General features: G+C 46.7%; 38 protein-coding genes, 1 other RNA gene and 1 riboswitch (2 of these 40 running past the window's edge). Of the genes, 11 read left to right on the top strand and 28 right to left on the bottom strand.

Annotation, left to right across the window (positions count from 1 at the left end; genetic code table 11):
- The 4 genes from FN815_RS05240 to FN815_RS05255 all read right to left on the bottom strand — a co-directional run.
- Nucleotides 1-263, bottom strand: partial view of a tetratricopeptide repeat protein gene (locus FN815_RS05240; RefSeq protein WP_142453564.1) — the 5' end (the start) only. Its footprint begins 670 nt before the window's first position; only the first 263 of its 933 coding nucleotides appear in the window; its start codon is at nt 261-263; its stop codon lies off the left edge, out of view.
- Nucleotides 264-597: 334 nt separating this feature from the next.
- Nucleotides 598-1,896: an NCS2 family permease gene (locus FN815_RS05245; RefSeq protein WP_142453565.1), complete on the bottom strand. Its 1,299-nt coding sequence runs from the start codon at nt 1,894-1,896 to the stop codon at nt 598-600.
- A 548-nt stretch (nt 1,897-2,444) separates the two neighbouring features.
- Complete coding sequence (locus tag FN815_RS05250) at nt 2,445-2,960, bottom strand: DUF1643 domain-containing protein (protein ID WP_142453566.1); 516 nt, start codon at nt 2,958-2,960, stop codon at nt 2,445-2,447.
- 161 nt (nt 2,961-3,121) lie between these two features.
- Nucleotides 3,122-3,697 (bottom strand): DUF2179 domain-containing protein, encoded by a 576-nt coding sequence (locus FN815_RS05255; protein WP_142453567.1) that lies wholly within the window; start codon nt 3,695-3,697, stop codon nt 3,122-3,124.
- 164 nt (nt 3,698-3,861) lie between these two features.
- On the opposite strand from FN815_RS05255, the gene ffs reads away from it, so the two are divergent.
- An RNA gene (gene ffs, locus FN815_RS05260) (signal recognition particle sRNA small type) lies at nt 3,862-3,962 on the top strand.
- Between the two features lie 250 nt (nt 3,963-4,212).
- Nucleotides 4,213-4,410 carry a hypothetical protein gene (locus FN815_RS05265; protein WP_142453568.1) on the top strand — a complete coding sequence of 66 codons (198 nt, stop codon included), beginning with the start codon at nt 4,213-4,215 and terminating at the stop codon, nt 4,408-4,410.
- A gap of 26 nt (nt 4,411-4,436) precedes the next feature.
- On the opposite strand, the gene FN815_RS05270 is transcribed toward FN815_RS05265, so the two are convergent.
- Nucleotides 4,437-5,273: an SDR family oxidoreductase gene (locus FN815_RS05270; protein ID WP_142453569.1), complete on the bottom strand. Its 837-nt coding sequence runs from the start codon at nt 5,271-5,273 to the stop codon at nt 4,437-4,439.
- 118 nt (nt 5,274-5,391) lie between these two features.
- Here FN815_RS05270 and FN815_RS05275 point away from each other — a divergent pair, with 118 nt between their 5' ends.
- Complete coding sequence (locus FN815_RS05275; RefSeq protein WP_185957173.1) at nt 5,392-5,763, top strand: co-chaperone GroES; 372 nt, start codon at nt 5,392-5,394, stop codon at nt 5,761-5,763.
- Between the two features lie 111 nt (nt 5,764-5,874).
- Complete coding sequence (locus tag FN815_RS05280) at nt 5,875-6,429, top strand: YitT family protein (protein WP_342780477.1); 555 nt, start codon at nt 5,875-5,877, stop codon at nt 6,427-6,429.
- 29 nt (nt 6,430-6,458) lie between these two features.
- Here FN815_RS05280 and FN815_RS05285 read toward each other — a convergent pair whose 3' ends face one another.
- From FN815_RS05285 to FN815_RS05320, 8 genes are all read right to left on the bottom strand, one after another.
- On the bottom strand, nt 6,459-9,299 hold the full coding sequence (locus FN815_RS05285; protein WP_142453571.1) for a helix-turn-helix and ligand-binding sensor domain-containing protein: 2,841 nt from the start codon (nt 9,297-9,299) through the stop codon (nt 6,459-6,461).
- A gap of 368 nt (nt 9,300-9,667) precedes the next feature.
- On the bottom strand, nt 9,668-10,189 hold the full coding sequence (locus tag FN815_RS05290) for a DinB family protein (RefSeq protein WP_142453572.1): 522 nt from the start codon (nt 10,187-10,189) through the stop codon (nt 9,668-9,670).
- 1,512 nt (nt 10,190-11,701) lie between these two features.
- The gene (bglX, locus tag FN815_RS05295) at nt 11,702-13,939 is read right to left on the bottom strand and encodes a beta-glucosidase BglX (protein ID WP_142453573.1); all 2,238 of its coding nucleotides are present in this window, start codon (nt 13,937-13,939) and stop codon (nt 11,702-11,704) included.
- A 48-nt stretch (nt 13,940-13,987) separates the two neighbouring features.
- Complete coding sequence (locus FN815_RS05300; RefSeq protein ID WP_142453619.1) at nt 13,988-15,979, bottom strand: glucoamylase family protein; 1,992 nt, start codon at nt 15,977-15,979, stop codon at nt 13,988-13,990.
- A gap of 124 nt (nt 15,980-16,103) precedes the next feature.
- Nucleotides 16,104-17,369 (bottom strand): Ig-like domain-containing protein, encoded by a 1,266-nt coding sequence (locus FN815_RS05305; protein WP_142453574.1) that lies wholly within the window; start codon nt 17,367-17,369, stop codon nt 16,104-16,106.
- 46 nt (nt 17,370-17,415) lie between these two features.
- A complete protein-coding gene (locus FN815_RS05310) occupies nt 17,416-18,894 on the bottom strand; it encodes a RagB/SusD family nutrient uptake outer membrane protein (protein WP_185957174.1) in 1,479 nt (492 codons plus the stop codon).
- Between the two features lie 10 nt (nt 18,895-18,904).
- Nucleotides 18,905-21,979 (bottom strand): SusC/RagA family TonB-linked outer membrane protein, encoded by a 3,075-nt coding sequence (locus FN815_RS05315; protein WP_142453576.1) that lies wholly within the window; start codon nt 21,977-21,979, stop codon nt 18,905-18,907.
- Nucleotides 21,980-21,997: 18 nt separating this feature from the next.
- Nucleotides 21,998-23,479, bottom strand: coding sequence for a glucoamylase family protein (locus tag FN815_RS05320; RefSeq protein WP_221930247.1), 1,482 nt, complete (start codon nt 23,477-23,479; stop codon nt 21,998-22,000).
- A 560-nt stretch (nt 23,480-24,039) separates the two neighbouring features.
- Here FN815_RS05320 and FN815_RS05325 point away from each other — a divergent pair.
- Nucleotides 24,040-24,951, top strand: a complete 912-nt coding sequence (locus FN815_RS05325; protein ID WP_142453577.1) for an MBL fold metallo-hydrolase — start codon at nt 24,040-24,042, stop codon at nt 24,949-24,951.
- Nucleotides 24,952-25,113: 162 nt separating this feature from the next.
- Here the strand turns inward: FN815_RS05325 and FN815_RS05330 are convergent, their stop codons facing one another.
- Both FN815_RS05330 and FN815_RS05335 read right to left on the bottom strand, forming a co-directional pair.
- On the bottom strand, nt 25,114-29,652 hold the full coding sequence (locus FN815_RS05330) for a translocation/assembly module TamB domain-containing protein (RefSeq protein ID WP_142453578.1): 4,539 nt from the start codon (nt 29,650-29,652) through the stop codon (nt 25,114-25,116).
- Nucleotides 29,653-29,655: 3 nt separating this feature from the next.
- Complete coding sequence (locus tag FN815_RS05335; RefSeq protein WP_142453579.1) at nt 29,656-31,608, bottom strand: BamA/OMP85 family outer membrane protein; 1,953 nt, start codon at nt 31,606-31,608, stop codon at nt 29,656-29,658.
- A 72-nt stretch (nt 31,609-31,680) separates the two neighbouring features.
- On the opposite strand from FN815_RS05335, the gene FN815_RS05340 reads away from it, so the two are divergent.
- From FN815_RS05340 to FN815_RS05350, 3 genes are all read left to right on the top strand, one after another.
- On the top strand, nt 31,681-32,976 hold the full coding sequence (locus tag FN815_RS05340) for a M14 family metallopeptidase (protein ID WP_246075157.1): 1,296 nt from the start codon (nt 31,681-31,683) through the stop codon (nt 32,974-32,976).
- A 46-nt stretch (nt 32,977-33,022) separates the two neighbouring features.
- Nucleotides 33,023-33,481, top strand: coding sequence for a hypothetical protein (locus tag FN815_RS05345; protein ID WP_142453580.1), 459 nt, complete (start codon nt 33,023-33,025; stop codon nt 33,479-33,481).
- Nucleotides 33,482-33,600: 119 nt separating this feature from the next.
- Nucleotides 33,601-34,563, top strand: a complete 963-nt coding sequence (locus FN815_RS05350; RefSeq protein WP_142453581.1) for a cation diffusion facilitator family transporter — start codon at nt 33,601-33,603, stop codon at nt 34,561-34,563.
- Nucleotides 34,564-34,882: 319 nt separating this feature from the next.
- On the opposite strand, the gene FN815_RS05355 is transcribed toward FN815_RS05350, so the two are convergent.
- From FN815_RS05355 to FN815_RS05395, 9 genes are all read right to left on the bottom strand, one after another.
- Nucleotides 34,883-36,250, bottom strand: a complete 1,368-nt coding sequence (locus FN815_RS05355) for an aspartate kinase (protein ID WP_142453582.1) — start codon at nt 36,248-36,250, stop codon at nt 34,883-34,885.
- A 723-nt stretch (nt 36,251-36,973) separates the two neighbouring features.
- Nucleotides 36,974-37,513 carry a DUF305 domain-containing protein gene (locus tag FN815_RS05360; RefSeq protein WP_142453583.1) on the bottom strand — a complete coding sequence of 180 codons (540 nt, stop codon included), beginning with the start codon at nt 37,511-37,513 and terminating at the stop codon, nt 36,974-36,976.
- A 109-nt stretch (nt 37,514-37,622) separates the two neighbouring features.
- Nucleotides 37,623-38,849 carry an outer membrane protein assembly factor BamB family protein gene (locus tag FN815_RS05365; RefSeq protein ID WP_185957175.1) on the bottom strand — a complete coding sequence of 409 codons (1,227 nt, stop codon included), beginning with the start codon at nt 38,847-38,849 and terminating at the stop codon, nt 37,623-37,625.
- A gap of 195 nt (nt 38,850-39,044) precedes the next feature.
- Entirely contained in the window at nt 39,045-39,407 is a 363-nt protein-coding gene (locus FN815_RS05370) for a hypothetical protein (protein ID WP_142453585.1), read from the bottom strand.
- A gap of 116 nt (nt 39,408-39,523) precedes the next feature.
- A complete protein-coding gene (locus FN815_RS05375) occupies nt 39,524-40,060 on the bottom strand; it encodes a hypothetical protein (RefSeq protein WP_142453586.1) in 537 nt (178 codons plus the stop codon).
- 221 nt (nt 40,061-40,281) lie between these two features.
- Nucleotides 40,282-41,310, bottom strand: a complete 1,029-nt coding sequence (locus tag FN815_RS05380; protein ID WP_142453587.1) for a serine hydrolase domain-containing protein — start codon at nt 41,308-41,310, stop codon at nt 40,282-40,284.
- Nucleotides 41,311-41,548: 238 nt separating this feature from the next.
- Nucleotides 41,549-43,297, bottom strand: a complete 1,749-nt coding sequence (locus tag FN815_RS05385; protein WP_142453588.1) for a RagB/SusD family nutrient uptake outer membrane protein — start codon at nt 43,295-43,297, stop codon at nt 41,549-41,551.
- A 75-nt stretch (nt 43,298-43,372) separates the two neighbouring features.
- Nucleotides 43,373-46,426, bottom strand: a complete 3,054-nt coding sequence (locus FN815_RS05390; RefSeq protein ID WP_142453589.1) for a SusC/RagA family TonB-linked outer membrane protein — start codon at nt 46,424-46,426, stop codon at nt 43,373-43,375.
- Nucleotides 46,427-46,764: 338 nt separating this feature from the next.
- Complete coding sequence (locus tag FN815_RS05395) at nt 46,765-48,225, bottom strand: CehA/McbA family metallohydrolase domain-containing protein (protein ID WP_221930248.1); 1,461 nt, start codon at nt 48,223-48,225, stop codon at nt 46,765-46,767.
- A gap of 347 nt (nt 48,226-48,572) precedes the next feature.
- Here FN815_RS05395 and FN815_RS05400 point away from each other — a divergent pair, with 347 nt between their 5' ends.
- On the top strand, nt 48,573-49,781 hold the full coding sequence (locus tag FN815_RS05400; RefSeq protein WP_142453591.1) for a BaiN/RdsA family NAD(P)/FAD-dependent oxidoreductase: 1,209 nt from the start codon (nt 48,573-48,575) through the stop codon (nt 49,779-49,781).
- Nucleotides 49,782-50,526: 745 nt separating this feature from the next.
- Here FN815_RS05400 and FN815_RS05405 read toward each other — a convergent pair.
- The 4 genes from FN815_RS05405 to FN815_RS05420 form a co-directional block, all read right to left on the bottom strand.
- On the bottom strand, nt 50,527-50,742 hold the full coding sequence (locus tag FN815_RS05405; protein ID WP_142453592.1) for a hypothetical protein: 216 nt from the start codon (nt 50,740-50,742) through the stop codon (nt 50,527-50,529).
- Between the two features lie 174 nt (nt 50,743-50,916).
- On the bottom strand, nt 50,917-53,019 hold the full coding sequence (locus tag FN815_RS05410) for an amino acid permease (protein ID WP_142453593.1): 2,103 nt from the start codon (nt 53,017-53,019) through the stop codon (nt 50,917-50,919).
- Between the two features lie 170 nt (nt 53,020-53,189).
- Complete coding sequence (locus FN815_RS05415) at nt 53,190-55,349, bottom strand: cation:proton antiporter domain-containing protein (protein ID WP_142453594.1); 2,160 nt, start codon at nt 55,347-55,349, stop codon at nt 53,190-53,192.
- A gap of 116 nt (nt 55,350-55,465) precedes the next feature.
- Nucleotides 55,466-56,128 carry a beta/alpha barrel domain-containing protein gene (locus FN815_RS05420; RefSeq protein WP_142453595.1) on the bottom strand — a complete coding sequence of 221 codons (663 nt, stop codon included), beginning with the start codon at nt 56,126-56,128 and terminating at the stop codon, nt 55,466-55,468.
- A 75-nt stretch (nt 56,129-56,203) separates the two neighbouring features.
- A riboswitch (cyclic di-AMP (ydaO/yuaA leader) is annotated at nt 56,204-56,335 on the bottom strand.
- 338 nt (nt 56,336-56,673) lie between these two features.
- On the opposite strand from FN815_RS05420, the gene FN815_RS05425 reads away from it, so the two are divergent.
- Together FN815_RS05425 and FN815_RS05430 are read left to right on the top strand one after the other, a co-directional pair.
- Nucleotides 56,674-57,375: a TetR/AcrR family transcriptional regulator gene (locus FN815_RS05425; protein ID WP_142453596.1), complete on the top strand. Its 702-nt coding sequence runs from the start codon at nt 56,674-56,676 to the stop codon at nt 57,373-57,375.
- A 51-nt stretch (nt 57,376-57,426) separates the two neighbouring features.
- On the top strand, nt 57,427-57,671 hold the 5' end (the start) of the coding sequence (locus tag FN815_RS05430; protein WP_142453597.1) for a TolC family protein. 1,240 nt of this gene lie beyond the right edge of the window; 245 of the gene's 1,485 nt are visible here — the first part of the coding sequence; its start codon is at nt 57,427-57,429; the stop codon falls past the right edge of the window.

Here is a 57,671-nt window from a genome sequence, read left to right on the forward strand (position 1 = left end):
TAATCACCGGAATAGGCCGTTTTTCGGGCTTCCCAAATCAAGTGATTTACCGTATCACCCTCGGCCAAAGCTGCTGCACTGAGGGAATCAATACGGCTTGATAATTTTTCTGGCAAGGGCTGGATGTTGGTTTGAAGTGTATCCCCAATAAGCGAGAGGGCCTGTACATCTGCAGGTAAGTCCGCCGTTTCAGGAGAGGATTCTTTCTGTTGGCAGGCTACACTTATCAATATCACAAAGACCAATAATGGATAAAATCTCATAGGATTATATTGGGTTAGAAAGAGTTCAGTAGGATTCCACAATTTCCTTGTGTGGAAGCACTTAAGCAAATGAATATCGAACATTGAACAAGGAACATTGAATGTCGAAGTTTTCGAACTAGAATTATGCCTCCTAGCCTTTACTCAAGAGCAAATCTTAATACCACCACAAAAGTTTCTCCTTGCCAGTTCCGAGACTTCAGGGAGGAGAGTACGGCTTTAGCCGGGAGAGGTGTTGCTGCAAAGGCCTCTCAGATAAACTTAATTCTTCAGACCGCAGAAGCGTAGAGTCCTGCATAAATCACTGAAATAAGCGGTCGGACAAAGTTTTCCTCTACATCCCCGTAATCACCAGATTAATAGCTGACAATATCCCAACAATCCACATCACCCATCCGATTTCGCTAAACTTCCCTGACCCTATTTTGAGGAATATCCAAGCCAGGAAACCAAAAGTGAGTCCCAGGCTGATGCTGTAGGTGAGCGGCATCAGGATGATGGCCAGAAAAGCCGGAACCAGGTCGCCCCAGTCATCCAGGGGAATTTGGCGGATGTTGCGAAACATGAACACCCCTACAACCACAAGCGCCGGGGCTGTGGCATAGTCGGGCACTAATGCTATCAACGGACTAAAAAATAATGCAGCTAAAAAAAGCAGAGCAGTAACCAGTGCGGTCAGGCCGGTACGTCCTCCATCTTCAATGCCTGATGCTGATTCGATATAGGTGGTGGTAGTGCTGGTACCCATCAAGGAGCCGAACACCGTTGCTGCCGCATCGGCCTCAAGCATCGTATCAATTTTGTGAATGGAACCGTCTTCCTCTACCATGTCGGCTTCGTAAGAGCAGGCCACCAGCGTCCCTACCGAATCAAACAAATCCACAAACATAAAAGAGAACACTGCACCAACCAGCCCCCACTGCAAGGCTCCCAAAACATCCAGCTCAAAGGCTACAGGCGCCGGAGAAGGCGGCATGGAAAAGAACGAACCATCCCAATGTACATGACCGGTGATAATAGCCAGTGCCGTTGTCACAACAATCCCGATCAAAATGGAGCCTTTTATTTTTTTGGATTCCAGCATCACAATGATCAGCAATCCAACCAAACCCAACAGCAGTTCAGGGCCAAAAGACCCCAGAGCCAGCATGGTGGCCTCATCCGGCACAATCAGCCCCATGTTTTGAAAGCCGATGAAGGTGATAAAAAGTCCGATACCCGCCGGAATAGCCAGTCGCAACGAAAGAGGAATGGCGTTCACGATTTTCTCCCGGATGCCGGCTAGCGTCAACACCAAAAATACCACGCCTGAGATAAATACTACGCCCAAGGCCGTTTGCCAGCTGATGCCTTCGCCAACCACCAGCGTGTAGGCGAAAAAGGCGTTGAGTCCCATTCCGGGCGCCATAGCCAGCGGTGCCTTTACCCAGAAAGCCATCAGCAGCGTACCGAAGCAAGCGGCCAGACCGGTGGCCGTAAGTACCGCATCAAAGTCCATTCCTGCATCGCCCAAAATCATCGGGTTCACCAGCAGGATGTAACTCATGGTTAGAAAAGTGGTGAAGCCGGCAGCCACTTCTTTGCCGGCTGGGGTTTCTTCACTCATCCCCAGAGTGGAGCGTAACCAATTCATCGGTCATCTTTTTTGGGTTGATAGTTCGGTCACGAAATTAGTGAAAAATATGGTAGCTGTTTTAAGATCAGCCCCTGGGATATCGAAGATTGAATAAGGAATATTGAATAGCGAAGTGGTCGGGATGTATTTCATTACCATGAACCTTCATCAAGCATTCGGGCCAAAATGGATATTTATACCGAAGTTACGTTACCTACTAGCGCAAGCGTCCCGTTTTTGCGTTGTTCAATTGGGGGGGGCGGATCATTGAAACGAACCAATTTTAGTCCAAGCGAGACGCTTGAACCAGTTGAAATTTGATAGTTTCCAGGTTGGAGTATCATTACAAGATTCACCTTCCCCCGACTCTTCCAAATGTCGCACCAAAAAACACTTTCCGTCACTACTTACTAGCGCAAGCGTCTCGCTTGTGCATTAGGGTACGGATCATTGAAGCCAACCATTTTTCGGTCCAAGCGGGACGCTTGCACCAGTTGGTTGTTAATAGATCTTTTGAGGTTGCACCTCAAAAGTAAAAGCCCGGCGAGGCTGTGCCTCGCAGTTGCCTACAAATTCCGCACGTAACCATCCAGGTCAAACACTTCGGGAGGGGCAGTTTTTTTGAGGTAGAGCGGATGATGAGGATGTCCGGCTTTGGAGATGCGTCCGCGTTTAAAATACGTACAGCCACTTCCGTCCAGTACCTCATAAATATCGGAGAGGCAGCGGCTCAGGTAATCACGCTTTTCAATCAAGGTACCCCAGGCGCACCAAACATCCAGCGATTTACCAGACACCCATTCTTCAATGGCATCTACATTTTTTAGATGTAGCTGCTTTTGAAACCGTTTATGCATCTTATCGGGATTGGTGGCGCGCTGTGGGTAAAGATTAAACATCAGCCAGCCATCATAGCCACGGGCTTCGGCAAAACGAGCCACAGAAGCCACCGTTGGATCGAGGTTACCGGGTACGGCTGTACTGGGATTCACCCCAAAACAAACGAGCGGATTGTCTCCTTCCTCGCCCAGAGAATAGCGCGCTTTGGGTTCATCGTGATCGTAAATCCAGTTGTCAGACATAAAATTTGTTGGTTTAAATGACGGGCGCAAAACTAAATGATTATTTGCGGAAAGGGTAGTGGAGATTAGGCACAAGTCGCAAGATTTTAGGTGTTAGGTATTAGTTTTTAGGTTTTAGATTTTTCTTGCGCCTTGAACCTAAAGCCTAACACCTTACACAACTATAATCCCTTACGGATGCGGAGGAGGCGATCAATGGGGCTACGCTGATCGGGATCTACCATGTGGTCATGATGTTTGTTGGAGTACTTAACATCCTCGGAAGAGAAAAAAGCATCCTCATCAATTTCTTTTACGATATCGAATACCTGATTCAGCTTCTTGCGCTTCATCACACTAAAAATAACTTTTACGTCATTGAAGCCTCCTTTGCCATCTACACTGGTGACCGCTACCCCCGCTGCTTTTAATGCCTCAATGAGTTCTTCAGCTTTTTGTAAGGTAATAATACGCACCAGTACCGTGCCCACCTTCACCTTGTCTTCAATGTACAAACCGATGAACGTTCCGGCAGAAAAGCCCGCAGCATAAGCCACGTAATTCACCCAGTGATCCAGGTTGGTGAGTAGCTGAGCTACCACAATCACCCAAATAAGCACCTCGAAAAAGCCGAGAGCCGCAGAGGCCAATTTATATCCCCGTGAGACCATGGTAATACGCAGTGTTCCCAAAGAAACATCTGCTATACGTGCAAAAAAGATGAGTACAGGTAAAATGTAGGCCGGAAATTCAGGCATGAGATTCTTACTTATTTAGATGATATAAAGCATTAAAGATAAAAATAAACACGGGGCTGTTATACCGTTATTTTCCTAAAAGTTCAGATTAGTCTCGCTCTACAAAATCATCTCAAATTATTTCTTGATAGTGGCGTAGGATAAGCCTTATCTTTGAGATTCATGGGCAAGTCCTATACAGCCAGCTCCCTTTGAACTCCGTCAGGGCGGGAACGCAGCAGCGGTAATCTGGTCGTAGCGGCGTGATATAGGTCGCTTGCCCATTTTTTTATTCTTTTCTTTTTCTGATACCTACCCCGCCATTCATCTATATTTTCATTCCTTAAGTTGCCAAAAACGCCGTTCTTCGCCCTTTTCGGAACTTTTGCAGCATATCAAAGTAGTAGTGTGTATAAAGTTGCACCGCATTTGGTGCAATACGTTGACCAACAGGGGTATTTCCATTGCTGACACCATGGAATATGACAAAGTCCTGTTACTTTCACTTTTTTGAACACAAATAAATCTACTAAACCATGAAAAAGACCATAGGCAGTATACTAGCAGGTGGGGGATTATTAGGAGTCATTTACTTTTCCTACCAATATTTCCAAAACTCAGAATCATTTGAAGCCTTCGGTGCAGATGTAGCCGTTAGTACCGGCAATTACGTACCCATCATTATATCAGCTGCTGTGATGATAGTGGGTGTATTAGTTACCAGAATGAAATAAAGCTACGTTGTGAGCTATTTAGACAATTAAATCCCACACAACTTTTTACTGATATCCCAAAGCAATTCGGCCGCTTCTTCATCTCTTGCTGTTTTAGAAGGAGTGGCCGCTTTTTTGTCTTTAAAATAAGCCCCGTTAACGCCTTCTACTTCTGGCGAACTTGCAAGATAAATTGAGGTTTCCGCACCCTTTTCCGGGGAGGTGAGGAACGGCCCCATCAGCTTAAACATGGTGCTCATAAACCAGCTGCCACTTTGCGCAAAATTAGATGCTATCACTCCCGGATGTAAGCAGTTGGCGGTTACACTGGTCTCAGCCAGACGGTTAGCCAGTGCTGTAGTAAACATGATATTGAATAGCTTTGAGTTGCAATACGCTTTGAATGGTTTATAGCCTTCATGCAGCTGCAGGTTATCCGGATCAAAGGTCCCACCCTGATGGGCATCCGAGGCTACGCTGACAATACGTGCCGAATCAGCTTTTTTGAGCTGTGGCAATAGCAGGTTCGTAAACAAAAAGTATCCAATATGGTTAACGGCAAAGGTTTTCTCCAGGCCATCCACCGTTTCCTCTTTTTCTGATGCGAGGAAACCATGATTATTAATCAGCACATCAATCTGTTTGTACTCATCTGTTATCTTTTGGGCAGCCTGGCGTATTTCTGACTGGATGGCAAAATCACACAGCACTATTTCAATGCCACGATTTCCGGTTTCATCTATGATTTTTTGGCGGGCTTGCTCGGCTTTATCTTCATTCCGGCAAACCATCACCGTATAGGCGCCTTTTTCCGCAAGAGCTTTCGTTGTTTCGAAACCAATGCCTGAATTAGCACCGGTTATAACACAAAGTTTATTATTCATGAATGATGAGTGAGTTTCTGTGATTTTTCATTATAAGATTTGCTGCAATCCCGTAACACAATGATTTACCAAAGCAGCAAATTCCTTATCTTTGTCCTTTTACTAATAATTGCGCTGTATGATACAAGAATATCTGAACTCAGTCGAAAAATTTGTGGTAGTGGGCGATCGCGTGCTCATAAAACCGCGTGATATGGAAACCCATACCCGCAGCGGGTTGGTACTTCCGGCCTCTGTTAAAGAAAAGGAAGAAATCCAGAGCGGCTATATTGTTAAAACCGGTCCGGGCTATCCCATCCCCAACACCGAAATTGAAGAAACCTGGAAAGGCAGTACCGATACCAAATACATTGGCATGCAGGCAATTGCGGGTGACCTCGCCATATTTCTAAAAAAGCAGGCCTACGAGATTGAATTTGAGAACGAGAAGTACCTGATTGTGCCTCATGCCGCCATATTATTACTCATAAGAGACGAACCCAATACTTAGATGACCGATACGGACTCAACCACTACCTCTGTAAAAAATACCCAAAACAAAGAAAAGCAACTCCCCGACCCTCCCAAACACAGTATTTTGGATGACGTACAGGGCATTCTTATGGGTGCCCTTTTTGCCTCTTTTGGTATCGCTATTTTTACCCACATGAATTTTTTGATTGGAGGAACCGCCGGTGTGGCTTTTCTTACTCAATATTCAACTTCCCTCACTTTTGGCCCGGTTTTCTTTGTCATCAACCTACCCTTTTATGTACTGGCTATAAAAAAGCTGGGATGGGAATTCACTATCAAAACCTTCTTAGCCGTATTCACGGTTTCTTTTGCCAGCGAGATGGTTCCCATGGTTTTTGAGTTTGGAGAGATCAACCCCTTTTTCGCAGCTCTTTTTGGCGGCTTCCTGATTGGCAGCGGCCTGTTGATGTTGTTTCGTCACAATGCAAGTCTGGGCGGGCTTAACATCATGGCTATATTCCTGCAGGATAACTATGGCATTAGCGCCGGTAAATTCCAGATGCTCATTGATACCATCATTATCCTCGCTGCCTTTTTTATTGTAGATTGGAAAGCGCTGGCTTTTTCAGTTCTTGCAGCGGTGGCTTTAAATATTATACTGGCTATCAACCACAAGCCGGGCCGTTACCGCGTAATGACTTAAGAACTAAAGCATCCTGAATATTAAAGCTCTCAAAACGTCATAATCAATTCAGTAAGGTTGGTATCGGTGGAGAGGTCCAAACGTTTGCGAAGCCGGTAGCGGCGTTCTTCTACGCCCCGAACAGAAATATTCAGCAGCGGAGCAATTTCTTTCGAGGAAAGGTTCATCCGCAAATAAGCACACAAGCGTAAATCACTGGGCGTGAGCTGAGGATAGGTTTCTTTTAAGCGTTTAAAAAAGTCGCCGTGCGCTTCATTATAAAGCTGTTCAAAAATTTCCCACTCATGTTCATCCTCAATGCCATCTTCAATCAGCTTATTTAGTTTTTTGTAGTATTTGTCGGGCAGCTGATCGCCAAGGTCTTCTTTCTGTTTTTCCAGTTCCTGTTGAATGGTATTTAGCAGGTTATTTTTCCGCATCATGGCCATGGTATTGGAGGCCAGTTGAGCTGACCGGTGCTCTATCTTTTCCTGCAGCTTCTCATTGTTTAGTTTGATGATTTTTTTCTCTGCTTTTTCACGATCCCTCACCATCTTTCTATGCTTCTCTTCCAAATCCTTACCTAATTCTTTCCAGCGTTTTCTGGAGATATAAAAACGTCCCATCAGCACTAAACTGATGAACAAAACCACATACAGGATGAACATCTGAGTTGAAGAGTACCAAGGCGGATTGATCGAAAAGGGAAAAGACGCAGTCTCTGTGACAAGTCCATTCGGGCCAATGGATCGTACTGAAAATGTATAACCACCCGGTGGCAGGCGCAGATACCGGGTCTGAGTATCGGTAGTCCAGCTGTTCCACTCCGTTTCCAGCCCTTCCAGTTTGTATTGAAAAAAGGCGCGATTACCCGCTACTTGCGAAGTAGACCAGTTAAACTCCACCGTATTATCACGGTACGAAAGTTCTGTGTCAGGTGCTTTAACCATGGTAATTTCACCCTGAGAGCTGGTTGCCACGGCGGGTTGTATATCAACCGAGGGTACGGGATACTTTGAGCGTTCAACCATATCCATGTTTAGGATGGCAAACCCATCGTCCAGGCAAATAAGGTGTAGGTTTTGATTTAGGGGGATGATTTTTTCATATCCCTCAATCAACTTAAAATCATACATCTGGGGCAACAAACGGTAGCGCAGCTGTATGGAATTGAAATAAATCTCAAACAAATTGATTTCTTCTCCCTTTATCACCCAGTACTGCTCCTGGCCCGCCGGCGATATGTTAGCAACGCTCCCTTTTTCCGTGAAGTACTCATCCAGGCCGGTATAGGGCACAAACTGTTCATCAATGGCATTCCACTGGTACAGCGTATCCCCGATTGAAGTCATAATGCGGGTGTCGAGCTTAAATAATTTATTGGTGCTTTGGGGCAGCCCATAATTGCTTCCCATCTCTGTAACCTGGTCAATCTTATTGAGCTGTATATTGGGCTGGAGACGAAAGAGGCCTTTTACCGTATGCCCCAACCAGATATTTCCCATATGATCAAATTCCAGGAACCGGGCCGGCGACTGAAACCCGGATAGCGGATAGGCCTGTTCCCAGATACCGCTCTCATTTTTTTGATAAGCCACCAAGTCGCTGTAGGTGCTTTGTAACAATAAATCCTGGTTTTCTTTTGGATAGGCTTTCAGGTTGTATCCGCCATGCACCATCCCAATTTTTTGTAGCTGCTTGTTCTCAATTACGTAGGTGCCGTCGTTAAGGCCGCTGTATAATTTTCCATCAAATTCCTTAATGAACCATACCTGACCCTGCGAACCGGGCACCAGCTCCTTATCATAAAAATTGCCGTTTTCATCCTGTTTGAACCAGTAAATGCCTTGGTTGGTGCCGATATACAGCTCGCTATTGAACAGAGCGGCGGCATACACACTGCCAATGTCCTCCAGCTCTTCACGGTAGCTATGCACCGGGGTGTCAAATGCAATGTAGTCCAGCCCCTTGTCCATACCCACCCACAGGTTTTGGAAAGGATCTACTTCCAGTGACAAAATTGTATTGTTTTGAAGGCGATTTTGGGTGTTCAGGTTTTTCAGAAGCTGGAAGTTAAGATCATAAATGTACAGCCCGTTCAAAATAGTCCCGATGATGATCTTATCTTCGGTGCGGATCATGGTGTTGATATTATTACGCACCACTTCTTCCTTGTTCTCGGCCTGCCAGCTGGTAAACGTATCGCCATCATACCTATATAGCCCTTTTGAAGTACCGATAAGAAGCAGGCTGTCGGGCAGGCTTATGACAGATTTCACCTCTTCATCTTGCAGAAAATTGCTGCCTTCAACGGGAATAAACGCATCATCCTGCAGTCGGTACATGGGTCCCTGTATAGCCTGGGTGTATACCTTCCCTCCGGCAGGGTTCAGAAACATCATGGAGCCGGGCGTGGGCAGTCGGTACACGTCTTCGGTTTCGGGGTCATAGCCGTATACCGTCCCAAAGCTGTGGAAATAGACCTTGCCTTGATGTTCTATGATTTTCCAGATTTCATCGTTGTTTAAGTCCGGGTTCTCGAGGCGGGTAGCAAGGGAATGATACCGAAGCTCCCCGGACTCATCCTCTTCCCAAAAACCAAAATCCTCAAATGATCCGGTAAAGATCTTTTCATTAATGTAGGCCACCGAACGGAAGATGGTACGGCCGGGTAATTCATGAAGGCTAAAGTTTGAATTTTCCAGCACCAACAGGCCGTAATTATTGGCCACAAAAATTTGTTGTGAGCCATCGCTGGCAATATCCCAGTTTTGATTGCCGGCTCGTGATTCATTCACCCGGTAATTGCTAACCTGATAGCTAACCTGAGCTATACCGGTTGAAAAATCTGCGACCAAAGCTACCAGTAAAAAGGCCAAAAAACGGCGCATTGGCTGAACTCCACTCCACTAAATGGTTGTACTTGTTTTCTGCCCGGGAAAGATAACAAATTAAAGCTTGTGTGCTTATTGGGCGCCCCATTTATTTATACTACCTCAATGAACCAGCAAACAGATAACTTACACCTAAAAACATGAAGAGGTATGGGCCGGAGATAACACACATTCTGGAGAAAATCACGGATAATATTTTGAAACATGATCGAAGGATGGAAGCATTTTCAGGATTTCCTATGCATCATTCCGCCTGCAAATCTCCACCCAATGGATAAAAGTAGCATGGTTGTTGGCCGAGGCTGGGTTGAGGAACAGTACATATTTAAGTTGAGCAAAACTGTACCCGTTTTAGCTATTCTATTTTACTCACTCCAGGGTGGCGTCACATTGTTCATCCGGGCATACGCTATGGACTGTCCTACATGCTCGCTTGTATGATTTAGAATGAACATGAGTACACCTTCACCATTAGTCGTTCTGCCAAACAGTTCCACCTGTTCAGATAGTTTCTCCGCAGGCAAATCTTTCACAGCCGCCGACACAAAGCTAATAGATTCAGCCAGTGCTTCTACAATTTCATCTTTCTCAGTCAATGAACCGATAGCTTCCACATCAACGCCTTCGGGGGCTGATATGCCAAGCGAGTTTAGCATCATATAATTGGCTTGCACAATATGTGTGTACACTTCCCCAACGGATCGAACATCCTCTTCCGGCCGCCAGGAATACGTATCCGCCGGCATCGTTTCAGCTAACTCTAAAATTCGTGATGCATAGTTGAACTGCCCCTCAAACAGAGTCTTCATCTCATCCTGTGCCTGTAGTGGAACGGCTATCAGGGCAATCAAAAACATGCTTACAAAGAACGTGCTTACTTTTTTCATGGTAGTTTCATTTTGTTGATAGGTATGATGAACAGAGAATATGGTGAACTACCCGTTGATTTTCAAAGATTGAAGCGAATAAATCACAGCTTATGAAAGCTGAGGGTCACTTTAGTATAACATCCGCAAGTTTTGGTTTGCTACAAAAGCTCGAAACTGTGAAAGGTAATGGAACACAGATAGAGGGGACGATCTCGGTTCATATTTCGAACCTTGATTTTAGGGATTGAAGGGTTACCGTGATTTCTTAGGTGTCGACCCCGAACGGGGTCAAATGTGGGTAGCCGCGGGAAATGATTGATGAGAGGCTGGAGGAGATTGAGGCGTATTATGATTGAAAATTGCAGATTAAAGATTGAAGATTTTTCAGATACTCGTTTTAGCCCAACTGCTTAATTGCAGCTTCCGTTTTTAACTGTGATGGGTGTGATGATGTTGATCCACCTTGGTAATCAATAAGCTACTATCACAGCATATCAAACAAATCACAGATATCACAGTTTATCTTGCGATTCCTACAATTCATTTGTTTAAGACGTAGGACGGATAGATTTATCCGTCCATGTTGGCAGCTGTGCTCACCAATTGTCGGGCAAATCTGCCCGACCTACGAATCTTTGGCAAAAACAGGCCGGCTTTCTCGGAGAATTCATGGAAAATCGGTTGCCGGAAATCAATCATCCATTCCTTGACACCATTACCCACCCCTTAATCCCTTCCCCGGAGGGGAACTCTTTTGCGATAGCTGAAACAGTTTCACCTGTCCGAATGGGAAAAAAGTTGGAGCCGAACTGTCCATCATACAAATCCCAAACATCACAGTTAATGCCACTAAGATTCAACCAAAAAATCCCATAGGGATGGCCGAATATAACCACGGAGTTCACTCCGTGGTAGAAGTGAATTGGGAAAGAAGTCCCGTGGGGACGGCCCGAAAATAGGACCACCACAAATCTCCAAGGTTTTAAAAACCTTGGAGGTTTCGATGAATCCATATATTTCAATAATAAAACTATTAGTGATCTTTTCAGTCTTTAGCGAAGCGGAGACTGGAAAGTAAAGGCTATTACGAGTCTCCAGACTCGTGTGCTAAAGAAAGGCCATTTGTTGAAATAAGTCAGGAGACTTACAGTGCTTAAACTCTTTAAGTCACCGCTCGAATGACAAGAGGGTCTTGGCTACTTTTTTGCCTCGCTAAAGACTTAAGAGATCCCGGGAATGATAAGTTTTTAGTGGACAGATATGTTACCCTCACAATACATCATAATAATTTTATCACTTGGATTATACTAACTACCAAGAATATCACCACAGCGTCCCCTTGCCCTGCGGCAATGCCAATGATAAAATAGTTTGATTCTACTCGCCGGAGGGAAAGGGACAGGGTTAGGGTCCTGTTGAACTGAGCAATTTGTTTTATCGATAGGCTTCCTGCACAATGCTACTTAGATGAACCTATACAACAAATTTTACACGGCTCAGGCGAGCCGTGCTATATTTTATAGAAATACCTCACTCCTCAAGCACAAACTCTGCGGATTGCGTGTCGCGGGAATTCCCTCCTACAAATACCACAAACTCCCCCGGCTCGGAGCCGTAATTCATGCCTTTACGGTAAAATGAAAGATCATCGTTAGTGATGGTGAATTCCACTTTTTCGGAAGCACCAGGTTCCAGCTTTATCTTTTTGAATCCTTTTAATTCCTGAACCGGGCGAGCTACCGAGGCTACTTTATCCTGTATATACAGTTGAACCACTTCTTCGCCGGCATACTCCCCGGTATTGGTCACAGTGACTTCCACCTGCAGACTGTCGGAGGTCTTCATATTTCGGGAAGACAGGGACACCGGGCTGTAATCAAAAGTGGTGTAGCTGAGGCCGTGCCCAAATACGTACAGCGGCTCGTTGGGAGAATCCAGGTATTTGGAAGTGTATTTGTTATCCGCATCAAATGGACGGCCGGTGCTCTTCATATCGTAATGGATGGGAATTTGCCCCACGCTGCGCGGAAAGGTAACCGGAAGTTTTCCGGAGGGGTTGTAGTCGCCAAACAGCACGTCGGCAATGGCATCGCCGGCGGTGGTGCCCAGGTACCAGGTTTCCAGGATGGCGGGAATGTTCTCATCCAGCCAATTGATGGTTAGAGGGCGGCCGTTCATGAGCACTGCGGCTGTAGGCTTGCCTATTTTATGGATTTCTTGAGCCAGTTCTTCCTGCACGCCGGGCAGACTGATGTCGGTACGGCTGGCTGCTTCGCCGCTCATCCAGTAGGCTTCGCCCAGGGCCAGTATCACAAAATCAGCCTGACGGGCGGCAGCAATAGCTTCAGCAAAACCTTCACGGCTGTCGCCTTCAATATCGGCGCCTTTGGCGTGTATAAAATCCACCTCCGGCATATTGTTTTTCAAGCCTTCCAGTAAACTCACCGATTTTGCCCAGTCGCCGGCGGCCGACCAGCTGCCGATCATATCCCGTTGGTTGTCGCCCATTGGCCCAATCACAGCTACCGTTTCTACGGATTTACTGATGGGCAGCGTTTGGTTATCGTTTTTCAAAAGCACCATAGCACTGCGGGCCATTTCCCGGGCCGTTTCTATATTCTCCGGCTTCATGATTTCAGCTTTCTGCCGCTCTTCCGAACTGTAGCGGTAAGGATCATCAAATAAACCCAGCTGAAACTTAACGCGCAGAATATTCGCCACGGCCTCATCAATCTGGGCCTCGCTGATGCGGTCCTGTTCCACCAAATCCGCCAGCGTTTCCTGGTAAAAACCGTCCTGCATACTCATGTCCACACCGGCATCCAGGGCCAGCTCGCTGGCATGTGCTGCATCTTTGGCTACCCGGTGGTGCAGCAACTCCATGATGGCGGTATAGTCGGTCACCACAAAACCGTCAAAACCCCATTCATCCCGCAAAATATCCTTAAACAAGTACTCATTGGCGGTGGCGGGGATGCCGTTCAAATCATTAAAAGCTGTCATAACAGAGACTGCGCCGGCATCAATGGCTGCTTTAAACGGCGGCAGATAGACCTCACGTAGCTCCCGGTCCGACATATCCACACTGTGATAATCGCGTCCGGCTTTAGCGGCTCCGTAGCCCACAAAGTGTTTTACGGTGGCTGCTACTGTTTCCAGCTCTGAGAGGTCATCTCCCTGAAAGCCTCGTACTTTAGCAGCAGCTATTTTAGATCCCAAGTAAGTGTCTTCTCCGGCTCCCTCCACGATTCGTCCCCAGCGCGGATCGCGGGAAATATCCACCATAGGAGCAAAGGTCCAGTGGAGGCCTTCGGCGGCCGCTTCACGGGCAGCGACCTCTGCGGTTTTTTGCATCATATCAATATCCCAGCTGGAGGCTTCGGCCAGGGGCACCGGAAAGATGGTTCGGTGTCCGTGCACCACATCATATCCAAACAACAGCGGGATACCGAGGCGACTTTCTTCCACCGCCATCCGTTGCAGCTCGCGGGTGTATTCGGCGCCATAGGCATTAAAAATAGCCCCCACCCGGCCTTTCTTTATATCCGATTTGTATTCCGAACGCAGGAATGCTCCCGTCTGGTCCATATCGCTGGTAAACAAGGTCATTTGCCCTATTTTTTCCTCCAGCGTCATCATCGCTAACACCGAATCTGCTTTTTGGGCAATGCGCTCTTCTTCAGAATCTCCGGGGGACGGACTGGTACAAGCACCGGCAATCAACATTATCAGGCTTAGGCTAAATAGAACTACACTTCTTTTTTTCATGACAATTAAGCTTTTTTTGGTCTTTAAAAATATCTTGTTGAACGGTTGCTAATCAGAGCTAAAACCCAATTCGTCCAGAGCGTCCTCTATTTCAGGCGCTTTCATAAACAGGTCCCACAATAAACCGGAGCGGTGGTTTTCAATCATTATAATAATGGGACCCTGGTCGATGGCCAGGTACGAGTTGGCCCACCAGGTTTCGGTGGGGTTGAAGGCATCGTGGAAACCGTATTCACCCCACAGCTTATCGCCCAGCACGTAGTAAAAGTGGCGGATGGCATCCATGGATTCTTCCGGAGTGTAAGGCAATGACGAAACTGCCGCCGTAGGGGTGATGGTTCCGTTGTCGCGGGTGGGCTCATGCGCTTGGTATCCAAAGGGATTGTCGCTGGCGGTGAGGCCCCAACTGTCGGCGCTGTAGCCCACATAGCTGTTTGGATTCCGGATACTGTGCTCGTGGTTTATGAGGGTATGATTTCTGTTTTGCTGCCAGTAATCCGCATAGGTATCGGACAGGTTGCGGGGATCTAATCCCAAAAATGAGTAGTGCGCAAAAAAGAGCGGCCCGCCATAATCGTAGCCCACCGGCAGGTTGATTCCATAAAATTCCTGCCCGTTCTCGATAGCACCGGAGGAAGCCCAGCCTTCGTGATAAACCTCAGGCTCAATTCCGTGAGTTTCAGAAGCAGCCGCCAGCACATACACAATCAGCGCCTCATTATATCCTTTGATCGGCATATTCATCCGCCATTCGTGCTCGGGCGACCAGTGCCAGTACAGCACATTTTGTCCGCCCCGGGTGTACCAGTCCCATTCAATGGTATCAAGCAACCCGTCAATGCGATTGATCAGTTCCGTTTCATTGGGGGCCTCTTGTTTCAGGTATTCGCGAACGGTGATAAGTCCCTGGGCCATAAAAGCTGTTTCCACCAGGTCGCCGCCATCGTCGTAGGTGCTGAAGGCCACGGCATCGCCGGTTGCGCCGTTCATCCAGTGGGCCCAGGCTCCGTGAAAACGATCAGCTTTTTGCAGGAAATCCGTGATTTTATCCAGCCGCTCAACACCTTGTTGTTGGGTGATAAAGCCCCGGTGTATGCCCACCAGGATCGCCATCAACCCAAAACCGCTGCCGCCGGTGGTTACAATATCGCCGGAGGTGTTACGCTCGCGCGACAAGCCGCTTACGGGGTGGGCAAAATCCCAGAAATACCCGAAAGTGGCTTCCTGAATGTTGGTGAGCAACTGCTCGTCCGAAATCTCGGGGAATTTGTACTCAGGATTGAGCCCGGTTTGAAAAGTGGCCTGGTAACCTTCAAAAGCAGCTCCGGCAGCGGAAGTGAGGTTGCCGCTGATGCTGACGGTATAATGCCGGTAGTAATCCGCGGCTTCATTGTTTGTGATGGTAACCCGCAGGCTGTCTTCGGATAGCTGAATTTGATTAGGTACGGTCGGGCTCACACTGATGTAAGACTGGAAATCTTGCGGGTTCAGCGGTTCTGAAAAGGTGAAGGAAAGTTCAATGTTATCGTAAGCTACTTCACGAAGCACCTGCCGCTCAGACAACTCTTCACCATTTGCCGTTGCCGAGGTGAGCATAACTTCGCCCTGTTTGGTTTCAAAAGAGTAGCTCACGCCGGGGAATTCCCCGCCTTCAGCAGATTGGATGTTTTCGGTGATGTCCAGCCGGTAGGCCGTCTTTCGTTTCAAGGAGTGTACAGGGGTAGCGGTAATGGTCCGTTGTTCATCTTCAAAAGAGAACTCCAACTCCACAGGTGCACCCGATTCCTGTTCGGCAATAAGTACGTTATTGGGTACTGCAGCCGTATCCACCGGGGCTGAAAATTCAACCCGGAATACTGCCATAATAGAAATTTCGTTATTAGCCTGGCTGGCCGATAAGGTCTTGCCGTCGGCTTGCACCTTCAGTAATTGGAACGTGCCCGGTTGCTGTCCCGGACTGTTATCCTTACAGCCTGCAAGAATCAACAGGGTTAACAATGCCCGTATAAAATGTTTAAAGAGAGAAAATCTGTGATACATCAAAAGTGAGTGCTACTTGTTCTCAGGTAATAAATGCCCGGTATGAAATGGTAAATAATGGGAGAGAGGTGCAGGCACCGTCCCTCCCATTTACTACTGTTTGCTACTATGCTACTGATACGGCCTATTCTTCAGACTCATACATCAGCCGGATTTCTGTTTCCGTAAGCACTTTGTGATAGATTTTTATGTCATCTAACTGACCTTTGAAATGGTTTGCTCCCGGGAAGTCGTAACCGCCCCAGGGCTCTTGATCCCACATGGTGCCGGCGCGGGAATGGATAAATCCAAAGGCCAGCTCATTTACTACATCTGGCTCATTCCCGGCATAGGTCATGCCGCTAACGGTGCGTTTGGCATCGCCTTCAGGCCACAGGTCAAAGTCGAAGCTTTTCATAATTTCGCCGTCGTAATACAGTATTCCTTTACGTTCGGCGCCATTAAAGGTGTAGGTTACGTGCAGCCAGTTGTCTTTAAGTTTGGCCTGCATTTCTTCCACACTCAGGCTGCGGGCGTAATCCCATCCCTGCCATCCGCCGCTGTTGGCATCGGTTGCTTCGGCGGGGAACCACATGTCTTCGGCAGCAGAGCCTTCGGCATGCTCATACTGGATGGCAAATTTAGCTCCGTCGTAATTGCCGAAGATCTCAAACTGCAGCCCCATGTGTGCGCCTAACCCCATTACAAAATGTCCGGCAGGATTGCCGTCTGCATTCATGTGATCGGAGTTAGCTTTCACCCAAAAACTGATGGTGAAGTCATCGGTAGTAATCAAGTCGTCACCGTTGGGAATTTCGATGATGCTGGTGTTGCCATTGAAGGTAGCGGCTTGTCCGGCAGCGGAATTCCGGCTGGCGGTATACTCGATATCTACCACGCCATTTGCAGTGGGATTATATGAACCCGCCTGGTCGTCGGCGGTGCCTTCAAAGGTCCAGTTAGCAATCATACCCGGAGGGCTGAATGTGCCGGTGGTAGTGAAAGTACGTGAGGTTTGGGCCAGCGGCTGATCGTCGGAATTAAGTAAACCTGCAGTCAGGTTCAGCTGATACAGGGCACCGGTTCCCAAATCAATTTCCGGGTCGATGGTTAAGGTGGCTCCTTCCACTGAAATATCAATGGGGATCATGGAATCATCATAATCCTGTACCAGGGTGATGTTGGCTGAAGTAGCCGTCTCTGCCTTGATATCGGAATTAAAAGTGACTTCAATGGTTGCGTCCACAGCCACATCTTCGGGAGAGGTAGCCGCGTTCAGGTCAGCACCTCCTACCGTCATGGATTCTATGTTTAGTTCTTTCGGGCCGCTGTCGTTACCGCAGGCCTGGAACAACACAGCCACCATGGCAAGAGCTGCTATCAGGGTTAGTAGTGAGTTTTTAGATTTCATAGCGATTGGATTTAGGTTGGATTGTTTCAATTAAAAACCGGGGTGATTACCATTCTTCGTTTTGAGTGAGTGTACCTTGTGAGAGATCGATTTCGCTTTGCGGGATTGGCAGTACTTCATGTTTGCCTTCAGTAAAACCAAGCGGACCCAGTACGTCCGGGGCTTCCCCGGTGCGAACCAAGTCCCAGAACCGATGCCCTTCCAAAGCCAGTTCTACCCTTCTCTCATGCAGAATAATGTCGCGAAGGGCGTCTTTGTTTGTCTCAGTGATATCGGGGAGGATAGAAGCATTTCCCTGCCGTGCACGCTCACGTACCTGGTTCAGGTAAATGAGAGCAGCCACGGGCTGGTTGTTTTCATTCAGGGCTTCGGCAGCCATCAGCAGCACATCGGCATATCGGATGAGGCGCCGGTTGTGGCCAAATTGGGTATTAGTGGAGGTGCCGGGAATCCACACCTTGCGGTTATAGCTTTCAATCTGGATTACATTACCCTGCTCGTCGGTCATCTCGTCTGGAGTGCTGCTATCGCCGAGAATTTCGATGCCGTCAATCACATCACCCAGCTCAATAATGGTTCCGCTCTCCCGGGGATCGCCTTCAGCAAAGGCTTCCCGCAAATCAATAGATGGACGGTTAAAGCCCCATCCGCGGTTTGGAGTACCTCTTACGCCTTGGGTGTTGGCATACTGGTTGCCTTCCACGCTGCCCGTGGCTACCGCGCCAATTTCAAATACGGATTCTATCCCGTGTTCCCCATCTTGTCCGTTGGCATCTACGAACTCAGGTTCCAGACCATATTCGCCGGAGTCAATCACATCCATTGCGTAGCTCTCGGCCTGTGCAAAATCACCCCGGAATAAATACACACGGGCCAAAAGTGCCTGGGCTGCACCGCGTGTCGCCCGGCCGAGGTCATCACCGCCGTATTCACTTTTTGGAGGCAGGGTTTCAGCTGCGAATTCCAGGTCTGCAATAATTTGGGCAAAAGTATCATCTCTTGAAGCTCTTGGAACCTGCAATTCCGGTTCTGGTGAGGTGACCAGCGGTACGCCACCAAAAGCACGTACCAAATCAAAGTAGTACAGCCCCCGCAGAAAGCGCGCTTCGGCGAGGTAGCGGTTCTTCAGGTTTTCATTCATTTCAATAGTTGGTACTTCCTGCACCACAATATTGGCGCGCCGGATGCCTTCATACAGCACGTTCCACCAGCGATCTAACCCGTCCTGCGTAGGCGAATGGGTGAAGTCATCATACGGACCAACGGTATTGGCGGCATCATCGGGACTACTGCCTTTGTGGGCATCATCCGACATAATATCCAGGATGGGAAAACCGCCGCTGTGGTAGTGCCAGTCGCGCAAGGTGGCGTACACGGCATTGGTGGATTGCAAGGCATCCGCTGCGGTAGTGGGATAGGCCTCTTGCGTGAGCTCACTTTGGGGATTTACGCTCAGAAAATCCTCGCAGCCCCAAAGCAGGAACGTTAACAGTACAATGGAAAGAATATTCTTGATGTTCTTCATGGGTCTGTCTTTAAAATGTTGTGTTGAATCCGAGATAAACGACGCGCGGGATAGGATATATCCCCGTATCAATACCGTTTGAAAGCACATCTCCGCTGCCAATTTCCGGGGTGTAGCCGGTGTATTTGGTCCACGTGAACAGGTTGGTTCCTTTCATATACACACGGGCGCGGCTCAGGCCTAATTTTTCTGTGAGATTAACCGGAAGGCTGTAGCCGATCACCAGGCTTCGAAGCCTCAGGTACGAGCCATCCTGAATAAAGCGATCGGAAGGCAGATAGTTATAGCCGCCATAAGAAGGCCGGGGTTCGGAATTGCTGGTGCCCTCGCCGGTCCAGCGATCCCACACATGGGCCTCAAAGTTGTAGGGATCGGGGCGGACTACGTTTTTGCCGTTAAAGATTTCGTTGCCATATTGCCCCTGCAGGCCTACCGACATATCCCAGTTTTTGTAATTCAGGTCAACAGAAAAGCCGTACACAAAATCCGGGATGGGCGAGCCGATAAAGGTCCGGTCATCGCCATTAATTTCACCGTCGCCATTTATATCTTTAAAGCGCAGATCGCCAACACCCGCCTGCGACATACTTGGGTAGCTGTCCAGTTCCGACTGATTTTGGAAGATGCCATCGGTTTTATATCCATAAAAAGCTCCAATCGGCTGACCTACGGTGGATCGCGTCACGGTTTGCCCATTGGCCAGTCCGCCGCCAATCAGTACCGAGTCGATACCGGCATTCCCACCAATAGCCTGTACTTCGTTATGGATAGTGTTACCCACTACATTTACGGCATAGCCCAGTTCGCCAAAGTTATCTTCCCAGCCCAGGCTAAATTCAATCCCGCGATTAAGCACGGAGGCGGCGTTGTAGCGAACCCGTTCGCCCTGTCCGTTTCCGAGATGTCCTGGCGTGGAGAGTTCTACCAGGATGTCATCGGTTTCCCGATTATAGAAATCAATTTCACCGGTCAGGCGGCGCTCCCAGAATCCAAACTCCAGCCCGATATCGGTTTGGGTGGTGGTTTCCCAGGTTAGATCGGGATTTCCTGTTTTGCCATAGGTGGCACCGGGATAGGCGGCATCGGGATTGCCAAATACGGCCAGCAAGCCGGCATCCACGCGAGAGAAGCGATCGTAATACGTAATTTTCTCATTCCCGATTTTTCCCCAGCTGGCACGTAGCTTCAGGTTGCTGAGAGTCTCAAACTCCTGCATAAATGATTCCCGGTCTATGTTCCAGCCCAAAGCAAAGGATGGAAAGGTTCCCCAGCGGTTGCCTTCTGCAAATTTGGAGGAGCCATCGCGACGCATAGTTATGGTGGTCATGTACTTGTTATCGTAGGAATACACCACCCGCCCCAGGTACGACAGCATACTGTAATACTGATTGGGATCCACGCCGTTCATGATGGAGGAAAGCATATTGATGTTGTTGGCTTCATCCACGATGTAAGACGGCTCGATATACCAAAAATCTTCTCCGTCACGGATCACATTTTGACCGGAAAGCCTGATTACTTCAGAGCGGGTTTGCTGCATGGTTAGTCCCCCCACAACATTCACCTGGTGCTTGTCAAAATCCGCAATATAGTTCACCGTATTTTCCCACAGCCAGGAATAGTTGATACCTTCTCCCTTAAACAGATCACTGTATTCGTTGTTTTGCTGAGAGGCGGTACCATCCGGGTTGTAGATGGTATAGGCCGGGGTAAAGTTCTTATTTCGGTTCAGAGCGGCATCGGTACCAAAGCTGCTTCGGATTAGGAAATCTTCCGCCACAATTACCTCGCCAAATACGTTACCCACAAAGCGAACCCCGCTATTGTAATTGTTAGAATAGGCGAGATCGGCCAGCGGGTTACCTACATTGTACACCACCCCGAAGCTTCCGTCATCGTAATAGGGTTCTAATAAAGGTTGTGCCCGATAGGCTGAAAAAGTTACCCCGGGAGCCACACGCTGTTTATAAGGGGCAATCGTGAAGTTATTCCCAAATTTAACCTGCTCGTTGATGCGGTAAGTGTTGTTAATTTTCAGGCTCAGCCGCTCATAATTGGATTTGTCAATGATACCGGCCTGTTGATAATACCCCAGGCTTACGTAATAGTCGGAGCGTTCACCGGAACCGCTAATGGATACCTGGTGATTTTGAGTAGGCGCGATATCAAAAATCTGATTTTGCCAGTTAGTGTTGGGCACGGCATCTACATTGTTGTAAGAGCCTGCGCGAATTTCGTTCGCAATGATGGCAAATTGCCGGCCGTTCAAGAGGTCAATTTCTCGCTCCAGTTGTTGAAGACCCGCTTCTGCAGATACAGTTACCACCGGGCCATCTTTAGCGCTGGAGCCGCTTTTGGTCTGAACTAAAACAACTCCATTTGCCCCACGAGAGCCGTAAATAGCGGTAGCCGAGGCGTCTTTCAAGATTTCCATGGATTCGATATCCGCGGGATTCAGAAAAGAAATATCATCCAGAATTACTCCATCCACTACATAAATGGGCGAAGAGTTGTTGAACGTGCCCACGCCACGAATGCGCACGGCCGCAGAAGCACCGGGTGCCCCGGAGGTAGTAGTAATTTGTACGCCACTCACTTTACCCTGAAGTGATTGTTCCGCATTCAGGCTGGTTACATCATCAATATCATCGGCTTGCACACGGCTTACTGACCCCGTTACATCCCGTTTTCGTACGGCGCCATAACCTATCACTACCAGCTCATCCAGCTCGCCCACGTCTGGCTGCATCACTACCGTCACTTCGGTTTGATTGGCAACATCCACTTCCTGTGTTACAAATCCTACAAATGAAAAAACCAGCACCGTTTGGGTAGAATCGAGCCGTATGGTAAACTGTCCCTGTGCATTGGTCGTGGTTCCACGATTGGTATCTTTTACCCGGATGTTTACCCCCGGCAGGGTTTCTTCGGTCTCGGCATCAATGACGGTTCCGGTTACCTGCTGCTGAGCCATGGCATTGGGGGCAAGTAACATCAGGCTGATTAACATAGAAAGCATCCATGCCGACATCCCTGGCGTTCCAAAACTGGTCTTATTTTCTGTGTTCCGATTTTCTGTATTCATGAGTATTCCGTTTATTCGTTACTCGTTAATTTGGTTGCTTGTCTCATCCAGCCATCCGCCGCTGAAGCCGGCCTTATCCAATCCCGACCTGACATATTTATTTTGCTTGAGGGTTTCCCAAATGAGGCCAGACTCCAGGTTCTCCAGTTGAACCAATATGGGGCCCTGGTCAATGCTGATATAATCCGGATTGAACCAGCCGCCTTCCTCTTGGTTATAGCTCAAGTTGAAGGAATCGAGGAAACCGTATTCAGTATATAGCCTGTCGCCGAATTGCTGTTTCATCTCGTATAAAGCTCCCAGCGTTTTTTCCGGGGCAAAGGGAATAGAGCCACCCGCCGCTGTTGGGGTGATGGTGCCGTCGTCTTCAATGTATCCCTCGGCTGCCCCACGGGCGTGATAGGTTCTGAAGCGTACTTCTTTTCCGTTAATCTCGTGGGTTTCGTTGGCAGGGCCATCGCAGGCGGTCAAACCCCAAATATTTTCGCTGTACCCTTCAAATCCACTTGGGTTGGCGACGCAGTAGGCGCGGTTGGCTAAAGTGGCCCGTCGGGAGTTTTCAAAGTAGTCGATGCCTTTTTCGCGCATGTAGGCATCTTTTATGCCCCTGAAGTCCACAAACATATGGGAGTACTGATGCCCAAAAAGCGGACCAAAGTTGACGTGCTCGTATCCGTAAAATTCTTCCCAATCATAGGTGGAAGTCCACACTTCCCAGGAATTGTCGGGAATGGGGTGTTCCGGGGAGCCCAAGCCAAGTATCAAAAGAATCATGGCTTCGTTGTATCCTTTCCATTGTGCTTCAATAAATCCGGATTCAGGGTGCCAGCCCATAGACATGGTTGGGTTGCCGTTCATGGCCCAGTTCCAATCAACCCGTAGATATAAAGAGTCGGCAAGTGCCCGGATTTTGGATTCGGTGGCATTACCGCCATCAAAATAGCTTTGGGCGGTGAGTACGCCGGCCATCAGCAGGCCGGTATCAATGGTAGATAGCTCTACCTGTTTGTAGCGGGTTCCGCTGCCGTAATTCAAAAAATGATAAAACAGGCCTTTGTAACCCGTCACCCCGGAAGCATCTGATCCCTGGGGAGCTTGCCACAGCCATTCCAACGTATTGAGTACCCGTTCGGCGCCTTGTTCCCGCGTAATATAGTTGTTATGAATTCCCACGATGTAGCTCGGCAGGGCAAAGCCGGTTGCGGCCACACTGGTAAAAGTGCGGGAAGGATAGCGGTCATCAGTTTGCCAGGTAGCGGTATCTACTACTTCCCAGAAATAGGTAAAAGTATCTTTCTTGAGATCCTCTGTAAATGAAACCGGCACACCAAAATGTTGACTGCCAGTAGTATCCGTGCCTGACTCTATAGAAGTTTGAGCGGCTTCAGTTTTGTTAGTATCCGTCTTGTTGCACCCGCCTATTATAAAGGCCAATGACAAGAACGCCATGGCTGGCATCATCAAAAATGAAAGAGTTCCGTTTGTGTTATTTCCACTCATGCTGCTTCGGTTTTTTCTATTGACAGGCAAGCGATAAAAATCCCTGATCACTCAGAATTTCCTTTGCTCCAACTGTGCATTTTTATCTTTTCGAAATATGAGTGGAGTCCGTATAGCAAACAAGTCATTTTAACTCAACATGATTACTACAGCTCTAAAAAAGCGCTTTTTTACACTACCACAATACTACGTCACTTTCCAGAAATACATCCTTAGAAGGCTATGAAGGCGGATTGGATTTATAAAACTAAAACTTTATCGATATATGCCGGTTTGTCAGAAGTGCGTGACTTGAAGTTTATTTTTTGAACAGTAAACGTTCTGTCCAGATAGTTTTTTGGAGCTGTTGCTGTTAGAGAAAAAGCTTAAAAAAGTCGAACACCCTTATTACATTTGCTATCAATCATAAACCTTTGTGGGATTGCGTAATGACTGAGTTATGTTATATTCGCGAGCATCTAATCAGCGACATCTGGCAACTTAGGGTTTATGGGGAATGAATAGTCTGAAAATTTTCGTTAATTCCAGCGAATAAATCACTTTAAACAAAGAATGCATCTATGAACCGCCGGGAATTTTTATTGAAATCCACCTTACTGGGAGCAGCGGCAACACTTCCTGTAAGCAAGCTATTAGCTTTTAACCAGGATGATCCTTTTACCACACTGCGCAGAAATGTAGGCACTTTTACCGGCTCTGGCGGAACCATTGGCTGGCTGGTAAATGATGAAGGCATTGTAGTGATTGATTCTCAATTCCCCGATTCGGCCAAAACTTGTGTGACAGGCCTTGAAGAACAATCAGCTGCCCCTTTTGATATATTGATAAACACACATCATCATGGCGATCATACCGGCGGAAATTCTGTACTCAAGGATAAAGTAGAGCATATTGTAGCTCATGATAATGTACCAAGCTTACAGCGAATAACAGCTGAGTCTCGCGGGCAAGAAGTGGTTGACGCACAAGTATATGCCGACACTACCTATCACAAAAGCTGGAAAACTCAGATTGGTGACGAAACCGTCCACTTAAAGCATTACGGACCGGCCCACACCGGTGGAGACAGTGTAGTTTATTTTGAACAAGCCAACGTAATTCATATGGGGGATCTTATCTTTAACCGTGTCCATCCTTTTATCGATTATGGCGGTGGTGCAAGTATCGCTAACTGGATTACTACGCTTGAAAGCGTAACGGAAGAATACCCTGCGGATGCTATCTATATTTTTGGCCATGGCAACCCTAATTTTGGCGTAACCGGCAGCAAGGATGATTTGCTGGTTATGCGTAATTTTCTGTCAGCTTTGCTGGATTACACCCGTGAAGGCATCGAAGCAGGTAAGTCAGTTGATGAATTAGCCAATATAGAAACCTTGGATGGTTTTGAAGATTTTAAAGCTCCTGACTGGCGACTTCCACTAAGTGCAAATATCAAAGTAGCCTATGCAGAACTCACCAAAAACAAATAGCGAGCAGTCCGCAGGCCCTTCCCACAGTTCAATTCAATCAGCAAAACGCCGCTGCCTGTATTGCGGGCAGCAAGCGGAATTGGTTTGGGTGCACGGCCACGGGCAATGCGCCGCCTGCGGCATCAACACCGAAGAATGCTGCCGTGGTGAAGTGTGTAGGTATCAATAATCGTACTGCCAGCGTACGTCAATCCCCTGCCGGCTGTCGTCACCCTGGGTTAGGATTAGATCCAGATTCTTGGTAAGCATGTATTCCAGGATAAATAAAGTTTCAGGTGTACTACCACTTATTTCATTGATGATGGCAAAAAAGGTTTTCTGGTTGAGGTACCAGCCGGTTTTGATAGAAGTACCACCGCCGGAGCCGGACCGCGTGTTATCGATCTGCACTACATCAATTCCCAGCTGCCGCGTAGCAAGGGCTTCAACCTCATCCAGTAGCACATCAACCAATAAATCTGTGGGCGTACTGCCTCCTTGCCCGCTAACTACCTGTTGCCATGATTCCAGCGCGTAGCATGGTTTACTAAATATGGTGTAACAAATAATATCTTGCTGTTCCATGTATGGCTCACTTTCAAAGCGGAATGTAGGATCCTGGGCATCCCCTTCAATGATATAATACAGGATAATGGGGTTGCCCTGTTTCTGTGAGCTTTGCGGGATGTAACTGGTGCGGATATTGAGATCGGGCCGATCAACCGGACCACTGAAGCGGAAAGAAGCCTCTTCCAGCTCAAATAATTTACCCAACGGCCGGGCATAGCCATCTTCTCCATTTAGAGTTCCAAAAAGCTGAAGCTCCTGGTTTCTTGATTTTTGAGCCTCCAGTGAACCATCAAGTTCAATTTCCATATCCAAATAACGGCTGTTACGAACAAAGAAATTCCGTTCAATGGAAAACCTCATATCTATTGCCAATGAATCATAAGGACTGAATGATGAGGTCTCTTCTTCCTCAAGCTCCACCACTTCGACCGACTCCTCTCCGAAATCCTGCAAATAAATAAACCCATTTTTTATCGTAAGGCTACCGGAAGCCTCAGGCTGCATTGGAGTACCGGAGAGCCGGCTGTCAAGATCTATTGTAAGGTTGTAATCAGCAGTGTTCGCTAATTTAAATCGGGTGGCCTTCGCATTAATATTTAAGCTGGATGGAGTGATGCCATTGAGCTCAATATCACCTGTGGCATTAAAATTACCGCTCCCGCTTTTTGCAGATAGTCGATTAAGGCGCATGCCCGATTCAGTAAAAGAAAGATCAGCCCTGATATTTGAGAGCCTGATACCTGCTATGGGGACTGTCACTTCAGAATTGTTTAACCGAAAATAACCGGAAGGAACCAGTTGCTCCGGGGTTCCTGTTATATCAACATCGGCATTTACCATACCTTTAAGGTTCCGCATGTACTGTTTATCCAGGAAATCATTAAATACCGAAATATTAAACTGATCGGTTACCAGATTGAACCGAAGCGTATCATCCGGTTCGGCCATATTCATCTCAAACGTTCTAAAATCAACATACAGGGGTATGTCAGCACTAAGAGTAGCTGCTTTTTGTCCCCTGGCCTGGATTTCTCCGCTGCCCGTGAGCGAAGCTTTTGCATGATGATATCGGAACCGGGCAAAAACCGAATCTACGCTTACCCCAGACAATACCGGTTCATTCAGGTTCAGATCCCCCTCAATATTGGGCTGTCCGGCTGTCCCTTTCAGGCTCCCATCAAAGCTGATCATTCCTGTGGTGTTGGTAATCTCGAAGGCACGCAGAATGTTCTCAAACCGTTTTAGAGAAATAGGATGAATAACGAGTTCCCCATCCACTTTTTCCTGGAAAAATGCATCTCCAAAGGTAGCGGGATCTCCCACTTTAAAAGGAACATCTACATTGCCCATAGCCTTCTCCTCTCCATCCAGATACATAGACAAACGCCCCTTCAAGCGTTCTTCATGCAAATCAAAATTAAGCTGCAAGGTGTCTATGTTCGTTTCCATATAAGCAAGCTGCTCCACTTTAAGCTGACCGCTGCCTTCGTATTTATGGGGACTCGCTGACACCTCAAACCTGCCTGACAGAATACCATCTACGATTCGCTCTTCAAATATTATTTCCTGTATCACACCTATATCAAAATTGTGACCAGAGAGATAGGCCTCCTGACGAACCGAATCCGCAAAAGGAACCGCAAATTCCAGAAAGGTTCCCTCACCATCACTTAATCTTAGGGTATCGGTTCTTACGGCCCCGCTATCATACTGTAGATGAAACGGCTCTGAAAGTGACAGCATCCGTGCCGGTGTCATAAAATTGAATGTGCTCCAGCTTACTTTGGAGTTCAAACTTTCAGTGGCTACCTCATAATCGCCATTTTGCACAATTTCACCACTTTCACCGCCATTCACCCTAAAGCTGAAACTACCCGCCACGGAGTCAGCAGTTGCCTGCCCGCGGGTACCAAAACGAATGTCCTGTAGTTCGGTGCCTGAGAACATGGGAGAGGAAATATTCACATCCGTTTCAAACTCATAAATCTCGGTCAGGGCCACATCGGTATCCCCTAAAATACCACTGGCTCTGAACACATCATCATAATAAATATCCGATAAATTTACCCGGCCATTAAACCGTAGCTCCCCTTCTTCATTGTCGGTGATATTGCCTGTAATTTCTCCTTCAGCATTTAACGCATCCGCTCCCACATAAGGAGCCAAAGGCTGCAGGTTTTTGACATCGAGCCGCAGCGCCAGGTCATTTTCCGGATCGGTACGGTCGAAAAGATTTCGGCGACACGAAAAGGTTCCGTCCACCACATTACTTTGCAGCTCCCCTTCCGGTATCATAAGAAACCCTTCTTGAACGCTCATATCAAAACGCAACAGATCCAAAGCCGTGCCATTCACATAACTTGAGTCCATTAAGAAGCTGGTTTCAAGCTCCATTTTCTCCGGTTCAAAATACCTGCCGTTGCCCGATAGCTGCAGATCGATCCGGCTGGCATATTCTTCTAAACCTGGTAGTTCAGCAAGGTCAAATTCTTTTGTGCGTATTTTGTAGGTATATTCCGGAGCATCCGACATAAATTGACCAAGCGCAGCCTGTAGTTCCACGCGGTTCTCAATCAACTGAACAAAACCATCGGCCTTAATACTGTCACTTGAAATACTACCTTGGATATATACATCTGAAAGTGTTTGCCCGGCCACTGAGGAAGTATCTGCAAAGTTTTGCGGCATCTTATCCACCACCACCGGTTTCTCCCCGTCTATAAAGCGTGGCACATTATTTTTATAGATTATAAACGGCCATTCTTCATTGCTCAGTTCAAACCCCTTTCCTTCCGCCATTACCGAAAAAGTCAGATCACTTTGCAGCTCCGGGTTTTGCGCCCAATGGGCCAGGTTGATACGCTCAAACCCAACAGCCAATCCCCACTCCGGTTTATCACTAAACAATCCATTTATCTCCGTGTAGGTGATCACCACATCTGTCCCGTCATTCGCTTCCACACTGGCCGTCAGCTCCTCGCCGATCAGCGTACCACTTCCGAAAAGCGTTTCAAGCCGGTAATCCTGGTATTGCAGCTGGTTAAAGGTAAAATCCCAGGTGATATCATTGGTTGCAAAGTTTTCGCTAAAACGTCCTTCTGCCGTGGCCTGAAACTCACCAACAAAAGCATCCAGTGAATCGTCCGTGAAATAGGCCACATCCAGTTTTTTTGCATTCACGCCCAATTTATGCAGAACCGGCTGCTCCCGGAATGAGACATCAGCCACCACCTGTAAATCCTCAAAGCCTCTGCTATCGGCCTGCATTTCCACTTGCAGCGCGTCAAAGGTTCCGCTTGCTTTCAGTGTGATATTGAGTTCGTCATCAGGGAGCTTCTGCTGCAGGAAGGGCTGTATATCCGCCAGGGCCAGCGGACTTGTTTTAAGATTGGCACTAAAGGATGAATCCGGTAAGCTGAGCCTTCCATCTGCTCCCAACATAGACCGGGTAGACTCCATAACCAGCTTGTATAAAGTGATGTGTTCGGCATCGTAAGCCCCGGCTGTTTCAACCGCTACTGCGCCGGGCAAGCGGCCCTGCTTCACATCAAAAGAAAGGGAATTGAGTGTAGCTGAAATTTCTCCGTGGTAACTAAATCCCGCATCAGCCTGCAGCTTCTCGATGATCAACGTTGAATCAGGCAGATAGGAAGGAGCTGAAACACTGAGTCCGGAATTATGCAAGCCAATATTTCTTATATCTACCCCAAAAACCGTGGAGCTCTCCCCCGGGGTGGTAGTGTCAGTTTTTACCAATTGCTGTACATTAAACTGCTCGTCATCTGTTTCCCAAACCCATCCGTAGAGGCCGTGAAGCTGCACCTCGCTCACCAAAAAAGAACTGCTCAACAAGCTGGGAATACTGTATTCCAGTTTCAGGCTGTCCGCAGTCAACAAGGTATCGCTTTGCTGGGTGATGGTGATTTGCCTCAGGTTCGCGCTGTTCCATAAGTCTCCATCAAGCTCCCCGATGCTCAGCTCTCCATTTAGGGATTGATTAGCGGTTGATACGATCTTGTCTTTTACAAAACCGTGAACCGGGGCAATCTTGAGTGAAAGGCGCAGCAATCCTATTAACACAACCAGCCCCAACACAAGCCAGCCGACTGCCTTCAGCAATTTAATTCCAATATGTGTGTTCTTTTCACTCATGTTCTAAAATGCCTGCCCAATACTAAAATGAAGCCCCCAGCGCGCCCAGCGACCGCCATAATCCTGCCCCTGGTAAATTTGCAGATCCTGATCGGTGGGATTGAGTTTATAAGCTATATCCACCCGTATAGGCCCAATAGGCGATTGGTAACGAATGCCTCCCCCCAAACCGTATTGTATAGGAACCGTGCCAATATCTTCAAAATCACGCCAAACTTGCCCCCCATCCAAAAAAGTGGCAAAACCCAATCCTTTTATAAGCTCGTTTAGCCGGAACCGGAATTCCGCGTTGAAATTAAACGATGCACGCCCTCCCACCGGCACGTACATATCAAACCGGTCCTGCTCGTCAAAGGTGGGGCGTTTGGGACCTAATTCATTTCGATTCCAGCCCCGAACCGTGTTGGTTCCACCGCTATAAATGCGCACATCAGAGGGCAACGAATCCTGAGCCGAATAATAAATACCGGATAAATCGATCCGTTTGGCAAACGTAATATCGTCGGTGAGCGGAGTAAACTTGCGTACTTCAATCCCGGTTTTTTGGAAACTGAAAGAAGACTCGCCAAAAATTCCCGACAAATCATAAAAGGGTTGCACCGACCAACCCCTGCTTCCACGCCGCAAGTTGTGAGTATAGTAAGCGTTCAGGCTCAAGCTTGAAATATTGTAGGAGCGGATGCTATCGGGAAGATTCTCATGTCCGCTTGATGTAGTCTCATTATTCAGGGTGTATTCATATGACACGGTTCCTGTAAAATTGGAGCTGTATTGATACACAAAACTATTGTTGAGACCTCCGCGCACAATCTCGTAGGAAGGTTCCAGTTTATGTTCGGCAAAGGGTGATATCACCAATGAGCTTTTGGTATTAAACAAATAGGGAAACAAATAGTCGCCACCCACGCGCTGCTCTACCGCTGATATATAAGCCGACAGCGTTAACCGCTCCCCCCTACCCCGAACGTTACGGTGGGTCCAGTTGGCCTGCCCGCGAAACAAGCGGTAGCTGTCTTCGAAACTGTTGATGCGGGAAAAATTAGCCAACCCTCCCCGAAGCTGTATAGACCGCAATGGAGCTTCACGAACGCGAATCTGCAAATTCAGCGAGGTATCCTGTGGCTGATCGGGAATAGAGACCAAGGCAAAGCGTAACATATGATGGCTAAACACCTCACGCTGTGCTTCCCGCAATTTATTTTCACTAAAAAGCTCGCCGGATTCTATCCCTGTTTCCCGGGCTATGTACCGGTCGGCCATCTCTTTGTTGCCTTCAATCTTAACGGTATCAAAACGGGCACGCGGGCCGGGCCGGCTAATCAGCGTTACATCCGCTGTTTTTGAAACAGTATCAACATTTGCCTTCACCTCGCTTTCTGCATAGGCATACCCAAGGTTTCGCAACGCTCCGCGCAAATTCCCTTCTACTTCTGATTGAAGAATGGTCTCATAACGGCGTCCCTCGCGATAGGGCAGGCGCCGAAAAATCTTGCTAAACTCCTTGTCGCTATAAATAATGGTACTATCCTGCGGCCCAGATTGCACTTCAAAGTCCACCCGATCAATGATAATGGGCGTGTTTTCTATGATTTCGAATACAATTTCTTTTTTCCATTCCTTATTGAGCTCCTCAATCCGATAACTAACTTTAACGTCGTTAAAGCCCCTGCGTTGGTAAAAACGCTTGATGCGAATCACATCCCGCCGAATCTCATTCTCATTCAAGCGCATCCCTACTTTTTTCCAAAATATCAGTTTTTTTAAAGGAGGAGGTGGCTGGTTTGATATCACATCTTTTATCACAAGGCCTTCAAAGGTTCTATTGCCCTCAATGCTTATGCTCCATACCCGGGCAGATTCAGGCATAGGTTGGGCCTTTGCGTTTAAACCGCAGGCAAAAACGAGCAGGGTCGTCCATAGCGCAAAAAGTACGTGTTGAAAATTAGTAGTAGCCAAGTGTGCGTATTATATTATCCGGGCAGTTAGTATAAACGAATGTAAGCGTCCAAGAAACCGGTTTTTTAACCAATGCGATATCCCTTATTCATCATGTTTAACAAGTATTCTTGTATTCTCCTTATTTCTTTTTTGATGATATCCTGCTCGGGCAGTAAAGAGTTCAGCGGGTTTTCCTACGACCCGCCGGATGTCACCAACACTACAGACAAGGAGATTGAAAAGCAACCGGCAAGAGTAATTGGTTCCGGGGAACCGCGCATCTGGGCCAGTAACGATTTTGCCGGTGCCCGCCTTAATGATTTTTACATGCGGCCGGACTCTGTGTTCCAACTGATTATTGAACCGGAAAATGCGCCGATCAACAACAGTCCCTGGTTTGCTTTTAAACTCTGGAGCGACAGTGCACGAACGGCCAACATTGAGTTAAAGTATAACGAAGGCCGCCATCGCTACATTCCCAAAGTGTTTTCCCGGATCGACGGGCAGTGGGAGCTCACCGATCGCCTGCGGGTGCATTATGATTCTACCGACGGCTCCGCCTTGATGAAAGTGCACCTTACGACCGAGCCCAAGCTGATCGCTGCCCAGCCGCTGTACACCTTCCAAAACCTGGAACAAACACTGCAAGAACGGGGCATTTTGGGAAAGTCATTCACCCACAAAAATACGGCAGGCATGAGTAAGGAAGGCCGCCCCATCCTTCAGCTGGATATCACCGAAGTACCTGAAAGCCAAACAGCGCCGGTACTGGCTATTGTGGGGCGGCAGCACCCGCCTGAAGTAACCGGATACCTGGCTTCCCTGATTTTCCTGGAAGAACTGACTTCCGACAGTGAACTGGCCCAACGCTTTCGTCAAACTTTCGTGATCAAAGCCTTCCCGATGCTTAATCCCGACGGGGCCGATATGGGACACTGGCGCCATAACGCCGGCGGGGTGGATTTAAATCGCGACTGGCAAAACTTCAATCAACCTGAAACACAGGCGGTGCGCGATGCTTTAACGCCCCTTAAGGAAGATCCAAAACGCCAGATGTTTTATGCCATTGACTTCCATTCAACCAATGAAAACATTTTTTACCCCATAAATGAGGAAGTGGAAACCTCCCCGGATAACATCACCCAAAAATGGATTGATTTAATTGTAGAAGAAAATGAAGATTTTGTACTAACCGTGGAGCCTTTTGATACTTCCTCTCCCATTGCCAAAAACTGGTTTTATCATACTTTTGGAATTGATGCTCTGACCTATGAGGTAAATGACCGCATCCCGGATGAGAAACTGGGTGAAGTCTCACGTTCAGCCGCACGCCAGCTTATGCAACTGCTATTGGAAGAATGGGAGCAAATGCCGGTTGACAACTAAGGCCAGCTTTTTATATTACGTCAAAATCAACCAGCCAACTTTTGCTATGAAGGGTTCCCAAATTCTGCAAGAAGGCATCACCAATTGGAAACTACGCCTGGTTCTCAGTGCCCTGCTGTGCCTGATGGGCCTGGGAGCGTTGATCAGTATGGTGCTGGGACTTTTTGTGGAACTGTCGGTAATGGACAAATCCATTGTGGGTATTGCCATTTTTATGGTGGGTACCCCGGTGTACCTTATTTCCAGCAAGTTGGGTAATATTGACCAGTACACAATTGCCGGGTTCTTGAATGAGGAACTGCAAGAAGTAGAGGGAGATGCCGAAGTGTTGGTAAAAAGTGAAAGCGAGCTAAACGAAGACGAGATATCCCGCCGGAAGCAACTGGAAGCTTTTTTTGATGAACATCCGCTCCATACTTTCCTTCCAGACAAACCGGTAAAACAAGCCTGGATACTTTTTACGCTGTCTTTTATCGGAAGCGTTGCCGTTTGGTTTATCAGCTGATATTTATTTGCAATCCTGTACATATCAATCAAAATGAAGCATGTTTTTGATTGCACGGATTGGCATCTTAAATCAGCGAAAGAACCAACCATATCTTTATATAATACATTACAGAAACTATGAGTGATCATAATCACGGCCATCACCACCATCATCATGTAGATGTGGATGACTCCTCTATCTGGAAGTTGTGGGTTTCCATCTTTTTAAACCTGATGATTACGATAGCGGAGCTGGTGGGTGGCATTATCTCAAACAGCCTCGCCCTCTTATCTGATGCCGTGCATAACCTGAACGACACCATGTCGCTGGGCATCACTCTTATAGCTAAAAAGATTTCCAAACGCGGAGCCAATCCTTCCAAAACCTTTGGCTATAAGCGAGCCGAAATCATCGGTGCCTTCATCAACCTTATTACCCTTGTGATTGTTGCTTTGTTTCTGATTAAAGAAGGCGTTGAGCGTTTCTTCGATCCCCAGCCCATCGACGGCTACACCATGTTTTGGGTGGCGATTGTGGGGCTCATCGGTAATTTTGTTACTGCTGCCTTGCTCTGGAAAAACTCCAAAAACGACATCAGCATGCGCAGTGCCTTCATCCACATACTTTCGGATGGGCTCTCTTCGGTTGGAGTGATTATCGGCGGCTGGCTGATCCTGGAGTATGAGCTGTACATTGTGGACACCATCCTTACCGTCATCATTGGCGTCTATATTTTGTGGCATTCATACTATATGCTCCGCGAAACCATCAATATTTTGATGGAATCGAAGCCGGCCGACATTGACCTAGATCAATTGACTGAGGCGATGCATACCGTTGATAAAGTCCATGGCGTACATCACGTGCATGTTTGGCGGCTGGATGAAACAAGCACCCTGCTGGAGAGCCATGTGTTGATTGATAAAGAGGATATCAACGAGATGGAAGCGATCAAATCAAAGTTAAAAACGTTGCTAAAAGAGCAGTTTGGCATCAACCACAGCACCCTGGAGTTTGAGTTTGAACCCTGTAGATCCCCTTCTCATCAGGTAGGATCCGGTCATGCACATGAGGAGCATGAACACGATCACGCACCTTGAAAGCTGTGATATTTATGATAAGGATGATGAACGGTGATTGGAGATGAATAACCCAATCTCCAGTGAAAGTGCAGAGGTTTGATTGGGGACTGAAAATCCACGTCTTTCCAACATCCCGGTCATCCATCCCTCCCGAGCAATTCGGGATCAGGACGATGGTCCTTACATTGAGCGGAGCTTCTTCAACCAATTTCCTGAACGATATTTCCAGTAGTTCAAGCGCTGTTGCTAATGGTTGCTTGGTAAGCATTTTTTGGCTGAGGTTCTTCAGCGGTAACTCCCGCTGCGTAACGATGTACTGAGAAGCTCTGACTTCCTCTCACCCCGTAAATATGGCTTGATGAATAGCTTTGGAGGCCTCTACGGTTTCCCCTTCATCCACCACAAAATTGACAATACGCTTTTCTTTGGTGAAGGAAATCATATCCACCTTGGTATTACCCAGTGCTGAGAAAATTCGGCCGGATAGCCCATCCATCTTGTCGATAGTACAACCGATAACACTGATCAAGCCTTTACCTCGTTCTACCGATACATGTCCTATTTCAATAAATTCTTTAGATAGCTGATCCAAGACTTCGGTATCAGACAACGCAATGGTAACAGAGGCTTCGGTGGTATTCACCGCATCCACCGCCAGCTGGTGGTCTTTGAGGCTGCTAAACACTTTGGTCAGAAAAGAATAGCCCATGAGCGTTTCGTAGGCGCTTACGGTGAGGATCGCCATCTCTGTTTTAAAAGATAGCGCCAGCACTTCCCGGTTATGATCGGAACTGCGCACGATGCGCGTGCCTTCTGCTTCAGGCTCAAACATATTTTTCACCCACACGGGGATGTTCCGTTCCTGCGCCGGTTTCAGCGTGGATGGATGGAGGACTTTGGCACCAAAGTAGGCCATTTCTGTAGCATCATAGTAACTGAGCTCCAACAGGGGTTGAGCGTCAGGGATGTAACGGGGATCGCCGGTGTACACGCCGCTTACATCGGTCCAGATTTCGATGGCCGTAGCACTCATCGCCCCACCAATCAGGCTGGCGGTATAATCAGAACCTTCAAACCCTAAAGTAGTCACTGTCTTGTCGGGCGCCTCTCCGTAAAAGCCGCCAATAATGGGTGTAAAGCCACTTTCCAGTACCGTTTCCAGCGAACCGCATTTTTGGTTGATAAGCAGCCGGTTTGGGTTCGCCCGGCCGTATTCCGCATCGGTTTTGATGATCTTACGGGCTTCGATGTGCTGCGTGAGAATCCCCAGCACCAACCCACATTGTGCCAACAGGTAGGATGAAATTTGTTCGCCCATGCTGGCAATGGCATCACTCATTTGGGGAGATAAAGTTCCGGCTTTCTGAGTGTAGGCCAACAGTTTGTTGAGCTTGCCGATTTTGGCTTCCGTGTTTTTGCGGCAGCTATCGAGAATCAGTGTTTTTTTCTCGCTGGGATTTTCTTCCAGGAAATCTTCAACAATCTTATTGTGGCGGACTTTTATCTCATCGGCAATCTCCAGCGCTTCCTCCAGCTTATCTTGGGCTGCCAGTTTTCCGGCTCGCACCAGCTGACGCGTAGTGCGCGCCGTAGCCGAAACCACCACAATAGGATGTTCATATTTCTTGATGATTTCCAGTACCTGTTTCCAGGTTTTATGGTCGGCCATGGATGTGCCGCCAAACTTCAGCACGTATATCTGCATAAATAAAAATTAGGGATCTCCTGAAAGGTGAAGCTGGAAAATAAGGGGAATTTTCGCCTATTCCATGGAGGATTACAAATAGGCAGACCAGCTTTCAAACCGACTGGTATTGAGATCTGGTTGTCTTTAGGTATATCCTGTATACTATTTCTGCCCAATTTTCGATGACTATATTAGGCCTCTGAACAATCCGGGCGAAAATTTTTTAATGGCCTTGCTTTTTTGTTCTACCAACATGTTACTCCTGACGGAGCAAGACAAACACCACATAGGTGTACATTATTGACAGAAAAATGATCAGTCATATCTTATTAGAAAAACCTCAACCCGTAATGACCAAAAAGAGTGTATAGAGGTTGGTATCAGTCTCTCAATGGTTGAGTGAATCATCTTCACTGAAGAAGTTGACTACGGCATACTAACACTCACTTGAAACAGATAAATAACGGGTGTAAACTTTTTGGCTCCATTTGTATGCTTTAACTGCCAGTATAAAAAGCAGTGAAACTCCCGCTATAAAACCTATTTTATAACTCAGCGTTTCACCAGAAAGCAAAGCCGCAGAAAGATGATTGAGCAGGATATCGTAGATCTTAACTAAACCCAAAATGATCAAAGATGTGATAAAAACCTGTCTCATAGCACTTAGTTAAAGTTTTTCGACATTTACTAAAAAATATAAAACAGACACTATTATATCCAACCGGCTTACTTTCAGTGCTGTTATTCCGGAGTTGGAGCAAACTTCGGTACTGGTCTTGCCTCTGCTTCTGCTTCTGTTTTAGCCAGCCCATTTGCTCTGATATCCTGTATCAGCCATTCCATCTCTTTGATTTCCTTTCGTTGAGCCTTGAGAATTTCCTTCGCAAGCTTTTGTACGCGGGGATCTTCAATGTTGGCACGTTCGCTGGTAAGTATGGCGATGGAATGGTGCGGTATCATGCCTTCCATATAATCGGTATCACTAACCGTTGACTGACTGCGCACCAGCCAAACTGAGGACAGCAATAACAACCCGGCCCCCACAAAAACTGCTATGTTGGCCATTTTATTCTTGTACATGTGCAACATAAAACCCAGCATTACGATCATCATCGAACCGCCCATAATCAAAGTCATAAACAGGCGTGTTTCGCTAAACCAGGCATGATCCAGTATTTGATATGAATGCACATACATTAGTATAAACATTGCTAACATCGAAGTAGCAATCATTGCAAAAAATCTTCCGTAGTTCCCTTGTTTCTCTTGTGTATCTCCCATATTTGTTTCCATTTATTATAGATTTAAGTCCAATCGTACATAGACTTATAGGCACCACAGGGGTAAGAGTTCCAAAAAACACCTGTACCAATAATTATTTCAGCGATTTTTAATGAAGGAGTTTAACAGCATAGAACATGCTGTCGGTACTTCCAAAATAAATAACTCCCTCCTCAATCACGGGTGTAGACAAAATGGAACCCATATCCTGAATCTGCTCTTCGCTTTGAATCGTAGCTTCAAGAGTATTCCCATAAATCACAAAATCATCCCGAAACTCATCTTCATCATCATAAACCGTGTGATAGTTTGCTTTACTGCCGTCTGTTTGAAAGGACCATTCTACAGAGCCATTTTCCCGATTTACACCATACAGGTATCCATTAAAACATCCGAAATACACTCTGTCATCATCAAAAACAGCCGACCCGTATACCCGCATGTTTAAAGGTATTTCCCATTCTTTTCGGCCACTTTGCGCATCAAACCGATAAAAAAGATGAGAGTCTGACGTGCCTACAAACACGCCGCCATTTTTCACTGCAGGCGTGGCTATGATCCAACCGCCCGGATCTCTGAAATTCCAAAGTCCTTTACCGTTAGCTGGGTTTAGGGCATAGAGATTGTAATCGCGGCTACCAAAGATGAGTGCATCTTCCGTCAGGACAGGTGCCCGCTGAACGGCACCTTTGGGAAAGTAACGGGCCCCGATGGTATCAAACTCCCAGGCGAGCGTACCATTAGTTTTCCTCAGAGCATACAACTTCCCGTCCATGCTTCCGGCGTACACCAGGGAATCACCGATTACGGGAGTGGCATGCACTTCGCCAGAAGTAGCGTATTTCCATTTCAGGGTGCCATCTGTGGCGTTCAGTGCATAGACATGCCCATCACTACTGCCAAAATAGATGGTGTTACCATCCTGGCTTGCCCCGGATAAATAGTAATCCCAGATGTCTACGTAGGTTGAAGAGCCAGTTCCCCGCTCCATGCGATGTTCTCCTCCGGTGGAAAACGTCCAGCGGACTTCACCGTTTGTCTTATCAATGGCGTAAAAAATGCCATTTCCGTTTAACTGGTATAAAAGTTTGCCACCAATCAGCGGTTTGGATGCCCACCGGCCATTGGTGTTAAATTTCCAAATTGTATCGCCGCTTTCTATATCCAACGCGTATAAACTACCGGCCGTAGTGCCTACATACACCTTCCCGTCCTCAATGGCAGCGGAGCCGATTATTTTGCCATCGCTTTTGAATTTCCATTCAGCTGACTGAGTTGCTTGCTGTGCTGAAAGTGTAATTGGAATGAAAAACAGGATAGTCAGTAGATATCTCATGGAGCATGTTTTAATGAGTTCTTTCATCTGCATTTTGTGCACGAAAACATCGGAAACCTTTGTGCAGAAAATGCTTACAGAGGCGAGAGTACCCATTAAATATGAAGTGCATAAGAATCACGGACCAAAAGCTTAACTACTCCAAACTTTAGTCCACGTACCGATTGCTCATTTTGATCAGAAAGCTTATCCCGGTTAACGCTTTACGGTAAAACTTTTCACCTCCTCATCAGCTTTCGGAGCATCGCCTTTCCAATACATAACTATGATTTTATCACCGGATTTGGAGCTTCCGGTTTGCGACCAGGAAATTGCTGTATTGGATTTGGGTAACAATTGGTTTTGCTCACTTGAACGCAACACATAATTAGCTCTTGCCGCAAGCTCGCTTTCAATGGCAAAATAATAAACCGTATCGCTTGAGAAGTTGATCAGGCTAAGCTGTTCGGTTTCCACTTTAGCTTTTACGAAGTCATCATTATCCTGAAAAAGGTTTCCCACACAACTGGTACTAATCAAACCAACGGTAATTATTAAGAATAGAAAAATTGCTCTCATATTGACCTCTCTTTTTTGAATTGAGTTTTAAGATAGCATTTGCGGTGGAATAGTCAAGTTAGTACGGAATATGACAACATCTTCTAAATGAAAAGATTAGAATAAAAACCTGCCAATCAATATCCCCTTTTGCAACGGGGAGATATACAAGCCTTTTCTTCACTTTCGTCAGCCTTAACATCCACATCATCACTAAAATAAAAATACCGGCTTCTATTAATCAGGCCACCCACCGTAAAACCTAAGCCAAGGGTACCGTACATCATACCTTCAATTGTTTTGCCTAATGCGGCTCCAAAAGATTCTTCGTGATTAGATTGCTTTTGAGCAAAAATACCTGCCGTGACCAGCCCAAGCCCTGCAACCAATGCTACTTTATTCACTTGATACGTGTTTTTCAGATAACTGACGTCGCTTAAAGAAAGAACCTGCATACTATCGGTACCATAGTAAATGGAGTCGGAGCTAACTCGTACACCTTTAGCCCGAAAGGAAGAGTCCGCCTCCTGCTTAAAGATCAACATTGTCTTGCCCTGCATCTTTTCATTCAGCATCTGAATGCTTTCCTCCTTTTCAGGATTGATGAATGTTTTGGAAGCTCTGCAGCTGTACAGACTAAAAACACAAAGTATTAACAGTAGTTTTTGTAGCATGGCTTATGCCCCTTTTCTCTATGACATTATAAAATTCTACCCGCGTTTAGCTTCTCTTGTTGTTAGACTCTACATCTAAACGGATGAATCTAAAATCTAAACATCAGTACCTAAACTATAAGGAAAATCAAACAGATAAGCTTAGTTTAATTCCTCTTCTTTTTCGAGTGATTGGAAAATTATGAAGCTAACAGTTCTTGAAATTGAGTAAGTACTGTCTTCTACCTCTTCAATATTTTGATGATCCGAGAGTAAGAAATCTCCGACAAAGGCCAGGTATACCCTTCAAAATCGACCGTATTCACAAATTGTATCACTACGGTATCCAGATCTTTGTGATATTTGGCAATGCTTTGGTAGCCGGGAATCAACCCCGTGTGTTCATATTTGTATAGCTCTGAATAGGTTTCCTGCTCTCCTCTTTCAAACAGAGAGCCATCGTTCAGAGCCCGTAAAAATATCCCCACATCTTCCGCTGTTGCAATCATGGAACCATAATCCACGGTCTTGATATCTTCTTCAACGCCTACATAATAACCACTCATCAGCCTATCCATATTCACCTCAGTAATCGAGGCAAAAGTATTATTAAGCCCAAGAGGATCCAGCACTTCCTCTTTCAGGTATTGATGCTTGCCGTGCCCCGTCACTTTTTTGATGAGTTCGGAAATCAATAAGTAATTGGTGTTGGAATATTCGTAGTCCTCGCCGGGCGCAAAATTAGCCGGCAAATCCAGTATGCGTTCAAGTGTTTCCTGACTGTTTTTGGGTGGATGTGTCCAAAAGTTTGGTGTATCAGTAAAATTGGGGATGCCGCTTCGGTGCTGCACCATCATCTTCAGGGTAATTTTGTCGGCGTTTTCAATCCTTCCCGCAAATTCCGGAAAGTAATCGGCCAGCGTTTTGTCCAGGGATAACCGCCCCTCATGCACCAGCTTGGTAACTGCCACCACATCATACAACTTGCTGATACTGGCAATCTTGAATAAGGCGTGCGGATCGGCCGGAATCTTGTTTTTGCGATCATGCCAGCCAGCTGCATAAAATGCGGGAGGCTGTCCTGCTTCATCCACATATACAATCATTCCATCGAAGCCATAATCCATCGTCTGATCCACCTGCTCCTGAACCGTGTTGGGTAAGGGCAATATCCAGGCCCAGACCACTATCCATGGTACAAAGTATAGAGAGATGATGGTCCCTACAGCTAATACTATTCTGAGAATTCGTTTGGTTTGTTTCTTTGTCATCCTTTGGGGCGGGCAAGTGATAGGTATTCCGGGTTTAACCGGCAGGTACAATCATATCAGAAAAATTTAAGCGACAGATTAAGGAATCAGGGCTTGAGGAGCAAGGAAATGGAAAGGGTTTTAAAACGGACCTTAAACGTATTATCTAATTGATACACCCCATATGGCAAACATAAAAAAGGCTATCTGAAATATACGTTCAGACAGCCTTCATGCTACCGGTAAAAATCTGATTTAATTAATAGCCTGCGTTTTGCAAAAGATAGCCTTCCTCATTGGAAGCCCCGTCAATAGCACTTTGCGGGATTGGGAACAGTCTCTTGTTGACATCGCTGTCGGTTTTCTCCGTCCAGCTATCTTCATATTTACCAAAACGGATTTGGTCGGTTCTTCTAAGGCCTTCCCAGTATAGCTCAAAACCACGCTCCCGGAATAATACATCCAGGTCAATGTTGGTTAAGGCCGGAGGCACCTGATCGGCCCGGGCATTTCTTGAGGCTCTCAGGGCATTGACATCCGCTAAAGCCCCAGCCTCATCTCCGTTTCTAAGTTTAGCTTCCGCACGCATCAGGTACACATCTCCCAACCGTAGAAGTACAATATCCACGCTGCTGAAATTGTTGCAATCATCCGAGGTACGGCTACACTGATACTTGGAGAAACGGTAGCCAGTATTATGCAATCGTCCCTCATTGGAGAAATCAATTTCCAGGGTATGATCCACATATTGGGTTTCACCCTGCCCTCTTGTGCGGGTATTGATCACGGGATAAATCCGAACTCCTCCGCCTTCACAGGTCAGGAAGTTGCCATCTTCTCCTTTTCTTGGACCCCAGATGTTTCCACGAAGAAAACCTTTGTCAATTTCAAACTCTACGGCTTCTACACAAAAGTAATGGTCTTCGTCATTTGCAGGAGTAACTCCGGTCAAGTCCTGTAAGTTTTCAGGGACTTCGGTTTCCTCTTTATAGAAACGGGCATCAGCTTCAGCCCCGTCAATACTGCCATACGCGTCGGCCCAGGTTAGTATAAAGTCCGAGGTAGCCGCCGCACCATCCGTTCCATCAGCACTTGGCCATTCGGGTCTGGGATGCAAATCACCCGATAGCGACCAGTACGCCCAGCGGTTATGCTCGTTATTCAGTACTCCTCTCTGATCAATGGCAAAGATCAGTTCCGGATTGCTGTTGTTATCATCCTTAAAAAGATCAAAATACTCTGCAGAAAGTGCATACTGACCTGAGTTTATAATGTCATCGGTGAGTTCAATCACGGCATTCATATCTTCGGTTGTAAAATCAGGAGTGCCATACGGGTCCCGGTAAACCGCTGCATTCAGATGCAATCGCGCCAGCATACCCTGAACGGCTCCCTGCGTAAAGCGTCCCGGTCCTTTATCCGTGTTTATAACATCAACCACAGACTCCAGCTCGCTTTGGATGTAATCAATAGCTTCCTGTCTTCGTAGTATTCGTGAAGTCGCATCGGTTGATTCTTTATCGAATACCACGCCCCAGCTATCCAACGCCAGCATATTCAGGTAAGCTCTCAGGGCTATCATTTCATGGAGCGCTTCGGTGGCCTCCTGATCACCGTCCTCAGAAAGAGGTTTGAGTACTTCAATGGCGGCTACTGTTCTGGAAATATTGCGGGTTACTTCGTTCCACGCATCGGTAATCAGGTCGTTGCTTGGGGTCATTAAATGCTGATGTACGGCGATGAATTTGCCCCCGTCAAACCAGTCGGACCCTCCCCGGTAGGGTAGAATAGCTTCATCGGAAGCCAACTCCTGCAAGCCAAAGTAATTGGTATGCCTCCAGGTCCAGGCCAGTTGTCCATAGGCTGGAGCTATAGCCCCGGTTACAGTTTCCGCTTGTCCGGCGCCGGTCAGGGATTCATCCAGCACTTGTTCATCCAGAACATCACATCCTGCAAAGGATAGGATAAATACGACAGTAATCAGTGTGATTAAAGATCTGTTTTTCATTGTTCAATGAGTTTAATTTTTTGAAATAGTTTGTTGGTCCATATCTGTTTACTCCTTCTGGGAGCAATCAGATTATCAGAAGGTTAGGTTCAGCCCTATTTGAAAGGTTCGCACCGATGGATAGGTAAAACGATCGATTCCGAAAGTCTGAATACCGTCAATAGTGCTTCCTGTGTTAACTTCCGGATCGTAACCCGAATAGTTTGTGAGTGTGAACAGGTTTTGCCCCGTCAGCTTCAGCTGTATGTTGCGAAACACCCCTTCTGCCCCTATCAAACCTGGACGCAGGTTGTAGGATAAGGTGGCACTGTTCAGCCGCAAATAATCAGCATCTTCGAGATACCGGGTAGACACGGTATTGGAGTTGGTATTGGCTTCATCGGGATATTCAACGGCAAAATCAGTGGTATTAAAGCTGGATGCGAGGTTCCCTTTGTTGAAAATGGACATCGCGGTGTGGTTATAGATTTTATGCCCGGCAGCACCATTGAAGTTTAGTGCCAGACCAAGATTTTTATAATCCATATTCACCTGAATTCCATAGAGCAAGTTTGGCAATGCGCTGCCTACTACCCGGCGATCATTTTCCAGTACCGCACCATCGTTATTGGTATCTACAAACTGATTCAGTCCGTCTTCACCAATTCCGTCAAATTCCAGCATATAAAAGGCACCAATAGGTTCTCCGTTGATGTAGCCGTTGATGGTGGCTCCTGTCTGTCCGGCCCCCTGTGCTGCTCCGGTTGTTAACACGGAATAGGGTGAGTTCACCACTTCGTTGTTAATCGTAGAAACGTTCCCGCCAATGCTGTACTGAAAGGTTTTTGAGGGAGAACTTCGATATTCCAGGGTTAATTCTATACCCGAATTCTGGATTTCCATATCCGGGATATTCGTCCAGAAGGTGGAGGTGGGCTGAACCGGATCGGCAGGTACTACTTCAAGTAAAATATTATCCGATACTTTGTTGTAATAGTCTATGGAGCCAACCAGTCGGGTTTCGAACAGTTCGAAGTCGATTCCTACATCTGTTTGTGTGGACACTTCCCACTGGATGTCCGGATTTGCCAGACGGGTAAATATGATTCCGTATGGATACTGATCCAGGTTGTTATCGTCCGGGCTAAGCGGATAGGTGTTATTCCCGCCCCTGCTTTCGCTGTAGCTCAGTTTTGTGATTTTACTTGGGATATCCTGGTTCCCAGTCTGACCCCAGCTGGCTCGTACTTTCAGGTTATCAATAAAGGAACTGTTGAAAAAGTCTTCTTCAGAAATATTCCAACCCATGGCAAAGGATGGGAAATACCCATACTGATTGTTGCCCCCAAACTTGGAAGAGCCATCGGCCCGTATGGTGGCCGTGAGCAGGTACTTGCTGTCAAAGCTGTAATTAACCCGGCCAAAGAACGATTGAATCTTGTTGATTTCAGCCGCAGCAAACCGATCAGTTGGCGTGATTTGCGTACTGGTCTGATCCTGGTAGCGGGGCTCAATGCCGTTATCACTGAAACCTTCCATATTGGTGGTGCTGGTTTCATAGAAGAACTCTTGGTAAGAATGGCCGGCAAGCAGGTTTATAGCATGCACATCCTTATCAAACATATAAGTAAGGGTGTTTTCAACCAGCTTGTTGGTGTTCTTGGTGTTAATATTGGCCAGCGAGCCATTTTCGAAACCTTCCAGCAATGAGAAGGGTGATGTTTGTACATCCCTGTTGGTCACGGAATAATCTACCCCCAAATTGAGCTTATAAAATAACCCGTCTGTAATCTCAAAAGTGGGAGCTACATTCGCCAGAATGCGGTTATTGACAGCTTCATCTAAATAGATATCGTATCGCTGAACGGGATTCAGCATTTCGTCCAATAGTGTGGGAGAGCCGTTGGTATACACCGGGATGGTGGGATTGAGTTGCAGCATATCCACCACCATGGCGGTGTTATTAGGACGCAGGTTTTCGGTGCGCACAGCATTAATTTGATAATCCACCCGCAGTCGGTCGTTCAAAGCAGACTGGTTCATATTCAGCCGGCCGGAATAACGATTCAGGTTGTTCTCTTTGAGAATGCCTTCCTGGTTTTGTACACCCAGAGAAGAGAAATAATTAAACTGTTCGGAAGCAGCGCCACTCATTGAAAAGTTAATATCCTGTGACAAACCTGTTCGGGTTAGCTCATCCTGCCAGTTGGTATTAGCCCCAAAATCGTTCAGGATACCGTCTACATTTTGAACCTGATTGCGAAACTCATCGGCACTAAATACATCAATTTTGTTGGCCATGCTCGACCAACCGGCAGAAGCAGAAAGGCTCATTCGGGTGTCGCCTTCAGCTCCCTCTTTGGTGGTAATAACCACTACGCCATTGGATGCCCGCGCTCCGTACATCGCTGTTGCAGAGGCATCTTTTAATACTTCGATGCTTTCGATGTCATTGGGATTTATAAAGTTCAACGGGTTCGTGGCCACTCCGATGGAAGAGTTATTCAACAAAAACCCATCAATCACATAAAGCGGAGTAGTACCTGAACGCAGACTTCCCACACCCCGGATAATTACATCCTGTGCAGCCCCGGGCTCTCCGCTGGCATTAGTCACATTCACCCCGGAAACTACTCCCTGTAACAACTGACCAGGATTGGTCACCACCCCCTGATTAAATTCTTCGGTGGAAGCAGAAGAAATAGAACCCGTTAAATCGGATTTTCTCTGCACTCCGTATGCCACTACCACGAATTCATCGAGCAATGCACTTTCGGCTTGCATTTCAATTTGGTAATCATCCTGTTGGCCGCTTAGCTCTACTTCGGTTCTGACATAACCTAAATAGGTTAAAACCAACATGTCAGCATCGTCGGGAACGTTTAAACGGAATGTACCATCGCTACCGCTAGCCGTACCAATGGAAGGATTGCCGGCCACTACGATGTTTACCCCAATCAGTGGTTCCCCGGATTCTGCATCCACCACCGTTCCGGTTATGGTTCTGTCAACGGCCTGAGTGGTTTCTGTTGCTGAATAACCCAATAAATTATTGGGTACAAGTACCTGGGAAAAAAGCACCTGTACAAGAAATGCGTAAAGAAGCTTTTTCGAAAATAGCTTCGAATATTTTTGTAGATTTAAGTCCATCGATCGAAATCTTAAATTTTTAAGGTTTTGATTTAAACCCTTTCCTGTTGCAGCAGGGAAGGGTTTTTTATGAGATAAATAGGATGCCTATATCATGTCCTTTTGCTATTTAGTATGGTTTTGAAGAGATCATCCTTATTGAGAGTTAAATGATAGAATGATTATCCCTTTGTATTGTTAAGGGTTTGTTATTTAAAGTTTAAATTAACCTGAATTCGAAATAAGGAAGTGGCATCTATAATAGTCCGGTTGTCATATCGGGGCATACTAATCCCCAAACGCACCCCGTGAACCCGGCAGCTATTTTTTTGTAGCCAAGAGGATCAGTCAATAATTTGTTATTGATCTACTTCAATAAAAACAGGGTTGGAATAAAACCAAAGTTCAGCCCATGGATCTTCACCCGCAGGATCTTCCTCAGGTTCCAGCTCCTCACTGTTGGTGCCCCGTATCCGGATATAGTTTGAGGTATTCAGTTCCGCCAGAGTATACCGGATCACCCGGAAGTCCCCATCTACTTCCCAATCCGCTTCTGTAAAGCGCTCAATGACTTCCGTAGTGGGATTGGTATCGGAATCCCGGTCTGTCACTGGCCCGTAAATCTCTCCCATTATCAGGTCTACCCGGCTCACCTCGGGATTATCTCCCCAGGTGTTGGTACTGTCCGGATCTTTAAAACGGATCGTAATTTCGATGTCATCGCCCCGCTCCACATGCATGGATCCACCGATATCTGCAGAGTGGTGCCCTCCTTCTGCGGTGAGATATAGTTCTGAGATCAGATCGCCCAAAGTAACAAAAACCCGTCCGCTGCGGATGCCATCCAGAATATCCTCGTGCGACTTCTCTGCATACACATATGTTTTAGAATATTCACCCGGCCAGAAATCAGAGCCACCTTCTTTCCAATGTACGTGTGAATCCGAGTTTGCGGTAATCCACCAGCGCCGGCCTTCACCCAGCATCGAATCCCAGAAACCACCCAATTTGGCCGTCATTTGATCAAACCCGCCCATCGTTGGAAAACGGCCATAACCGCCCCTTGGGCGCTCCCGAAAACTGCTATCGGCACTAATGGTTGCAGCCTGATGTCCCGGTGCTCCCGCCATACCCACGGCAATTTCAGGCGCCTTGTCGTTCCAATTTCGAAATTCCGCAGGATCATATAACCCATATTCCCGGAACCCTGTGGCCGAGCGTGAGGGATGATTGGCAATCACCACCGGTTTGGTTTCGAGCGTCTTCATGTAATCCAGGGCCTCCAGCATCCGTGGCTCGGTATCCCAGGTGCTGTCGCTTGGGAAGGGTTCTCTTTTGTTAAACTGAGACTCAATGTCATGCAAATGTTCAGATTCATCATGGGTATGAGGGATGATCAGGCTGGAATGGTCTGCGCCGGGCGTATCAAATTCCATCCCGTAAAACTGTATCACTTCAGGGACTGCCTTCCGGGAAGACAGTAATTCCGGGTACGCCATTTCCAGGTTCACTTTACTGTGATTGGGACCTCCGTGATCGGTGGAAACCATCCAGGATAACCCATACCGTTTAGCCATCAGGGCATTCATGGGAATTGGGTAAATAGCATCTCCGCCAATGATGGGAGCCGGCGGAGTTGAGTCCCGCTCCCATCCCACACTGTAGCGGGAGTGAATGTGATGGTCACCCGCCAGCCACTGCCGTCCGGAATCCGATACTTTTTGAGTGTTTGAGGAAGGTTCACATCCCAGGAATCCTAAAAAAATAAAAGAGATTAGCAGGTTTAAAACAGTCGGTTTGAAAATGAGCCTTAGTGTCATAATGATGAGGGGAATAAGTAAAATTAGCATTCAATCCCGTACATGTTGTATCGCCGCTTTTGGACGATGGAAGAAGTTGTTACAGCAGCGCTCATGCACAGGCCTTAGAGTGATTCAGAAAATAGATTGCTAATATGCGGGCTTTGCGGAGTGAATGAAAGCCGCGGGAGTTAAGAGATGGTTAAGTGATGGTTAAGAAAAACTGTTTAGATTCGCTAAAGCTATGGACCCAATTTGCGAGATGCGGGTGGCGCAATTCAACATCCCGGGATCGTTTATTGTTTTACAGCTGCTCTGATTTCTCCCCAAAGAAGTCTCTATAAACCCCTATCTTGATCTTCAAAAATATGCAAGTTGCTGTCATCGGCGGAGGAGCCGCCGGTTTTTTTAGTGCCATATCCGCCAAAAAGCATCACCCCGATGCCAAGGTCACCATCTACGAGAAATCAAAGAAGCTGCTATCCAAAGTTCGCATTTCCGGTGGCGGGCGCTGTAATGTAACCCATCATTGTTTTGACGTCCGTGAACTGGTCAAGTTTTACCCCCGGGGTGAACGTCCTCTGAAGAAAGCCTTCGGGCAGTTTTCGCCCACCGATACGGTGCAATGGTTTCAGTCGCGCGGGGTAGAGCTGAAAACAGAAGACGACGGCCGCATCTTTCCCGTCACTGACGATTCGGAAACTATCATCAACTGCCTGATGCAGGAAACCCGCAAGCTGGGCATTGGCATTAAAACAGGCGTTAATGTACAGGCATTACGACCCGTCGATAGTGGTATTGAGCTGGATCTTCGCAAGGGTGGTCGCATAGTAGCAGACAAAGTAGTGGTAGCAACCGGCGGGAGTCCCCGCGCCTCCGGCCTCGACTGGCTTCGAGAGCTGGGACATGAAATCAAAGAACCTGTGCCCTCTTTGTTTACCTTCAACATGCCAAACGAGTCTATTAAGGACATGATGGGTGTGGCGGCCGAGCCGGTAGCTGCCAAAATCATGGGATCCAACCTAAAAAGTACCGGACCGTTATTGATCACCCACTGGGGCATGAGCGGACCTGCCATCCTGAAGCTCTCCGCCTTTGGGGCCCGTGAACTCCATGAGAAGGATTACAATTTCCAGGCGCTCATCAATTGGACCGGTGATCGTCCTGAGCAAGAAATACGTCAGATTTTTAAAGATGTGGTCGCAGAATCAGGCCTGAAGAAAATTCGGAATGTAAATCCTTTTGGACTTCCGGGACGGTTATGGGAATTCCTGATTGGCAAACTGGAGCTGGGCGACAATATGATTTGGCAAAATATGGGCAAAAAGAACATTAACCGGCTGGTGCACCTGATCACCAACGATACGTACCAGGTGGAAGGCAAAACAACTTTCAAAGAAGAGTTTGTCACTTGTGGGGGCATTAGTCTGCGGGACGTGGATATGAAAACCATGGAGAGCCGAAAAACGCCTGGTCTATATTTTGCCGGCGAGGTCCTGGATATCGATGGGGTCACCGGTGGGTTCAACTTCCAGGCCGCGTGGACCACGGGTTATATTGCCGGTAAGCTGGAATGATGTGTATTTGTGATCGCGGGGATGTCATCCAGAGGCTACCGACGAAGGAACCTGCCTTTTACAAAGCGCCAGATCTCTTATTTTCAGTATGAAATCGTTAGCACCTTAAACGTTAATATAACTGGTGAAGCGTTGACAAACTACAAGCCCAAATCTTCGACCTCACCAAACCTCTCCTTCTCAAGGAGAGGCTTTCACACATACCAAAACTAACGCTTAGCAAACTTGATTGTACTTATTATAATCTTTGGGAGTCCTCCTCCTTGCGAGGTAGGAGAAAGAGGAGGTCAAGAATGTAGAACTAAACCACCCTGCACTAAAAGTGCAGGGGTTTGGTTGGAGACTGAAAGTCCCAGTCTCCCCACCACCCCGGTCATCCAGAGGGTACCCCCGATGGACCTTGCATTTTGCGGAGCATCTTTAACCAATTTCCTATACAATATTTCCTGTGGCTTATGCGCTGTTGCCATTGGTTGGTTGGCAACCATTTTCTGGCTAAGGTTCTTCAGCGGTAGCTTCAGAATGACGGATTGAAATAAGTCCTTTCTAAAAACCCTACTTCGCGCTTTTGCTTTTCCGATAAGTGCTGAAATGCAATCCTAAAAAGGCCACAGCTGCAACCATGAGCAGATAAGCCACCCAATCCGATACATATACAAAACGATCAACCAAAAGCGTGGCCGAACTTATCCCGAGTGATAACCCCAAAAACAGATTGGTTCTTGTATTCATTATGGCCGCCATATCAGTGAGCTCTAACCAATTTTCTCAGAAATAGAATTTTATTCTTCTGGCGCTTTTTAAACTTTTGGTAGTTCTTTTCAGGAATTATGCCAGGCACCATAAAGACTATTGAAAGCCCGAATAGCAAACCCCGAATAAACTCTGGCATGGCAAATAAATGCCCAAATGTTGTATTAACGGCAAATAGCAGCAGTGCTATCTTTAGTTCTGTTCTCATATCGGTTTCCCTTTTAACCCAAATTTTTTGTTCAGTCGCAAACAACAAGCTTTATAGATAGCACTATGAAATGAAGGGTTTGTGAAGCACTATGGAATTACCCAAAAAAAGAAAAAGCCACAATGTGTCAGCTTGAATGCACATTGTGGCTTAGCTATTTTTAAATAGAAAGGCTTATTTATTCAACAGTTTTTTTAGCTCGTTGATGTCTTCCACTTCGCCAATAATAGACAGCTCGTCACCTTCTTGCAGCACCGTAATACCATGAGGAATCTTAATCTTACCGTTGCGACGAATGATGGTGATCAGGCTTTGACCCGGCAGTGATACTTCCTTAATCATCTTACCGATATACTGCTGGGTGCTGTCATCAGGAGTCAGGGTGATGCGGATAAAACGTTCATCCCTAAGCAGAATCTCCCGAATTTCCTCCTCGTTAGCCGCTTTACACCAGCGTTCAAGGAAGGAGCCTGAACCGACCATTTCGGCGATATGGGCTAAAATGCGCAGGTGTTGGCCGGAATTATCCCGCGAACTCACAAAGAAGATAATGGAGTGCAGCTTTTCATCTTCCTCTCCATCACTTTTCTCTATTTTATCTTGGCTATAGCCATCGCGAATCCGCACCAGTACCAGCTCCGGAGAAATCTTTCCGTTAATTCGGGCATGATTCAGAGCTACCCCATCAGCAATGGGAATGGCCGTATTTTCATCATCCTGTGTAAACAGTTCAATAAGTTTTTCTGTGTCATGTCCCAGTTTATCCGATAACCTTTCCGAGGCTTGCTCTATAATCGTTGAGTAGCTGACATTTGAATCATACTCCAGCACATCAGCCCGGGATACCAGCTCTTCGTATGGGTCTTCCTGGCGTAATCCTTTTTCGCGAAGGATGTTTCTCATCTCCCCTTCCAGTCCCTGGTCTTTATGTTCTCCAAGACGGGCATGCACGTGGTAAATAGCTCCCTGCCTTTCTACCTTATCTTCCGCATAATACTTGTACCATACAATAGCTGCTATAGACACCACCAGAGTGAATATGATGGATAAAATTCCCATCTCAAAAATCAGGATGATGGACAAGATGATGCCCGTAATCTGAATCCATGGATACCAGGGCGATTTGAAGCCGGGGTCGTATTCTTCAATCCTGCTTTCGCGCATCACAATCACCGCAAGGTTTAGCAAACCAAATAACAGCAACTGAAATGCACTCGCCAATTTTGCCACTTCTGCCACATTAAAAGCCAAAAGAAAGAAAATCATCAGAGCAACAGTACCCAATACGGACCAGTGAGGCGTTCCCAATTTGCCAACGTTGGCGAAACGGTTATTGATGAGCTTGTCTCGCGCCATGGCCATAGGATAACGGGAAGCCGACATAATTCCGGCATTTCCGGTAGAAGCAAAAGCGGCTACAGCTGCTATCACAACCAGTATCAGTCCGCCCGGTTCGGGCAGCCAATTCAGAAACTCTTCGCCGGCCGTTGCTACAGGGGTCAGATCTTCCCTGAAAGCTGCAGGGTCAAGCAACGCAACCATAATATACACGCCTACCACATACACGGTAACAGCGGTTGCGATCGCCAAAAACATCCCCAGCGGAATATTTCGGTCCGGATCTTTTACCTCTTCGGCAATACTGGCCACCTTGGTCAGCCCGGCGTACGATACAAACACCATCCCCACGGTAGCGAAAAAGCCAAAAATACCCTCCGTAAAAAACGGAGTAAACTGGGTTTGTGTAACATTCACGATATCCAAAGAAAACACTTTAAACACGCCCTGAATGATGTAAAAGAACATGATGGTAACCAGTGCAGCTACCAACACTTTTTGGAGAAAAGTAGTCTCTTTAGCCCCCACTATATTCAAAACTCCAAATACAACGGTAAGGAATATGGCTACATATAATATATCCACTTCGTAGAAAATGGAAATATAGGCCCCCATTCCTATCAAAGCAAATGCACTTTTTAAGATGAGTGCCAACCAGGAGCCAAAGCCGCCAATAGTTCCAAACATGGGGCCCAGGCTGCGATCAATGATATAGTATGTACCACCTGAACGCGGCAGGGCTGTTGCCAGCTCGGCCACGCTAAACATGGTGGGTAACACGATAATACCTGAAACCAGGTAGGCCAATACCACAGAGGGGCCAGTCTCAGCCGCTGCCAATCCTGGCAGCAGGAAGAAACCGGAACTAAACATAGCCCCGGTTGCAATGGCATATACATCCGAAAGACCTAATTCTTTAGCTAATTTTTTATGCTTCATGTAAGATAGTAGTACTTCTGAATTATTTGCACGTTATGAAAAACGCGGTTCGACCTTAGGCTTATTAATCTAACTGGCAACAGGCCTTTATGTTAAGCAATTATTTTCAAACCCATGGCATGAACTTAATCAATAATATCAAACATGCCCATAACAAATGGGTTACATAATCAGGTGTTGAATACAACTACCGGACATTTTGCCTGCTCCAGAATGTTTTCAACCCGGGGGCCCAAATACAGCCTGTGCGAACCTGGCCGGATATTGGTACCAAGGATCATAAGGTCGATATCGTTCTTTTCAACAAAATCAAGCACGATAGATTCAACTTCTTCACCGTGCTCTACAATGCCTTCCGTGGTAATTTTGTACGCTTCGCCACGCTCTTTGAACTCCTTCACAATAGAAGCCCCAACATTGGACTTCTTTACAGAAGGTTTTGCAACGCGATAAGGTCTGCCCGAATCTCGTCCTTGTTCAACTACATTAAGGCCTGTTACTTCGCAGCTTTCGCTGTTGCGTGCCAAAGCAAATCCAAGCTCGGCAGCGTTCCTTGATGCTTGCGTACCGGTAGTAGGCACTAATATACGCCGTGGTTTCCAACTTTCCGTAATGCCTTCGCTTTGCACCACCATCACCGGGCAGGGTGCAACCCTTACCACATAGTCGATGAATGAACTAAACAAATGACTTCGTTCCGGGGATGGCTCGGTGGCCCCCAATATCAACAAGTCATAATCCTTTTGTGCTTCATTGATGATAGCCTTGTCTGGCTTTTCACCGGTCACCAGTTTGGTAGTTACATCCAGACCTTTAAAGATTGCTCCCAACTCGTCCAAATACTGCTCGGATTCTTTCTTTTGATCCTTTTCAACAACCGTCATCAACGTAACAGACAGATCTGTATCCTTGCCCATCAGTGCCAATAACTGCGACTCCACGGATTGAATGGATAATTTATCGGGATGAGCTCCCCGCTTACGCACCGGCAACAACACCCGGTGGATTCCAGCAACCATGCTCTCCGCTTCCATTTCTTCTTTCTTGAGACGCTCCTCTTCTTCTTTGCCGATCTTCACATTGCTCAACACCCACTTCATTGCGGATGGAGCCATAAGCGAGGTGGCCATTGCCATTACCACAATAATGGAAAACATATCCTGCGAAAGAATCCCAAGGCGTAAACCAATAGTGGCAATGATGATTTCCATAGCCCCGCGGGCATTCAAACCGGCTCCAAAACTCAAAGCTGTCCAATGATCTTTTTTGCCGATAAACCTTGCCCCAATGTATGTACCCACTACTTTACCGCCTGTGGCTACCAGTATCACCAAGCCCGTAATCAGCAGCAAGTGCGGTTCAAATAGATTGATAACATTCACTTTCAATCCAGCAACCGCAAAAAAGATGGGCGCAAATATTCCCAGGGCAATGCTTTCCAACTTGTGATGCACCTCATCTGGAAGGCGAGGCATCATCCCAAAAATAATCCCCATTACAAAGGCACCCAGTACAGCTTCCAGGTTCAGGGCCTGTGTAATTGCTCCCCACAAAAAGGTGAGTACTACCACAAGCGTAAGTAAGCGATCGGTACTTTGTACTTCATCCTGCACATAGGTGAGCAGTTTTTTAACCATCCATCTACCAATAGTAAAACTCACTACCATAAAGGCCAGCACACTGCCTACAATTTGCAAAACAGTACCTGCAGTTACCGCTTCCCCACTGGCAAGACCTGCTACTATGGATAGCAAAATCCAACCCGTGGTATCGTCGCTCATCCCCGCCGCAATGATGGTTTGTCCTATATCGCGCCTCATCAGGTTGAGATCCATCAGCACTTTGGCTATTACAGGGATTGCAGATATAGACAATGCCGTAGCCACGAACAGCGAAAAGACCAGGCGCTGACTGGAATCTGCCAGCAGGTAATCGGGAAGGAATTGTCCCAATACAAAGCCAGTGGCAAATGTGATGATTATCCCTCCCCATGAAACCCCCATAGCCGTACGGGCATGCCGTTTTATAAGCCGGATGTCAGTTTCCAGACCAGTTATCAACAATAAAAACATAGCGCCAATCAGGCTTACTACCTCCAAAAGGTAGCCCTGAGTTTGGTTTTGGGGAACTACCCACTCACCAAGTTCCGGGAAAAAACCAGCCAGCAATGAAGGACCGAGAAGTATACCGGCCATGATTTCCCCAACCACGGAGGGCTGGTTCAGCCGCTGGGCTATTTCGCCTAATGCGCGGGCTACCAATAATAACACCCCAATCTGAACGACCAGGACTAACACGTCATGATGCGGAGCTGCTGAGAATACATCCATAATATTCACCTATAGTTTTTGATTTACCGAGGACCTGCAGGAATTTCTTTCAGGATGTAGTTTTAGCCCTGTTCCTTGGTACCCTCTGTTAATTTGTTTTTTTACTGTTGGGGTTGCTATCGTTTACCGTGCCGGTATTCATCAAATACCGAACGTAGTATTTCGGTTGCGGTGGGCGGGTTAAACACGATGGCATCTGCCCCCATTTCTATTGTTTCCAGGATGGTGGAGTCGTAGGGACCGCCACTGGCCATCACTGGTACATTTGGCACAAGTTCTTTTACTTTGGCTACCGATTCAGCAGTATACTCGCCGGTGGCAATGTTAAAAACATCCACTCCAGCATCAGCCAATTCTTCTACTTCTTCTCCATCATACATCACCGTGTAAATAAGCTTTCCGGTGATTTCTTTTCTGATTCGGGCAATTATATCCGGTGAAGTAGGTTTGGAAATAACCACTCCGGAAGCCCCTATTTCAAAAGCTGTTTTGGCAGACTGTATAGTTTGTTCTTCTCTTAAAAACCCTCCACCAGCGTCACAAAACACAGGTTTATTGCTAAAATCAATAATGACTTTATCCAGCTTGCTTGATTTCTCAAACGGATTCATAATCATCACAGCATCGGCATGCAGGCTTTGAATGTAGCTGAGGTCGGTACTTAGCAATACTGATTTGATCAGGTGATCTCCAAAGCGGATGCCTGGTGAATGAGTGATACTCTCTGGAATCTCAAATTTTTTAGCAGATAGGGTGTAATCCTGCGTTTGAATACTCATGTGCGTTCACTTATCGGTGTAAAATTCAATGGTTGATATAGCGATACGAAGACCGATAACGCACGGATGTGACGCTCAATCTTCTATCAATGCCTACGAAGTTAGCTGACGGGCTAGAGCTGATAGATGCTCTTTCCAAAAAGGAATTCGCCCCACTTATGGGTCCTCCGTTTTATTCGTGATGAATAAACTAAGCTGATTTTGCTGTGTGTATCTGAAACAATGATAATGGCTTTTTGTTGTTGGCGCAAACAGAATTTACAGTGACCTGAATTTTTTTTGCTACTAAAAACTCTAAGTATTTCTTGCTAAAGAATTAGCAACATTATTATTCTGTTTAAGCAGCACATCAAATTGAATATCAATAAACTTATTGCTTGGTATAAAAAGTTCCCATCTAATAAATCAGCGAACTAAGGCCCTGTTTGCCGGTTTCTTTCTGTATTTAAAAAAATCATTAACCCATGGGAACTATCAGGAAAACTGTGTAGTTTTGTGACCTGTATTCAAAAAATGACTTTAAGTCAAAAAATTATAGTTCACATATGGGAACAGCCGAACGCAAAGAGCGTGAACGAGAACAAAAGAAGGAGCTCATACTTGATGCTGCCGAGACTTTGATTCTTCAAAAGGGACTGGATCAGCTCAATATGGATGAGGTGGCAGAACAGGCCGAAGTTAGTAAAGGTTCGCTCTATCTTTATTTCAATAACAAAACCGATTTAGTTTTAGGGATTTGCAATAAAGCTAGCAAAATGCTTTCTGAGCAAATATCTTCCGTACTTACGCAAGATATTACCGGACTGGAGATGGTTTATAAAATGGGAGAAAACTATCTCAACTTTGTTCGCTCTCATCCCGAATATTTCCGCTCCATGCGCTTTTTTGATAATCTTATTGATGCCGAACAATTAGGTGAAAGCGAGTATCCGTCAATGTGCCAAAACAATATGGACACGGCCTTTACCAGCATGGTACGGGCAATCCAAATAGGCATGCAGGATGGAAGTATCAACAACAGCTACAATGCCAAAGAATTGGCCGTCATGCTGTGGAGCACTTCTCATGGTATGGTAAACCTCGCATTTCTGCATCAGAACTCTCCCCATTTTGAGCTGCTTGAAAAGAATAGCATTGATGTAAACTCTCTCTTTCAAGAGTATTTAAGACTCATTGGTTGTGGTATAGCCACCAATGCAGAGTCAATTGATGACTTCAAGTCAAAAATTGAAACAGATTCAAGATAACACCGTATCAGTCGCCCGAAAATTTCGAACTACTTTCAGAAACACTCACTCATGAATCGAATAACCTTTAAGCGAACATCCCTCCTGTTTGGCTTGCTACTCTCAATGGCCCCCATGCTGGCGCAGGCTCAAGTGCAACAAGATTCCCTTCTGCAAAAAGGCACCCTCAACCTTGAGGATGCCATAAAAGTTGCCGTAGCCAATAATCCGGAAGTAAACCGTGCGCTGCTCTCAGTACAAGACGCCGACCAAATGGTACGCATTGCTTACAGCGAGGTATTTCCAAACATCAGCTC

It is taken from the genome of Gracilimonas mengyeensis, from assembly GCF_900182705.1.
Lineage (GTDB): Bacteria > Bacteroidota > Rhodothermia > Balneolales > Balneolaceae > Gracilimonas > Gracilimonas mengyeensis.

What these genes read in the sequence shown, in the direction of transcription:
- FN815_RS05285 (WP_142453571.1), bottom strand. Translation starts at nt 9,299, where the DNA reads ATGCGCCGTTTTTTGGCCTTTTTACTGGTAGCTTTGGTCGCAGATTTT.
- FN815_RS05410 (WP_142453593.1), bottom strand. Translation starts at nt 53,019, where the DNA reads ATGAAGCATAAAAAATTAGCTAAAGAATTAGGTCTTTCGGATGTATAT.
- FN815_RS05340 (WP_246075157.1), top strand. Translation starts at nt 31,681, where the DNA reads ATGCGATATCCCTTATTCATCATGTTTAACAAGTATTCTTGTATTCTC.
- FN815_RS05375 (WP_142453586.1), bottom strand. Translation starts at nt 40,060, where the DNA reads ATGCTACAAAAACTACTGTTAATACTTTGTGTTTTTAGTCTGTACAGC.
- FN815_RS05330 (WP_142453578.1), bottom strand. Translation starts at nt 29,652, where the DNA reads ATGAGTGAAAAGAACACACATATTGGAATTAAATTGCTGAAGGCAGTC.
- FN815_RS05265 (WP_142453568.1), top strand. Translation starts at nt 4,213, where the DNA reads ATGAAAAAGACCATAGGCAGTATACTAGCAGGTGGGGGATTATTAGGA.
- FN815_RS05315 (WP_142453576.1), bottom strand. Translation starts at nt 21,979, where the DNA reads ATGAATACAGAAAATCGGAACACAGAAAATAAGACCAGTTTTGGAACG.
- FN815_RS05250 (WP_142453566.1), bottom strand. Translation starts at nt 2,960, where the DNA reads ATGTCTGACAACTGGATTTACGATCACGATGAACCCAAAGCGCGCTAT.
- FN815_RS05355 (WP_142453582.1), bottom strand. Translation starts at nt 36,250, where the DNA reads ATGCAGATATACGTGCTGAAGTTTGGCGGCACATCCATGGCCGACCAT.
- FN815_RS05275 (WP_185957173.1), top strand. Translation starts at nt 5,392, where the DNA reads ATGATACAAGAATATCTGAACTCAGTCGAAAAATTTGTGGTAGTGGGC.
- FN815_RS05245 (WP_142453565.1), bottom strand. Translation starts at nt 1,896, where the DNA reads ATGAATTGGTTACGCTCCACTCTGGGGATGAGTGAAGAAACCCCAGCC.
- FN815_RS05300 (WP_142453619.1), bottom strand. Translation starts at nt 15,979, where the DNA reads ATGTATCACAGATTTTCTCTCTTTAAACATTTTATACGGGCATTGTTA.
- FN815_RS05415 (WP_142453594.1), bottom strand. Translation starts at nt 55,349, where the DNA reads ATGGATGTATTCTCAGCAGCTCCGCATCATGACGTGTTAGTCCTGGTC.
- FN815_RS05390 (WP_142453589.1), bottom strand. Translation starts at nt 46,426, where the DNA reads ATGGACTTAAATCTACAAAAATATTCGAAGCTATTTTCGAAAAAGCTT.
- FN815_RS05310 (WP_185957174.1), bottom strand. Translation starts at nt 18,894, where the DNA reads ATGAAGAACATCAAGAATATTCTTTCCATTGTACTGTTAACGTTCCTG.
- FN815_RS05360 (WP_142453583.1), bottom strand. Translation starts at nt 37,513, where the DNA reads ATGGGAGATACACAAGAGAAACAAGGGAACTACGGAAGATTTTTTGCA.
- FN815_RS05325 (WP_142453577.1), top strand. Translation starts at nt 24,040, where the DNA reads ATGAACCGCCGGGAATTTTTATTGAAATCCACCTTACTGGGAGCAGCG.
- FN815_RS05270 (WP_142453569.1), bottom strand. Translation starts at nt 5,273, where the DNA reads ATGAATAATAAACTTTGTGTTATAACCGGTGCTAATTCAGGCATTGGT.
- FN815_RS05345 (WP_142453580.1), top strand. Translation starts at nt 33,023, where the DNA reads ATGAAGGGTTCCCAAATTCTGCAAGAAGGCATCACCAATTGGAAACTA.
- FN815_RS05280 (WP_342780477.1), top strand. Translation starts at nt 5,875, where the DNA reads ATGGGTGCCCTTTTTGCCTCTTTTGGTATCGCTATTTTTACCCACATG.
- FN815_RS05420 (WP_142453595.1), bottom strand. Translation starts at nt 56,128, where the DNA reads ATGAGTATTCAAACGCAGGATTACACCCTATCTGCTAAAAAATTTGAG.
- FN815_RS05365 (WP_185957175.1), bottom strand. Translation starts at nt 38,849, where the DNA reads ATGAGATATCTACTGACTATCCTGTTTTTCATTCCAATTACACTTTCA.
- FN815_RS05290 (WP_142453572.1), bottom strand. Translation starts at nt 10,189, where the DNA reads ATGAAAAAAGTAAGCACGTTCTTTGTAAGCATGTTTTTGATTGCCCTG.
- FN815_RS05425 (WP_142453596.1), top strand. Translation starts at nt 56,674, where the DNA reads ATGGGAACAGCCGAACGCAAAGAGCGTGAACGAGAACAAAAGAAGGAG.
- FN815_RS05255 (WP_142453567.1), bottom strand. Translation starts at nt 3,697, where the DNA reads ATGCCTGAATTTCCGGCCTACATTTTACCTGTACTCATCTTTTTTGCA.
- FN815_RS05350 (WP_142453581.1), top strand. Translation starts at nt 33,601, where the DNA reads ATGAGTGATCATAATCACGGCCATCACCACCATCATCATGTAGATGTG.
- FN815_RS05370 (WP_142453585.1), bottom strand. Translation starts at nt 39,407, where the DNA reads ATGAGAGCAATTTTTCTATTCTTAATAATTACCGTTGGTTTGATTAGT.
- bglX (WP_142453573.1), bottom strand. Translation starts at nt 13,939, where the DNA reads ATGAAAAAAAGAAGTGTAGTTCTATTTAGCCTAAGCCTGATAATGTTG.
- FN815_RS05305 (WP_142453574.1), bottom strand. Translation starts at nt 17,369, where the DNA reads ATGAAATCTAAAAACTCACTACTAACCCTGATAGCAGCTCTTGCCATG.
- FN815_RS05385 (WP_142453588.1), bottom strand. Translation starts at nt 43,297, where the DNA reads ATGAAAAACAGATCTTTAATCACACTGATTACTGTCGTATTTATCCTA.
- FN815_RS05400 (WP_142453591.1), top strand. Translation starts at nt 48,573, where the DNA reads ATGCAAGTTGCTGTCATCGGCGGAGGAGCCGCCGGTTTTTTTAGTGCC.
- FN815_RS05405 (WP_142453592.1), bottom strand. Translation starts at nt 50,742, where the DNA reads ATGAGAACAGAACTAAAGATAGCACTGCTGCTATTTGCCGTTAATACA.
- FN815_RS05395 (WP_221930248.1), bottom strand. Translation starts at nt 48,225, where the DNA reads ATGACACTAAGGCTCATTTTCAAACCGACTGTTTTAAACCTGCTAATC.
- FN815_RS05380 (WP_142453587.1), bottom strand. Translation starts at nt 41,310, where the DNA reads ATGACAAAGAAACAAACCAAACGAATTCTCAGAATAGTATTAGCTGTA.
- FN815_RS05320 (WP_221930247.1), bottom strand. Translation starts at nt 23,479, where the DNA reads ATGAGTGGAAATAACACAAACGGAACTCTTTCATTTTTGATGATGCCA.